General features: G+C 51.2%; 60 protein-coding genes and 1 pseudogene (2 of these 61 running past the window's edge). 21 read left to right on the forward strand and 40 right to left on the reverse strand.

Annotated features, from left to right (window positions below; all coding sequences use genetic code 11):
- From OGY18_RS07240 to OGY18_RS07270, 7 genes are all read right to left on the reverse strand, one after another.
- On the reverse strand, positions 1-108 hold the start of the coding sequence (locus OGY18_RS07240) for a putative bifunctional diguanylate cyclase/phosphodiesterase (RefSeq protein ID WP_126956289.1). 1,821 nt of this gene lie to the left of the window's left edge; 108 of the gene's 1,929 nt are visible here — the first part of the coding sequence; the start codon lies at positions 106-108; its stop codon lies beyond the left edge, outside the window.
- 17 nt (positions 109-125) lie between these two features.
- Positions 126-620, reverse strand: coding sequence for a putative pterin-binding protein (locus OGY18_RS07245; protein WP_003832739.1), 495 nt, complete (start codon positions 618-620; stop codon positions 126-128).
- A 410-nt stretch (positions 621-1,030) separates the two neighbouring features.
- Entirely contained in the window at positions 1,031-1,672 is a 642-nt protein-coding gene (locus OGY18_RS07250) for a helix-turn-helix transcriptional regulator (RefSeq protein ID WP_126956291.1), read from the reverse strand.
- A gap of 127 nt (positions 1,673-1,799) precedes the next feature.
- Positions 1,800-2,768, reverse strand: coding sequence for a threo-3-hydroxy-L-aspartate ammonia-lyase (locus OGY18_RS07255; RefSeq protein ID WP_003832743.1), 969 nt, complete (start codon positions 2,766-2,768; stop codon positions 1,800-1,802).
- A 27-nt stretch (positions 2,769-2,795) separates the two neighbouring features.
- Positions 2,796-3,191 carry a RidA family protein gene (locus tag OGY18_RS07260; RefSeq protein ID WP_286552405.1) on the reverse strand — a complete coding sequence of 132 codons (396 nt, stop codon included), beginning with the start codon at positions 3,189-3,191 and terminating at the stop codon, positions 2,796-2,798.
- Between the two features lie 247 nt (positions 3,192-3,438).
- Positions 3,439-3,747, reverse strand: a complete 309-nt coding sequence (locus OGY18_RS07265) for a monooxygenase (RefSeq protein WP_003832746.1) — start codon at positions 3,745-3,747, stop codon at positions 3,439-3,441.
- Between the two features lie 36 nt (positions 3,748-3,783).
- Complete coding sequence (locus OGY18_RS07270) at positions 3,784-4,575, reverse strand: PhzF family phenazine biosynthesis protein (protein ID WP_286552407.1); 792 nt, start codon at positions 4,573-4,575, stop codon at positions 3,784-3,786.
- 129 nt (positions 4,576-4,704) lie between these two features.
- On the opposite strand from OGY18_RS07270, the gene OGY18_RS07275 reads away from it, so the two are divergent.
- On the forward strand, positions 4,705-5,403 hold the full coding sequence (locus OGY18_RS07275; RefSeq protein WP_003832750.1) for an RluA family pseudouridine synthase: 699 nt from the start codon (positions 4,705-4,707) through the stop codon (positions 5,401-5,403).
- 37 nt (positions 5,404-5,440) lie between these two features.
- Here the strand turns inward: OGY18_RS07275 and mdtK are convergent, their stop codons facing one another.
- Positions 5,441-6,814: a multidrug efflux MATE transporter MdtK gene (mdtK, locus tag OGY18_RS07280; RefSeq protein ID WP_286552410.1), complete on the reverse strand. Its 1,374-nt coding sequence runs from the start codon at positions 6,812-6,814 to the stop codon at positions 5,441-5,443.
- Positions 6,815-7,031: 217 nt separating this feature from the next.
- On the opposite strand from mdtK, the gene OGY18_RS07285 reads away from it, so the two are divergent.
- Positions 7,032-7,679 (forward strand): riboflavin synthase, encoded by a 648-nt coding sequence (locus OGY18_RS07285; RefSeq protein WP_003832752.1) that lies wholly within the window; start codon positions 7,032-7,034, stop codon positions 7,677-7,679.
- A 41-nt stretch (positions 7,680-7,720) separates the two neighbouring features.
- Here OGY18_RS07285 and cfa read toward each other — a convergent pair whose 3' ends face one another.
- Entirely contained in the window at positions 7,721-8,869 is a 1,149-nt protein-coding gene (gene cfa / locus OGY18_RS07290) for a cyclopropane fatty acyl phospholipid synthase (RefSeq protein WP_286552413.1), read from the reverse strand.
- Between the two features lie 290 nt (positions 8,870-9,159).
- Entirely contained in the window at positions 9,160-10,365 is a 1,206-nt protein-coding gene (gene punC / locus OGY18_RS07295) for a purine nucleoside transporter PunC (protein WP_286552697.1), read from the reverse strand.
- Between the two features lie 111 nt (positions 10,366-10,476).
- Here punC and punR point away from each other — a divergent pair, with 111 nt between their 5' ends.
- Entirely contained in the window at positions 10,477-11,409 is a 933-nt protein-coding gene (gene punR, locus OGY18_RS07300) for a DNA-binding transcriptional activator PunR (RefSeq protein WP_003029215.1), read from the forward strand.
- Here punR and purR read toward each other — a convergent pair.
- Positions 11,406-12,431 carry an HTH-type transcriptional repressor PurR gene (purR, locus tag OGY18_RS07305; RefSeq protein ID WP_003832757.1) on the reverse strand — a complete coding sequence of 342 codons (1,026 nt, stop codon included), beginning with the start codon at positions 12,429-12,431 and terminating at the stop codon, positions 11,406-11,408. The genes punR and purR overlap by 4 nt on opposite strands.
- Positions 12,432-12,728: 297 nt before the next feature.
- On the opposite strand from purR, the gene cydH reads away from it, so the two are divergent.
- The gene (gene cydH / locus OGY18_RS07310) at positions 12,729-12,818 is read left to right on the forward strand and encodes a cytochrome bd-I accessory subunit CydH (RefSeq protein ID WP_003029209.1); all 90 of its coding nucleotides are present in this window, start codon (positions 12,729-12,731) and stop codon (positions 12,816-12,818) included.
- Between the two features lie 175 nt (positions 12,819-12,993).
- Positions 12,994-14,163, forward strand: a complete 1,170-nt coding sequence (locus OGY18_RS07315) for an MFS transporter (protein ID WP_003832758.1) — start codon at positions 12,994-12,996, stop codon at positions 14,161-14,163.
- A 39-nt stretch (positions 14,164-14,202) separates the two neighbouring features.
- On the opposite strand, the gene sodB is transcribed toward OGY18_RS07315, so the two are convergent.
- Positions 14,203-14,784 (reverse strand): superoxide dismutase [Fe], encoded by a 582-nt coding sequence (gene sodB, locus OGY18_RS07320; RefSeq protein WP_003029205.1) that lies wholly within the window; start codon positions 14,782-14,784, stop codon positions 14,203-14,205.
- A 127-nt stretch (positions 14,785-14,911) separates the two neighbouring features.
- The gene (locus OGY18_RS07325; protein WP_003832759.1) at positions 14,912-15,742 is read right to left on the reverse strand and encodes a C40 family peptidase; all 831 of its coding nucleotides are present in this window, start codon (positions 15,740-15,742) and stop codon (positions 14,912-14,914) included.
- Between the two features lie 334 nt (positions 15,743-16,076).
- Here OGY18_RS07325 and grxD point away from each other — a divergent pair, with 334 nt between their 5' ends.
- On the forward strand, positions 16,077-16,424 hold the full coding sequence (gene grxD, locus OGY18_RS07330; RefSeq protein ID WP_003832760.1) for a monothiol glutaredoxin 4: 348 nt from the start codon (positions 16,077-16,079) through the stop codon (positions 16,422-16,424).
- 53 nt (positions 16,425-16,477) lie between these two features.
- On the opposite strand, the gene rnt is transcribed toward grxD, so the two are convergent.
- From rnt to OGY18_RS07350, 4 genes are all read right to left on the reverse strand, one after another.
- Positions 16,478-17,125 (reverse strand): ribonuclease T, encoded by a 648-nt coding sequence (gene rnt / locus OGY18_RS07335; protein ID WP_003029200.1) that lies wholly within the window; start codon positions 17,123-17,125, stop codon positions 16,478-16,480.
- A 95-nt stretch (positions 17,126-17,220) separates the two neighbouring features.
- Positions 17,221-17,628 carry a lactoylglutathione lyase gene (gene gloA / locus OGY18_RS07340; RefSeq protein ID WP_003832762.1) on the reverse strand — a complete coding sequence of 136 codons (408 nt, stop codon included), beginning with the start codon at positions 17,626-17,628 and terminating at the stop codon, positions 17,221-17,223.
- 97 nt (positions 17,629-17,725) lie between these two features.
- Complete coding sequence (locus OGY18_RS07345; RefSeq protein WP_063941544.1) at positions 17,726-18,823, reverse strand: alkene reductase; 1,098 nt, start codon at positions 18,821-18,823, stop codon at positions 17,726-17,728.
- A gap of 54 nt (positions 18,824-18,877) precedes the next feature.
- Positions 18,878-19,477, reverse strand: coding sequence for a TetR/AcrR family transcriptional regulator (locus OGY18_RS07350; protein WP_003832766.1), 600 nt, complete (start codon positions 19,475-19,477; stop codon positions 18,878-18,880).
- A gap of 101 nt (positions 19,478-19,578) precedes the next feature.
- Here OGY18_RS07350 and OGY18_RS07355 point away from each other — a divergent pair, with 101 nt between their 5' ends.
- The 3 genes from OGY18_RS07355 to sodC all read left to right on the forward strand — a co-directional run bounded on the left by OGY18_RS07355 (position 19,579) and on the right by sodC (position 21,370).
- Positions 19,579-19,818, forward strand: a complete 240-nt coding sequence (locus tag OGY18_RS07355) for a DUF1289 domain-containing protein (RefSeq protein WP_003832768.1) — start codon at positions 19,579-19,581, stop codon at positions 19,816-19,818.
- A 49-nt stretch (positions 19,819-19,867) separates the two neighbouring features.
- A complete protein-coding gene (locus OGY18_RS07360) occupies positions 19,868-20,764 on the forward strand; it encodes an aldo/keto reductase (protein WP_149385207.1) in 897 nt (298 codons plus the stop codon).
- 81 nt (positions 20,765-20,845) lie between these two features.
- Positions 20,846-21,370 (forward strand): superoxide dismutase [Cu-Zn] SodC, encoded by a 525-nt coding sequence (sodC, locus tag OGY18_RS07365; RefSeq protein ID WP_286552416.1) that lies wholly within the window; start codon positions 20,846-20,848, stop codon positions 21,368-21,370.
- Here sodC and OGY18_RS07370 read toward each other — a convergent pair.
- The 3 genes and pseudogenes from OGY18_RS07370 to OGY18_RS07380 all read right to left on the reverse strand — a co-directional run bounded on the left by OGY18_RS07370 (position 21,346) and on the right by OGY18_RS07380 (position 24,485).
- Positions 21,346-23,386: pseudogene (locus OGY18_RS07370) on the reverse strand (FUSC family protein). The gene sodC and the pseudogene OGY18_RS07370 overlap by 25 nt on opposite strands.
- Positions 23,383-24,246: an efflux RND transporter periplasmic adaptor subunit gene (locus OGY18_RS07375; protein WP_032934449.1), complete on the reverse strand. Its 864-nt coding sequence runs from the start codon at positions 24,244-24,246 to the stop codon at positions 23,383-23,385. The pseudogene OGY18_RS07370 and the gene OGY18_RS07375 overlap by 4 nt, the downstream one beginning before the upstream one ends.
- 2 nt (positions 24,247-24,248) lie before the next feature.
- Entirely contained in the window at positions 24,249-24,485 is a 237-nt protein-coding gene (locus tag OGY18_RS07380; protein ID WP_126318212.1) for a DUF1656 domain-containing protein, read from the reverse strand.
- Positions 24,486-24,677: 192 nt separating this feature from the next.
- On the opposite strand from OGY18_RS07380, the gene slyA reads away from it, so the two are divergent.
- The gene (gene slyA / locus OGY18_RS07385; RefSeq protein ID WP_122973940.1) at positions 24,678-25,118 is read left to right on the forward strand and encodes a transcriptional regulator SlyA; all 441 of its coding nucleotides are present in this window, start codon (positions 24,678-24,680) and stop codon (positions 25,116-25,118) included.
- 46 nt (positions 25,119-25,164) lie between these two features.
- Here the strand turns inward: slyA and slyB are convergent, their stop codons facing one another.
- Positions 25,165-25,632, reverse strand: coding sequence for an outer membrane lipoprotein SlyB (slyB, locus tag OGY18_RS07390; RefSeq protein WP_003029175.1), 468 nt, complete (start codon positions 25,630-25,632; stop codon positions 25,165-25,167).
- A 274-nt stretch (positions 25,633-25,906) separates the two neighbouring features.
- Between slyB and anmK the strand changes: the two genes are divergently transcribed.
- The 5 genes from anmK to pdxY all read left to right on the forward strand — a co-directional run bounded on the left by anmK (position 25,907) and on the right by pdxY (position 30,487).
- Positions 25,907-27,028: an anhydro-N-acetylmuramic acid kinase gene (gene anmK, locus OGY18_RS07395; RefSeq protein ID WP_003832781.1), complete on the forward strand. Its 1,122-nt coding sequence runs from the start codon at positions 25,907-25,909 to the stop codon at positions 27,026-27,028.
- 87 nt (positions 27,029-27,115) lie between these two features.
- Entirely contained in the window at positions 27,116-27,445 is a 330-nt protein-coding gene (gene mliC / locus OGY18_RS07400; protein ID WP_003029170.1) for a C-type lysozyme inhibitor, read from the forward strand.
- A gap of 59 nt (positions 27,446-27,504) precedes the next feature.
- Positions 27,505-28,161: a pyridoxamine 5'-phosphate oxidase gene (gene pdxH, locus OGY18_RS07405; RefSeq protein WP_003029169.1), complete on the forward strand. Its 657-nt coding sequence runs from the start codon at positions 27,505-27,507 to the stop codon at positions 28,159-28,161.
- A gap of 126 nt (positions 28,162-28,287) precedes the next feature.
- Positions 28,288-29,562, forward strand: coding sequence for a tyrosine--tRNA ligase (tyrS, locus tag OGY18_RS07410; protein WP_286552420.1), 1,275 nt, complete (start codon positions 28,288-28,290; stop codon positions 29,560-29,562).
- Positions 29,563-29,626: 64 nt separating this feature from the next.
- Positions 29,627-30,487 carry a pyridoxal kinase PdxY gene (pdxY, locus tag OGY18_RS07415; RefSeq protein ID WP_003832785.1) on the forward strand — a complete coding sequence of 287 codons (861 nt, stop codon included), beginning with the start codon at positions 29,627-29,629 and terminating at the stop codon, positions 30,485-30,487.
- Between the two features lie 83 nt (positions 30,488-30,570).
- On the opposite strand, the gene gstA is transcribed toward pdxY, so the two are convergent.
- From gstA to blr, 12 genes are all read right to left on the reverse strand, one after another.
- On the reverse strand, positions 30,571-31,176 hold the full coding sequence (gene gstA, locus OGY18_RS07420) for a glutathione transferase GstA (protein ID WP_286552422.1): 606 nt from the start codon (positions 31,174-31,176) through the stop codon (positions 30,571-30,573).
- 103 nt (positions 31,177-31,279) lie between these two features.
- Positions 31,280-32,785 carry a dipeptide/tripeptide permease DtpA gene (dtpA, locus tag OGY18_RS07425; RefSeq protein ID WP_020996425.1) on the reverse strand — a complete coding sequence of 502 codons (1,506 nt, stop codon included), beginning with the start codon at positions 32,783-32,785 and terminating at the stop codon, positions 31,280-31,282.
- 613 nt (positions 32,786-33,398) lie between these two features.
- The gene (gene nth, locus OGY18_RS07430) at positions 33,399-34,034 is read right to left on the reverse strand and encodes an endonuclease III (protein WP_126318206.1); all 636 of its coding nucleotides are present in this window, start codon (positions 34,032-34,034) and stop codon (positions 33,399-33,401) included.
- Positions 34,034-34,726 carry an electron transport complex subunit E gene (locus OGY18_RS07435; protein ID WP_008784678.1) on the reverse strand — a complete coding sequence of 231 codons (693 nt, stop codon included), beginning with the start codon at positions 34,724-34,726 and terminating at the stop codon, positions 34,034-34,036. Before OGY18_RS07435 ends, nth begins: the two co-directional genes overlap by 1 nt.
- A gap of 2 nt (positions 34,727-34,728) precedes the next feature.
- Positions 34,729-35,349 carry an electron transport complex subunit RsxG gene (gene rsxG, locus OGY18_RS07440; RefSeq protein WP_063941551.1) on the reverse strand — a complete coding sequence of 207 codons (621 nt, stop codon included), beginning with the start codon at positions 35,347-35,349 and terminating at the stop codon, positions 34,729-34,731.
- Positions 35,350-35,358: 9 nt separating this feature from the next.
- Positions 35,359-36,411: an electron transport complex subunit RsxD gene (gene rsxD, locus OGY18_RS07445; protein ID WP_286552424.1), complete on the reverse strand. Its 1,053-nt coding sequence runs from the start codon at positions 36,409-36,411 to the stop codon at positions 35,359-35,361.
- Positions 36,412-38,436 (reverse strand): electron transport complex subunit RsxC, encoded by a 2,025-nt coding sequence (gene rsxC, locus OGY18_RS07450; protein ID WP_286552426.1) that lies wholly within the window; start codon positions 38,434-38,436, stop codon positions 36,412-36,414. It lies immediately after the preceding gene.
- Positions 38,429-39,007: an electron transport complex subunit RsxB gene (rsxB, locus tag OGY18_RS07455; RefSeq protein WP_003832800.1), complete on the reverse strand. Its 579-nt coding sequence runs from the start codon at positions 39,005-39,007 to the stop codon at positions 38,429-38,431. Before rsxB ends, rsxC begins: the two co-directional genes overlap by 8 nt.
- Positions 39,007-39,588, reverse strand: a complete 582-nt coding sequence (rsxA, locus tag OGY18_RS07460; protein ID WP_003029144.1) for an electron transport complex subunit RsxA — start codon at positions 39,586-39,588, stop codon at positions 39,007-39,009. The genes rsxB and rsxA overlap by 1 nt, the downstream gene beginning before the upstream one ends.
- Before the next feature lie 76 nt (positions 39,589-39,664).
- On the reverse strand, positions 39,665-40,105 hold the full coding sequence (locus OGY18_RS07465) for a DUF2569 domain-containing protein (RefSeq protein WP_003832803.1): 441 nt from the start codon (positions 40,103-40,105) through the stop codon (positions 39,665-39,667).
- A gap of 91 nt (positions 40,106-40,196) precedes the next feature.
- Entirely contained in the window at positions 40,197-40,412 is a 216-nt protein-coding gene (gene ydgT, locus OGY18_RS07470) for a transcription modulator YdgT (RefSeq protein WP_003832804.1), read from the reverse strand.
- A 291-nt stretch (positions 40,413-40,703) separates the two neighbouring features.
- Entirely contained in the window at positions 40,704-40,829 is a 126-nt protein-coding gene (gene blr, locus OGY18_RS07475; protein ID WP_003029134.1) for a division septum protein Blr, read from the reverse strand.
- A 241-nt stretch (positions 40,830-41,070) separates the two neighbouring features.
- Here blr and OGY18_RS07480 point away from each other — a divergent pair, with 241 nt between their 5' ends.
- The gene (locus OGY18_RS07480) at positions 41,071-42,111 is read left to right on the forward strand and encodes an oxidoreductase (RefSeq protein WP_003832806.1); all 1,041 of its coding nucleotides are present in this window, start codon (positions 41,071-41,073) and stop codon (positions 42,109-42,111) included.
- Between the two features lie 104 nt (positions 42,112-42,215).
- On the opposite strand, the gene add is transcribed toward OGY18_RS07480, so the two are convergent.
- Complete coding sequence (gene add / locus OGY18_RS07485) at positions 42,216-43,217, reverse strand: adenosine deaminase (RefSeq protein ID WP_286552427.1); 1,002 nt, start codon at positions 43,215-43,217, stop codon at positions 42,216-42,218.
- Here add and OGY18_RS07490 point away from each other — a divergent pair.
- Both OGY18_RS07490 and OGY18_RS07495 read left to right on the forward strand, forming a co-directional pair.
- Positions 43,216-43,440: a hypothetical protein gene (locus OGY18_RS07490; protein ID WP_126318202.1), complete on the forward strand. Its 225-nt coding sequence runs from the start codon at positions 43,216-43,218 to the stop codon at positions 43,438-43,440. The genes add and OGY18_RS07490 overlap by 2 nt on opposite strands.
- A 219-nt stretch (positions 43,441-43,659) precedes the next feature.
- Entirely contained in the window at positions 43,660-44,076 is a 417-nt protein-coding gene (locus OGY18_RS07495) for a hypothetical protein (RefSeq protein ID WP_003832810.1), read from the forward strand.
- Positions 44,077-44,120: 44 nt separating this feature from the next.
- On the opposite strand, the gene OGY18_RS07500 is transcribed toward OGY18_RS07495, so the two are convergent.
- The 3 genes from OGY18_RS07500 to malX all read right to left on the reverse strand — a co-directional run bounded on the left by OGY18_RS07500 (position 44,121) and on the right by malX (position 48,443).
- Positions 44,121-45,470: a sensor domain-containing diguanylate cyclase gene (locus OGY18_RS07500; RefSeq protein ID WP_286552430.1), complete on the reverse strand. Its 1,350-nt coding sequence runs from the start codon at positions 45,468-45,470 to the stop codon at positions 44,121-44,123.
- 197 nt (positions 45,471-45,667) lie between these two features.
- Positions 45,668-46,840 (reverse strand): MalY/PatB family protein, encoded by a 1,173-nt coding sequence (locus OGY18_RS07505; protein ID WP_003832814.1) that lies wholly within the window; start codon positions 46,838-46,840, stop codon positions 45,668-45,670.
- Positions 46,841-46,850: 10 nt separating this feature from the next.
- On the reverse strand, positions 46,851-48,443 hold the full coding sequence (malX, locus tag OGY18_RS07510; protein ID WP_048226592.1) for a maltose/glucose-specific PTS transporter subunit IIBC: 1,593 nt from the start codon (positions 48,441-48,443) through the stop codon (positions 46,851-46,853).
- A gap of 169 nt (positions 48,444-48,612) precedes the next feature.
- Between malX and OGY18_RS07515 the strand changes: the two genes are divergently transcribed.
- Positions 48,613-49,641: a Mal regulon transcriptional regulator MalI gene (locus OGY18_RS07515; protein ID WP_286552433.1), complete on the forward strand. Its 1,029-nt coding sequence runs from the start codon at positions 48,613-48,615 to the stop codon at positions 49,639-49,641.
- A gap of 47 nt (positions 49,642-49,688) precedes the next feature.
- Here the strand turns inward: OGY18_RS07515 and OGY18_RS07520 are convergent, their stop codons facing one another.
- Both OGY18_RS07520 and manA read right to left on the reverse strand, forming a co-directional pair.
- Entirely contained in the window at positions 49,689-51,197 is a 1,509-nt protein-coding gene (locus tag OGY18_RS07520) for a YdgA family protein (protein ID WP_286552435.1), read from the reverse strand.
- A 106-nt stretch (positions 51,198-51,303) separates the two neighbouring features.
- On the reverse strand, positions 51,304-52,479 hold the full coding sequence (manA, locus tag OGY18_RS07525; RefSeq protein WP_126956320.1) for a mannose-6-phosphate isomerase: 1,176 nt from the start codon (positions 52,477-52,479) through the stop codon (positions 51,304-51,306).
- Positions 52,480-52,741: 262 nt separating this feature from the next.
- Between manA and fumB the strand changes: the two genes are divergently transcribed.
- Both fumB and fumC read left to right on the forward strand, forming a co-directional pair.
- Positions 52,742-54,388 (forward strand): class I fumarate hydratase, encoded by a 1,647-nt coding sequence (gene fumB / locus OGY18_RS07530; RefSeq protein WP_003832822.1) that lies wholly within the window; start codon positions 52,742-52,744, stop codon positions 54,386-54,388.
- A gap of 141 nt (positions 54,389-54,529) precedes the next feature.
- Positions 54,530-55,933, forward strand: a complete 1,404-nt coding sequence (gene fumC, locus OGY18_RS07535; RefSeq protein WP_286552437.1) for a class II fumarate hydratase — start codon at positions 54,530-54,532, stop codon at positions 55,931-55,933.
- On the opposite strand, the gene tus is transcribed toward fumC, so the two are convergent.
- Positions 55,930-56,507: the 3' portion of a DNA replication terminus site-binding protein gene (gene tus / locus OGY18_RS07540; protein WP_286552439.1), read on the reverse strand. 352 nt of this gene lie beyond the right edge of the window; the window shows 578 of its 930 coding nt (coding positions 353-930); its start codon lies off the right edge, out of view; its stop codon occupies positions 55,930-55,932. The genes fumC and tus overlap by 4 nt on opposite strands.

A 56,507-nucleotide genomic window follows, 5' to 3' on the forward strand; every position in this document is an offset into this window, starting at 1 on the left:
GTAGTGAGTCAGTTTCTGTAACTCTTGTTGCCGTTCATGCACGAGGAAAGAGATATACCCGGTAGATATAAAAAGAAAAAAGATGATGCCAGCCAGTATTCTGTTCATGATGTTCCCCTGAACGCTTACTCAATATCCATACTACTGACCTGCCATGCAGACCTTGAATAATAAATCTGATTATTCAGTTCTGGCATGCTGTCATAGGGGTACACAATGAATAACGGGCCTTTGTCACGGATGCGCATATATTTTCCGTTGATTTTTAACGCAAGGATAGCATTGTATTTTTTGAAATCACTAAGAGGGATAACGGTGGTGTAGTCATTGAGTGCAGTGACCTTAACAACAGAGCCGTTAGCCCCGACATAATCCATGAGCTTTTGTAGCGGAATACCCGTAAAGGTAGTACGCCCATTATACCAGGGGGAGGTGGTCTGGAAACTGACCATGCCCAGCTTCTCAAGGCTGGCGGTATCAAAAACGGCTTTCCCGTCTGCATTTGTATTTTCAATATTACCCGACAGCGTTAAAAGCACTTTACCGGTGGGCCTGGAAAGTTCACCTGCCCATAGCTGGGTGGAGAGTACAAAGCTTACCAACATGACCATTAACCGCATTCTTACCTCACCAATCAGCCGGATGTTAAAGAATTATAATTTAGATATCACGCTATTTATATATATTGCATGGGTATTATTGGTGTAATAACTTCAATGGCTTTTTAACTCTTTTAAATCAGTGGGTTATTTGTTGTCTGTTCTGCTGTGGTGCATTAAAAATGCTGGTGTGTTATTTGAGTAAAGCTAAATTTCACTATGTATGTACAAAAATAAATCATCTATTTACTCAGTGCCAATAAATACGCACGAAAATAAAGGTTTATTTTTTCACTGCGGCTGGATTTGGTTGTTTACTGGTAGGTAACTATATCGGGCACGAAGCCGCCTTCAGTGGAGCGGGAGCGCTTCGTGTCGGTAATCAAGGACAGAAATTCTATACGCGGCAAGTGTGGTCTATCTGAACCCGTTTATTCACCCGCCTGAGCTGACTGGCGGGCATACAGATAGGCGGTGGCCCTCGATACGCCCAGATGCTGCGCTACTGTGTCCATAGATTTGCGTACGTTCAGCAAACCGTCCTGGCGTAATTGTTGAATCAGCAGCTTACGGTCTTGAGGTTTAAGGGCTCGGGCCGTCGTCGCGCGTTTAGCGGCAAAGTCATCAATACGCTGGCGGATGACTTCATTACTGCCGGGATCGATATGTTCCTTAATGGGGGAATTTTCAGTTTCAGTAAAACGCGCAAGAGCACTCTGCATACCACGGAACAGCGTCATATCGACATTCATGCAAAGTGCCGCTACGTATTTGCCGTCTTCGTCCTTGATGCCAATGGAGGTACTTTTCACCGGGCGGCCATCGGCAAACTGATTACTGTAGTTCGCAATGATGCTGGGAAAGTCAGGTGATGCAATTCTCGCCAGGCCAAGCTCGGTTGCTGGCTGGCCGGGTTGACGTCCGGACAGATTATTATGGATGGACAAAATGGCATGTTCAGGATTTTTGAGGTCATGAACCACCACTTCGCAAAACGGAGAGAAGGTCTCACTCAATCCCCTGGCGATAGTATCAATTTGGCTGAGAAGCGAGTTATTGTCGGTTTTTGGCATGCCAGTCTCCTGCGGTGATGTCTGTTGCCATGATTGCGAGCAGTTTACAGTGACCTGGGAGCGTTTTTCCAGACGGGAGTGTACAGACAGTAAAAGTAGGGTATCTGCATGGCAGATACCCTGTTTATCATCCGGCCAGAAATTCACTGTAGCGACTGATATCCACGTTTCCGCCGCTGATGATAATGCCGATTTTCTTGCCGCGAAGTTCAGCTTTACGCGCTCTGGCGGCAGCAAAACCCAGACACCCGGTCGGCTCTACGACGATTTTCATGCGTTCAGCGATAAATTTCATTGAGGCAACTAACTCAGCGTCTGAAACAGTCAGAATATCGTTCACGTTTTGCTTGATAATCTGAAACGTATAGTTCCCGAGATGTTGAGTCTGAGCACCGTCAGCAATGGTTTTGGGCGTATCGATGTGAACAATTTTTCCGCTACGAAACGACTGTTGACCATCGTTACCCGCCTCAGGTTCGACACCATAGATGATGCAGTCAGGAGACAGATGTCTGGCCGCCAGAGCGGATCCTGAGAGCAGGCCGCCACCGCCCAGACACACGAAAAGGGCGTCTAACTGACCCACTTCTTCAATCAGCTCTTTTGTGGCGGTGCCCTGGCCTGCGATCACGTGCGGATGGTCATAAGGGGGGATCAGCGTTAACCCCTGTTTCTCTGCCAGGTCCCGACCAATTTTTTCACGATCTTCAGTATAGCGATCGTAAGTTACCACTTTTCCGCCATAGCCTTTCGTCGCCGCAACTTTGGCCGCCGGGGCATCATGCGGCATGATAATTGTTGCTGGAATGCCCAACAACTTTGCCGACAGGGCAATGGCCTGCGCATGGTTACCGGAAGAAAACGTCACGACGCCCGCAGCGCGTTGTTGTGGTGTGAACTGGCGTAGCGCATTCATAGCGCCGCGAAATTTGAAGGCGCCCATTCTCTGAAAGTTTTCGCACTTGAAGAAGACTTCCGCGCCAAATTCTTCGTTAACCGTTCGGGAGGTCATCACCGGCGTTTTGTTAGCATAATCTGCGATGCGCTCTGCCGCAGCGGCAACATCGTTATAATCAGGCAGTGTCATTTCAGTCATTGTTGTTCACCTGTATGTTGTTAAACGTCACGCTTGCGGGGCCAACGCCATAGCTTCAACTTCCAGCGCAAAACCATAATGAAGTTCCGCAACACCGGCTACTGCACGGGATGGACGGAAATCACCGATCCACTCTCCATAGATTTTGTTGAACGTCGGCCACTGATTTATATCCGTCACATAGACGCGAACTGACACCAGATGCTGACGGGAAACTCCAGCACCCGCCAGACAAGCATCAATATTCTGTAGCACCAGCCGGGTTTGCTCCTCAAAAGAGGCATCCTCTTTTTTCTCGCCGTCGAAAGTGACAGGCAATTGCCCGGAAATGAAGACGAATCCGCCAGCCGTTGTACTGTGCGAGTAATGACCTGCTGGCGGGAAGCTTCCAGCAGATGAGTTCAGTGTAATGTCCGCGGTCATATGAGAATCTCCAGTCGCAGTTTGTGATTCATTTTGTATAAAATAATACTGTTTGTATTATTTTATACGCCTTTATGCCACTTCCTGCTAGAGATAGTTTTCGCGAGTGATGATTTTGTGAACTATTGCAAACTTGGCACACGCTATAGCGCAATCGCGAGGTGACGAAAGAGGGGGATCGCTTTTGATGAGGGGAAAGCCGGGGGAAATGAAGAAACGCCCCGGGAGGGGCGTCTAAGGCAAAAGTTTAGCTGATATGACCGTGGTTAATTTTACTTAACGGTTCATTGATATCGAAGATTTTGAACGTTACTTCTTCCACACCCAGGTGCTTCAGGCGGGCGGTATGCTTTTTGATATAGGCCTGAGCGGTGTCTTCGTTCTGGAACAGGTAGATGCCACCCGCTTCGTGATTTGCTTCGTTCTCGGTCCAGATTTTCCAGATGAACCCCGGCTCCTGGTTGATTGATTCGGCCAGTTCAACGAGCTGATTCGACATCTCAGCCCCAAACGGACCATGAAAATCAAAGTGTATCTGCACGAGTTTGTTCGACATAAATCCTCCATGGATTGGTTATTTTGGGTAAGGCCGCTAGCGCAACAGCACTTTACCGATCAGATAAGTTATCGCCTGCCCACTGATATAAACACGCGTTCCTGCTAACTGACAGCGTAAATCCCCGCCGCGTTCAGAGACCTGGCGTGCCAGCATCTGTGTTTTATTCAGTTTTCCAGCCCAGTAAGGGATCAGCATGCTATGTGCCGAGCCTGTGACCGGGTCTTCCGCGACGGCTTCACCCGGGCAAAAGAAACGGCTGACAAAATCGTATTCCCCGTCACCCGGCGCGGTGATGCATACCATTTTCCCCAGCGGCAGCATGGCGTGGATGTTTGGGCGCACAGCCTCAACCTGCTGTTGATTTTCCAGCACCACCATGTAATCTCTTGCCACACGCACCTCTTTGTATTCGGTGATGCCTAATGTTTCCAGCAGTAAAGCTGGCGGCACGGCAGATTCGCTTGGCCAGGCTGGAAAATCAAGCGTCAGCCATTCACCGCAGCGCGTGACCGTCAGCGGTCCCACAAAGCGGGTAGCAAATTGGATTTTCGTATCCGGGTAATCCAGATGTTCAAAGATGACATGCGCGGCGGCAAGCGTGGCATGCCCACAAAGATTGATTTCACCCTGAGTGGTAAACCAACGCAGCTCAAAACCATTCTCATCGGCGACAAAAAAAGCGGTTTCTGACTGGTTATGCTGCTGCGCCATCTTTAATAATGTTTCATCGGGCAACCAGTCCGTGAGCGGACAGACTGCTGCGGCATTACCGCCAAACGTCGTGGTGGTAAAGGCATCCACCATGTAAAAATTGATTTGTTGCACAGAGTAACCCTCTCATCGCACTCAGGATAAATCACACTCTACCATGCCAGCCATTGGGTCAATGCTCAGATTCGCCACTGTGGTGAAAATTCGTTATCATCCGTTCCCACACCTCATTCTGGCCGCCTGATGTCTACGATCCTCGATACCTTTATTGCCCCACCTTGCCATGACGAGATAGAGACCCTCTATCAGGACGAGCATCTGTTGCTCATCAATAAACCCAGCGGGTTGCTTAGCCTGTCGGGCAAAAATCCGCAGAATCTCGATTCGGTACATCACCGGCTGGTACAGATTTACCCTGGCTGCACGCTGGTACATCGGCTTGATTTCGGCACTTCTGGGCTGATGGTGGTCGCTCGTAACAAGGCTATCAACGCCGCGCTTTGCCAGCAGTTCAGCCAGCGTACGGTCACTAAGGTGTACAGCGCGCTGTTATGCGGGCATCTGGAAAACGACGAAGGGGTTATCGATGCAGCGATTGCTAAAGACCCGGCGCTGTTTCCATTGATGTCGATTTGTGCTCTCAACGGCAAACCCGCACGCTCGCGCTATCAGGTTGTCGAGCGTTTTTATCATCGTCAGGAAGAGGGGGCGTTGCTCCCCTTGACGCGAGTGCAACTGACGCCTGAAACCGGGCGTACCCATCAACTACGGATCCACTGTCAGCAGTTAGGACATCCCATTTTAGGATGTGATTTGTATGGCGGGCGTTTGCTGCCTGGCACTGAACAAACGCCGCGATTGATGCTGCATGCCAGTGAACTGCATTTCAGGCATCCCATTAGTGAAGCGTGGATGAACGCCAAAAATGACAGCCCGTTTTGAGGCGAAAAAAAGCCGCCTGGCGGCGGCTTTTATGAGGTTATCGCGCAGCGCGTTGCAAAATAACCGCTGACGGCTGGCGTTGTAGAAACCGCATCCGCAGCATCATCAGTATCGCCGCAGAGGTCAGGCCGATAATAAAGCCCATCCAGAATCCCGCTGGTCCCATTCGGTCAACTACCAGATCGGTAAGCGCCAGAATATAACCGCTCGGCAGACCCAGCACCCAGTATGCCGTAAAGGTAATAAAGAAAATAGAACGCGTATCTTTATAACCACGCAGGATCCCGCTGCCAATAACCTGGATAGAGTCCGAAATTTGATACACCGCGGCCAGTAACATGAGCTGAGCCGCCAGGGCGACAACTTCCGGGTTATTGTTATAGAGCAGGGCAATATGCTCGCGGAATGTCACGGTGAAAATCGCCGTTACGACAGCCATGCAGACACCAACACCCAGACCCGTTCTGGCTGCAGTTTGCGCATCCAGCGTGGAGCCCTGGCCCAGACGATAGCCGACACGAATGGTGACGGCGGCAGCCAGAGACATCGGCAGGACGAACATTAACGAGCTGAAGTTCAGTGCGATTTGGTGTCCGGCTACGTCGACAATCCCCAGTGGAGAAACTAGTAGCGCGACCACCGCAAACAACGTCACTTCGAAAAATAACGCCAGCGCGATAGGTAAACCCAGCTGTACCAGACGCTTCATTACTGCGGTGTCAGGTTTCTGGAAACCACCCTCATTACGGATATCGCGCATTGAACGCGCACGTTTGATGTAAGAGAGCATGGCGATAAACATCACCCAGTAAACCGCTGCTGTTGCCACACCACAACCCACGCCACCCAGTTCCGGCATGCCTAAATGCCCATAGATGAAAATATAGTTAACCGGAATGTTCACCAGCAGGCCGAGAAATCCCATCACCATCGCCGGTTTAGTCTTTGCTAATCCTTCGCACTGGTTACGGGCTACCTGGAAGAACAGATAACCCGGTGCGCCCCACAGCAGGGCACGCAGGTAGCCAACGGCTTTATCCGCCAGCGCCGGGTCGATGTTATGCATGGAGCGAATAATGTACCCTGCATTCCATAGCACAACCATAATCAGCACGGAGACGCTGCCCGCCAGCCAGAAGCCCTGACGTATTTGATGGGCGATACGGTCGCGGCGTCCGGAACCATTGAGTTGCGCAATTACCGGCGTCAACGCCAGCAGTAGTCCGTGACCAAACAGAATGGCCGGTAGCCAGATGGACGTACCAATGGCGACTGCCGCCATATCCGTCGCGCTGTATCCGCCCGCCATGACGGTATCAACGAATCCCATTGCGGTTTGAGCGATTTGCGCAAGAATCACCGGAATTGCCAGAGCTAATAACTGACGCGCTTCACTTACATACTTTTGCACGTGTACACCACTATATTGTTGTTATTTGAGAGACTAAAAAAGCCGCCTTATATGGCAGCAAGGAGAAAAAGCAGGGGAAATTTCAGTCTATTGTAGCGAGGAATACGTAATTCTCCAGTGAAAAAACAGGCGCTGGTGGCGCATTGCTGGCAACCTGAATTTCCACCTGCTATTGTGCTGTGCAGAGATGTCTTAATTGAGTTCAGGAGTAGGAAGTATGTTTACGGGTATTGTGCAGGGCACCGCAAAATTGGTGTCCATTGATGAAAAACCAAATTTTCGTACGCATGTTGTGGAGTTGCCTGAATATATGCTGGATGCGCTGGAGACCGGCGCATCGGTTGCCCACAATGGGTGCTGCCTGACGGTCACCGAAATTAACGGTAACCAGATAAGCTTCGACCTGATGAAAGAAACGCTGCGTATCACCAACCTGGGCGATCTGAAGGTCGGAGATTTGGTTAACGTTGAACGTGCGGCAAAATTCAGTGATGAGATTGGCGGACATTTAATGTCGGGCCATATTATGACCACTGCCGAAGTGTCGAAAATTCTGACCTCGGAGAATAACCGTCAGGTGTGGTTTAAAGTCCAGGACCCGTCGCTGATGAAATATATCCTGTACAAAGGATTTATTGGTATTGACGGTATCAGTCTGACGGTCGGTGAAGTGACGCCGACGCGTTTCTGTGTGCATTTGATTCCGGAAACGCTGGAGCGCACTACGCTTGGCAAGAAAAAGCTGGGCGCACGGGTTAATATCGAAATCGATCCCCAAACGCAGGCGGTGGTTGATACCGTTGAACGTGTCCTGGCGGCGCGTGAAAGCGCCATCAGCAACATAACGGGCGAAGCGGGAGCCTAAGCCAGAGAGTAAAGCCCCCGTTGCTACGGGGGCGAAAACGATTAGCGGGGAACGCGCAGACCGTGTTCAACACCGCGGGAAAATACCACCTGCCATAGCTGAATGTCGCGAGCACGAAACGCCCCGGCGCAGGCATTCAGATAATAGCTGAACATCCGTTTGAAACGTTCGGTATAGTTATCGGCGATTTCAGGCCAGGAGTTCATGAAACGCTCGTGCCATGCCATCAGCGTCGTGTCGTAATCCGCGCCAAAATTATGCCAGTCTTCCATCACAAAATGCGGTTCGCTGGCGTTGGCAATCTGGCGAACTGACGGCAAACACCCGTTTGGGAAGATATACTTATTGATCCACGGATCAACGTTATTGTCGGTTTTTTTGGAGCCGATGCTGTGCAGTAAAAAGAGACCATCCGGTTTTAAATTACGATCGACCACCTCAAAATAGGTGGCGTAGTTCTTCGGTCCAACATGTTCAAACATGCCGACGGAGACAATGCGGTCGAATTTGTCGTTCAGGTCGCGATAATCCTGCAGCAAAATGGTGACATCCAGCCCAGCGCAACGTTCCTGTGCCATTTTCTGCTGTTCTGCCGAAATGGTCACACCCACCACGCTCACACCATATTGCGATGCCATAAACTGGGATAAACCACCCCAGCCACAGCCAATATCAAGCACCCGCATTCCTGGCTTCAGTTGCAATTTTTCAGCAATCATTTTGAGCTTCGCCTGCTGGGCAGCTTCCAGAGTGTTGGCATCTTTCCAGTAGGCGCAGGAATACTGCATATAGGGGTCAAGCATGCGGGTAAAGAGATCGTTGCCCAAATCGTAATGTTCTTTGCCGACCATCCACGCACGTTTTTTGGTCTGTAAATTGAACAGGCGAGCCGTGGCGATACGTAGCGTATCTTTAAAGTGGCGGGGGAGTTGGTTTTCAAGACCGGCACGCAAGACTTTACTAAAAAACATGTCCAGCCGGTCGCATTCCCACCAGCCATCCATATAACTTTCACCCAACCCTAACGATCCTTCCTGCAATACGCGTTTGAAAAAATCGGGGTTCTTTACTCGAATATCAGCCGGTGCAGGGCCATTAATGGCAATGCCTGCACGACTCAATAATTCATTGGTAATGCGGTACCAGTCATCATCCGGTACGCTGACGTCTTCTATACATGATGAACTCATAGCTTCTCCATCACTGGTCGGTGATCAGAACCTTAAAACAGCGTAGACGCTTTTTTGGGCTTTGTGAGAAATCTCACGGAATTAATCCGCGAATCTATAATCCGACGTAGAACAGAGGAAGGGAGAAACCCTTGCCGAAAAGGCCATCCGTGGTAAAACGGGAACGTTCTTGTCCCCGTTAACGCATTAAAATTATCGTTTTTTTAACAACTGAAAATCAGTATATGCCTGAATTTTTGACGATTCAACCGATAATTGTTAGCGGGCTAACTAAATGCCCGCAACCATTATTAGTGCGACTCTCCGTGGGCAACTTGCGCACGATCATCTGTTTGCGGGGCGTCAGTTTTCTGCGATTGCATTTTGTAACCCACACCAGCCAGCAATACTGTTGTCAGCATAACGCTGGTGGTGGTGAGCAGCGGGGTGGCAATCAACCAGGAAACGACAAGGCTTGCCAGGAAGCATAAACCCAGTTGCAGCGTATTCTGCAATGCGGCTGCGCGTCCCGTGGCCTGTGGGAAAGGGCGTAATGCCTGCGCGACAACGATAGGGTAGATTGCGCCGTTCGCAATCGCCATAACGCAGAATGGGATCAGGATTTCAGCCAATGCAACATGATGAATAAAGCCGGTCGCCCAGGTACCCACAACGCTGAAGGCATACAGAATGAGTAACCAGGGCAGCAGCTGACGACCCTGCCATTTTTGCAGCGCTGCACGACAGCCGTAACCACCAATTAAGAAGGCGATAGTTTGCGGAACATAGCTCAGACCAATTACCGCTGGGCTATAACCCATTTCGCTGAGGATGAACGGGGAACCCGTCAGCCATGCGAAAAAACTCGCGGAACAGGCGGCATAAATCAGCACGTTTCCACGGTAAGTTTTCGAGCGCAGCAAGGTGGCGAAAGTCAGTTTATCCTGGCTGTCATCGCGCGCTTTAGCCGTTGGCTTTAGACGCAGAGCCGGAAGCATCAGAATCAGAGTAATGGCAAACAGAGTGGCAAAAATGGCCTGCCAGGAAAAATGTACCAGGATCCAACTGCCTAATAGCGGGGCGAGTGCAGGAGATAACCCGACCAGCGGCATAATAGTAGCAAAGATGCGGTTTACTTTTTGTGAAGGATAATAATCGGTAACCAGCGCTTGCCAGATAACCGATGCCGCACAGACGCCAACGGCCTGAACAAATCGCAGTACCAGTAGACCAGTGGCGTTTTCAACCCACAGCATACCCAGACTGCCCAGTGCGAAGATAGATAAACCCAGCAGCAAAATAGGCTTGCGACCATAGTGGTCAGAAAGCGGCCCCCACAGCAGTTGTGCGACGGCAAAACCGGCTAAGAACAAGCTCAGGCTGGCGCTGACGGCAGATGCAGGTGTTTGCAGATCGGACTGAATAGCAGCAAAGGCGGGTAGATACATATCCGTTGCCAGAAAACCGAGCACGCTAAGACCTGCCAGCCAGACTAAAAACCCTTTCCCAGGTTGCATCATCATTTCTCTTTTTTACTGTAGAACAATGCCGCTGAGTGTAGTGAGTGTAATTCTCGCTGTGAAACGCTAATATTTGCTTACTGATTTCAAATTTTTTGCAGGCAGAATATGTGGTCGGAATATTCACTTGAAGTGGTTGATGCGGTTGCGCGTAACGGTAGCTTTAGTTCGGCCGCGCAGGAGCTGCACCGTGTACCTTCGGCGGTAAGCTACACCGTGCGCCAGCTGGAAGAGTGGCTGGCGGTGCCACTTTTTGAGCGACGCCATCGGGATGTTGAATTAACGCCTGCCGGGGCATGGTTTTTAAAAGAAGGCCGCTCTGTTATCAAAAAAATGCAGATCACGCGCCAGCAATGTCAGCAAATTGCTAACGGCTGGCGCGGACAGTTGGCGATCGCCGTCGATAACATTGTCCGCCCGGATCGTACCCGACAGATGATCGTGGATTTCTACCGTCACTTTGATGATGTGGAATTGTTAGTTTTTCAGGAAGTGTTTAACGGCGTGTGGGACGCACTGTCTGATGGACGCGTGGAACTGGCCATCGGTGCCACACAGGCCATTCCGGTCGGGGGGCGCTATACCTTCCGCGATATGGGAATGCTGAGCTGGAGCTGCGTGGTAGCCAGCCATCATCCACTGGCGTCAATGCCTGGACCGCTAAGTGATGACACGTTGCGCAACTGGCCGTCACTGGTGCGCGAAGATACCTCTCGAACATTGCCGAAGCGTATTACCTGGCTGCTGGACAACCAAAAGCGCGTAGTCGTGCCGGACTGGGAATCCTCAGCGACCTGTTTGTCCGCGGGATTGTGCGTGGGCATGGTACCGACGCATTTTGCCAAACCGTGGATCGATAGCGGCAAATGGGTTGCGCTGCAACTGGAGAACCCTTTTCCTGATGCCGCATGTTGTCTGACATGGCAGCAGAACGATACGTCACCGGCATTGAGTTGGCTGCTGGACTATTTAGGGGATAGTGAAACGTTGAACAAGGAATGGCTGCGGGAGCCAGATGAGACTCCCGCACAACAGGCTTAACGGCGGTAATCGCGGAACGGACCGTCGGCAACGGAGCGACGCTCAACCAGGCGCGGATGCACCTCGATAGACTGTGACTCTTCACGTTTATTCACGATACGGTCTAACAGCATGTTGAAGGCCGTTTCACCCAGTGAATCCTTCGGCTGGTGAATGGTCGTCAAGGCCGGCGTGAAGAAGCGGGCGTTGCGCACGTTGTCGTAGCCGATGAGTGAGACATCCTGCGGTACGCGCAGTCCCATTTCGTCAGCGGCGCACAGCGCACCCATTGCCATAATATCGCCACCGCAGAAGACCGCGGTCGGACGATGAGACTGCGACAGAATTTGCTGCATGGCGCGATAGCCGGATTCAGGCTCAAAATCGCCCTGGACAATCCAGTTTTCAGGCACTTTAATCAGCGCTTCTTCCATCGCTTTCATAAAGCCAGCCAGACGCCCGGCCCCGGTGTTACGTTCCATTGGGCCAGGGATCACGCCAATCTCACGATGACCGCGTTCTACCAGATACCGGCCCGCCATGTAACCGCCTTCGAAGGCGTTATCAATGACCGTATCGGTAAAGTCGGCTTTTGCTTCGCCCCAGTCCATGACGACCATCGGGATATGGCGATACTCTTCGAGCATCGAAAGCAGTGACTCCGGATACTCAGAACACATCACCAGCAGACCATCAACGCGCTTTTGCGCCATCATCGACAGATAAGCCTGCTGCTTTTCGAGACTGTTCCATGCGTTACCCAGGATCAGGGTATAGCCTTTCTGGAAACAGTTTTTCTCAACGGCTTCGATAATTTCGGCGAAATAGGCCGCTTCGCTGCTGGTCGCCAGCAAGCCGATAGACTTGGTGTGATTTACCTTCAGGCTGCGGGCAACAGCACTCGGAGAATAGTGCAGTTCTTTGATTGCTGCCCAGACAGCATTACGTGTTTCTTCCGCGACAAAGCGCGTCTTGTTAATTACGTGTGATACGGTTGTAGTGGAAACGTTTGCTCGCTTCGCTACATCTTTAATTGTTGCCATTACATCTCACTCCAGACCATATCCTAAGCTCCTGAGAATACTCCAGGTAAACGTTTGCCTTTACACACCCTTATCGCAACGTAAGGGTTGCGGCACGCCGGGAAAACGACACGGAACGTCAGGAAGGGGTCAATGGCCGGTACGCTAATCAAGTAAGCGTGGAATTTTGTCTGATCTTAACGAAAAGGGGAAGAGTTAAAAGCAGTTATCAATATAAATCGTGAGAGATTTTTGCTTTCAAGTGTGTAAAAATGCGCAATATCACTTTTTGTGTGGGAATAAAAAGGAGAAAACTTGATGAGCACCGATCTGAAATTTTCGTTAGTGACTACCATTATTGTTCTGGGTTTGATCGTCGCGGGTGGTCTGACCGCAGCGCTGCATTGATTTCCCCGAGGGAGTTAGCTCTCCCTCATCCCTTCGACTCGTTTTTCCCCTCTATTGTTTGCGAATAAGCAAAAGTCTTTTGCAGTTTTGTTAACTTTATTAATTTTGCGATCAATGTCATGCTTTTGACTCTTATTTTATGTCGTGCCACGGCTCGACGATACGGAGTCGAAATATGAAAATCAATTACCCTCTACTGTCGCTGGCAATCGGGGCGTTTGGTATTGGCACCACCGAGTTTTCGCCAATGGGGTTATTGCCCGTCATTGCCAAAGGTGTGGACGTCTCGATTCCGGCGGCTGGCATGCTGATCAGCGCTTATGCAGTAGGTGTGATGGTAGGTGCACCGCTGATGACATTGCTGCTGTCTCATCGTGCGCGACGTAATGCTTTGATATTCCTGATGGCGATTTTCACGCTGGGTAATGTGCTTTCGGCTATCTCGCCGGATTACACCACGCTGATGCTATCGCGCATTTTGACCAGTCTTAACCATGGAGCCTTTTTTGGTCTCGGTTCTGTGGTTGCAGCCAGTGTGGTACCCAAACATAAGCAGGCCAGCGCTGTGGCAACGATGTTTATGGGGTTAACTATCGCCAATATTGGCGGCGTTCCGGCGGCGACCTGGCTTGGTGAAACCATCGGCTGGCGCATGTCGTTTATGGCCACTGCAGGGCTGGGCGTCATTGCGATGGTCAGCCTGTTCTTCTCATTACCCAAGGGGGGAGCAGGAGAGCGCCCGGATGTCCGTAGCGAACTGGCGGTACTTATGCGCCCGCAGGTGCTGTCGGCGTTACTGACTACCGTACTGGGTGCTGGGGCGATGTTCACGCTGTATACCTACATCTCGCCGGTTCTGCATACTATCACTCATGCTACACCGGCATTTGTTACCGGGATGCTGGTGTTGATAGGTGTTGGCTTCTCGATCGGTAACTATTTTGGCGGCAAACTGGCTGACCGTTCAGTCAACGGTACGCTAAAAGGCTTTTTACTGCTGCTGATGGTTATTATGCTGGCCATTCCTTTCCTTGCGCGTAATGAGTTGGGAGCGGCGGTCAGTATGGTGGTCTGGGGCGCGGCGACGTTTGCGGTCGTTCCACCGTTGCAGATGCGTGTGATGCGCGTTGCCAGCGAAGCACCTGGATTATCATCGTCAGTCAATATTGGCGCGTTTAATCTGGGGAACGCACTGGGGGCTGCGGCCGGTGGGGCGGTAATCTCTGGCGGCCTGGGCTACAGTTTTGTGCCGGTAATGGGGGCGATTGTGGCGGGTCTTGCGCTGCTGCTGGTGTTCATTTCCGCAAGAAGACAGCCTGAAGAGGCTTTCACTACCGCGAATTAATGCAAAAACGCAGAAGGAAGTCCTTCTGCGTTATCTTTTTTATGCTGCGAAGTTCTTCGCAACAAATTCCCAGTTCACCAGTGCCCAGAAATGTTCCAGGTAGCCAGGACGAGCATTGCGATAATCGATGTAGTAGGCGTGTTCCCATACGTCAACGGTCATCAGCGGCGTCGCGTCGGTGGTCAGCGGAGTACCTGCGTTGGAGGTGGAGACGATAGCCAGTTTGCCATCCGTTCCTTTAACCAGCCAGGTCCAGCCAGAACCGAAGTTTTTGATAGCGGCATCGGTGAATTGCGCTTTGAAATCTGCAAAGCTGCCAAAGGAAGCGGCTATTGCATCGGCCAGTTTTCCGGTCGGTTCACCACCTGCGTTTGGTGCCAGGCAGTTCCAGTAGAACGTGTGGTTCCATACTTGTGCTGCGTTATTGAATACACCGCCTTCAGAGCTACGAACGATCTCTTCCAGTGATTTGCCTTCAAACGCCGTGCCTTTAATCAGATTGTTCAGATTGGTCACGTAGGTTTGATGGTGTTTGCCATAGTGATATTCCAGCGTTTCGGCAGAAATGTGCGGTGCCAGAGCATCTTTGGCATACGGTAATGCAGGTAATTCAAACGACATTGCTTCTCTCCTTATTATTTATATTGAGTACACACAATAGCCTCATTGTGAGTAAGGATAGGGTAGCAAATTGAAAGGTTATGCAAAAGAAGAACTTACCCTACAGTATGTTCTGTAGGGTAAGTTTTTAGCGAATTGTTTTTGGCGTCATTACCCGACGAGCGCCCACATAGTGGCGCTGCCAGTAATCTTCGCTCAGAGAGGTGATTTGAATTTCCTGCCCGCTGCGCGGTGACTGAATAAACTTACCGTTGCCGACGTAGACGCCGACGTGATCGGCTGTGCCGCGACCCTGGGTACGAAAGAATACCAGATCGCCATTTTTCAGTTCGCCACGTTCAATTGGTGCGGCATCACGCAGATGGTACATTTCATTCGCGGTACGCGGAATGCGGAACTTCACCAGATCTTTATAGGCGTAATAAACCAGACCGCTGCAGTCAAACCCGGTTCTTGGCGAGGAGCCGCCCCAACGATAAGGTTTACCGATTTGGTTCATCAAGGTGGACATAGCTGTTTTAGTCGCTTTCTGCACTTTCACTTTATGTGCGTCAGCAAGCGTAGTCGGTGCAGTGGTTTTCACCTTCACGCAGCGTGGTTTATGACCTTTGCGCGGTGTGCATTTTTCCGTCCAGGTAACGGCTGCGGTTTGTGCTGCGGCAGTTTTACCACGGCGATTTGCAGTTTTAGTCGACTTTGCCGGAGTGGCAGTGCGTTTTTTAGAAGAGGAAGCGGTTTTGGTGCTGGTTTTGCTGGTGGTCTTTGTCGCCGTTTTCTTACTGGTCTTTGTTGTTTTTTGGCTGGTTGTTGCGCTTTTCTTTTTATCTACCGTTTTGATGGTGTGAGAATTGGTAGGTGTCGTCCTGGCCTGCTTGGAAGCATGAGCCATAGGCGTAAAGGGCAGTGTAGTAAAAAGCAAAGCACAGAGCGTGATCGAGATTCGGTTTATCCGCGCCACTGAGCAGTCCTCTGGTAAGGCAGGTCTATCGTGCCTGCGTGTGATTTTCAAAACTTGATGATTCTAATCTATAGAAAGAGGGAAAGTTAATAGCTTTTTTTGTTTAAAACTATGTTTCGTAACCGACCGCAAAAAAAAACAGCAATTAACGTTTGAGTTGGTGAACGGATAATCAAATCCACATGTTTGAAGGGGATAAGTGAGATTGTGAATGCAACTTTTAGCGTCAGGGGATAAAATAATAACGCGTAATGAAAATGTTATTTTCCGTTGCCTGTCTGACCCGTTACAATGTCAGACTACTGCCGTAAAAGAAGTTTAAGGAAGCAAGATAATGAGCACCACTATCGAAAAAATCCAGCGCCAGATCGCTGAAAACCCGATTCTCCTGTACATGAAAGGTTCCCCTAAACTGCCAAGCTGCGGTTTCTCCGCACAGGCTGTGCAGGCGCTGTCAGCCTGTGGTGAACGCTTTGCTTACGTTGATATTCTGCAGAACCCGGATATTCGCGCCGAACTGCCGAAATACGCAAACTGGCCGACCTTCCCGCAACTGTGGGTTGATGGTGAGCTGGTTGGCGGTTGTGACATTTTGATCGAAATGTACCAGCGCGGTGAGTTGCAGCAGCTGATTAAAGAAACAGCAGCGAAATACAAAACCGAAGAGCCGGACGCTGAGTAATACCAGCAGAAGTAAAAAAGCGACCTGAAATGGTCGCTTTTTTTATATCGCCGTTACGCTTCTTCAGGCACGGGAAGAGGCCAACCGCCGAGACGTTTCCAGCGGTTAACGATTTCGCAAAACAGCACGGCCGTACGTTCGGTGTCATACAGCGCCGAGTGCGCCTGATTCCCGTCAAACTCCATTCCCGCCGCCAGGCACGCTTTTGATAACACAGTCTGCCCCAGAGACAGGCCGCTTAATGCCGCCGTATCAAAGGTTACAAATGGGTGGAATGGATTACGTTTGAGTGAGGCGCGTTCTGCTGCAGCCATCATGAAACTGTGGTCGAACGTAGCGTTATGTGCCACCATGATCGCCCGATTGCAGCCGCTGTCTTTAATGCCTTTACGCACCATTTTGAAGATGGCATGCAGAGCATCATATTCGCTGACCGCACCGCGTAGCGGATTGTTAGGGTCAATACCGTTAAAGGCGAGCGCTTCCGGTTGCAAATTGGCACCTTCAAACGGCTCTACGTGGAAATGTAACGTCGTGTCCGGCATCAGCCAGCCTTGTTCATCCATTTTCAGTGTGATGGCGGCAATCTCAAGCAGCGCATCGGTTTTGGCATTGAACCCTGCGGTTTCGACATCAATGACGACAGGATAAAAACCACGAAAACGGTCACACAGACCGGAAAGTTGAGCGTTATCGGACATCTGGGTCTCTTAATACGGGAAAATTGCAGCGCGTATTATGGCAAAATGATGAGTATAAAACTATGGGCACAGACGATCTGCGCCCGAGGGGGAGATTAATCGCCCAGGCCGCGCCCGGCGTCTTTCTCTTCGATCAGCTCAATTTTGTAGCCGTCCGGATCTTCAACGAACGCAATCACTGTGGTGCCGCCTTTTACTGGACCTGCTTCACGCGTTACGTTACCGCCATTCTGGCGAATACGTTCACAGGCTTCAGCCGCGTTGTCTACGCTCAGGGCGATATGGCCATAGGCAGTACCCAGATCATACTTGTCGACACCCCAGTTATAGGTCAGTTCGATTACTGCTTCACTGGTTTCAGGACCGTAGCCGACAAAAGCCAGAGAGTACTTGTATTCAGGGTTTTCGCTGGTACGCAGCAGCTTCATGCCCAGCACGTTGGTATAAAACTCGATGGAACGCTGCAGGTCACCCACGCGCAGCATGGTATGGAGTAAACGCATCTTTTTCCCCTTCAAAAATGGCTAATACATTCAAAATGTTGTTTTAGTATAGCGGCGTTGTTACGCCGCTATCAATGGCAGAACGGAGATTGTGACGTTAGAGGGTAGGATAGTCGGTGTAACCTTCCGCGCCGCCGCCGTAGAAGCTCTCGGCACGTTGCGGATTCAGTTCTGCTTTGCGTTGCAGACGCGCCACCAGATCCGGGTTAGCAATATAGGCGCGACCAAAAGCAACGGCGTCGATCAGACCTTTCTCGATCAGCGCTTCTGCTTTTTCTGGGGTGTAAGCACCAGCACCGATGATAGGACCGTGGAAGCGCGCGCGAACTTTTTCGCGGAACGCATCGGAATACGGCTCGCCACCGGCCCAGTCCGGCTCAGACATGTGCAGGTAAGCGATTCCGCGCTTGCCCAATTGTTCAATCAGATACAGCGCATCGGCTTCTTCGTTCGGACCGTTGTCAACGTTCTGGAAAGTGCCAATCGGGGAGACGCGAATACCAATGCGATCGGCACCCCATTCTTTAATACCGGCGTCAACCACTTCCAGCACCAGACGCGCACGATTTTCGACGCTGCCACCGTATTGATCGGTACGCTGGTTAGACGTTGGCGACAGGAACTGGTGCAGCAGGTAGCCGTGGGCAGAGTGCAGTTCAACCATATCGAAACCTGCCACGCGCGCATTGGCTATCGCCTGACGGAAGTCATTAACGATACCCGGAATCTCTTCTGTTTCCAGCGCACGTGGCATTGAGGTATCGGCACGCGTTGCCAGGCCGTTTTCATCACGCAGCGATGTGCGGGTTCCAGCGCTAATCGCGGAAGGTGCAACTGGAGCTTGGCCGTTTGGCTGCAGACTGGCGTGAGAGATGCGTCCGGTGTGCCACAACTGGACAGCAATATGACCTTGCTCAGCGTGTACGGCAGCAGTGATTTTCTTCCATGCGGCAATTTGCGCTTCGCTGTGTAAGCCGGGTGCTCCGGCATAGCCTTTCGCCTGTGCGGAAATCTGCGTCGCTTCACTGATGATAAGACCCGCGCTGGCGCGTTGACGGTAATACTCGGCCATCAGCGGAGTAGGGATGTCGCCAGGCTCAATACTGCGCAGACGCGTCAGTGGCGCCATAAATACGCGGTTTGCTGCCGTAATGGCACCCACTTTCAGTGGGGAAAACAGTTTTTCAGATGACATGTGGCACTCCTGAATAGACCGGTCGTCTAGTAATAAAGAAAATAAAAACGCCTGTTAAACGGCAGGCGTTGTGATGATGTTTTTAACGTGCGCCAGCGCATTTTCCAGCGGAGTGGCGCTACGAGAAATCTTGGCCTGCAGGTTGGCGCCAAGCCACAGCGCATACAGTACCTGCGCCTGCTGTAAAGGCTCGCCAACAAAAGACAGACAATGGCTGGCCTGACCTTTCTCCAGCGCCTGCGCTAACAGCACAATAATATGCCGCGCGCCTTTATCCATCGCAGTGCGCATATCTTCTGACAGATCGCACACTTCGGCAGACAGTTTTACTGTTAAACAGCCGCTAATAATGCCGTGCTGGCTAAACTGGTTCAGGGTTTCCTGATAGTAGGCCAGAATGCGGTCGCGGTAGTTTCCCGCTCCCGTATCAAAGTGCGTAGCCAGTCGCCGATGATAGGCCGCATAGTGGCGTTCCAGCATCGCGACACCGAACGCTTCTTTAGAGCGAAAGTAATGATAAAACGAACCTTTGGGTACTTCAGCGGTTTTCAGTAGTTCGCTTAAACCCATGCCGGTGAAGCCGCGCTGCATACACAGCAGTTCGCCAGTCGCCAGCAGATGTTCGCGTGTATCGTGTTCAGTGATTTTGTTCATGAAAACGAGTGTAATAGACCAGTCGGTCTAATGCAATAGCGCTTGCGAGAAATTCAGTTAACGTCTTCAATAGGTATATCAATCTTATTAAAGGAGGGGATGTGGCCGAACAGCTGGAGTTTTTCCCCGTCCAGAGCCCATGCCGTGGAATATGTCAGTCTGACGAACGCGGCTTTTGCCGTGGCTGTTTTCGCAGTCGGGATGAGCGTTTTAACTGGCAAAAAATGAGCGATACCCAAAAGCAGGAAGTGCTGCGGCTTTGTCGTCAGCGCCTGATGCGTAAATTACGAGCAAACAAAGCCAACCCTTCGGAAGAACCGCAACAACCTTCACTCTTTTAAAAGCGTAATTGCGTATACTCGAGGCACATTCACTTAAAAGGAAGCTGCTATGGTTCAGCGTATTACTATTGCGCCGCAAGGCCCGGAATTTTCTCGCTTTGTGATGGGGTACTGGCGCCTGATGGACTGGAATATGTCCGCGCGCCAGCTAGTCAGCTTTATTGAAGAGCATCTGGATCTTGGCGTGACCACCGTCGATCACGCCGATATTTACGGTGGATACCAGTGTGAAGCGGCGTTTGGTGAGGCAATGAAGCTGGCTCCGCATTTGCGTGAAAAAATGCAGATTGTGACCAAATGCGGGATCGCGACGACGGCGCGCGCGGAAAATGCGCTGGGCCACTACATCACCGACAGTGCACATATTATTGCCAGTGCAGAAGAGTCGCTGAAGCTGTTGGCGACCGATCATATTGATCTGCTGCTGATCCACCGTCCCGATCCGCTTATGGATGCTGACGATGTCGCCGACGCTTTTAAAAAATTGCACCATAGTGGCAAAGTGCGTCACTTTGGCGTCTCCAACTTTACTCCTTCACAGTTTTCGCTGCTGCAATCGCGTCTGCCGTTTACTCTGGCGACCAACCAGGTAGAAATTTCACCAGTACATCAGCCGCTCCTGTTGGATGGTACTTTAGATCAACTGCAACAGTTACGTATTCACCCGATGGCCTGGTCCTGTCTCGGCGGTGGTCGCCTGTTTAATGATGATGCTTTCCAGCCTTTACGTGATGAGCTTGCCGTGATCGCAGAAGAGTTGAATGCGCAGTCTATTGAACAGGTGGTATACGCCTGGATTTTACGTCTGCCGTCTCAGCCGCTGCCGATTATTGGCTCAGGAAAAATAGAGCGTGTACGTGCTGCCATTGAGTCTGAGTCGCTGAACATGTCTCGCCAGCAATGGTTCCGCATTCGTAAAGCGGCGCTGGGTTACGACGTACCCTAATCGCGTTTTTGGCGCATCTCCGTTCAAATTTGTGTCACTGGTTTACACTTAACAATCAGACACCTTTTGGACGGAGGTCTTATGAAGCGTTTGAGTTTGGCCATTATCACTCTACTCGCCTGTGCATGTGCGCAGGCTGCCAGTGAAGAAAAAGTGACAATGAATCTGGTCACATCGCAAGGCGTCGGCCAGGCGATTGGTACGGTCACTATTACTGAAACCGCAAAGGGGCTGGAGTTTACGCCCGATCTGAAGGCGTTGCCGCCAGGTGAACATGGCTTCCATGTGCATATGAACGGCAGCTGCCAACCGGCAATTAAAGATGGGAAAGCCTCAGCCGCAGAATCGGCTGGCGGCCATTATGATCCGCACCAAACCGGCAAACATGAAGGCCCGGAAGGCGCAGGTCATATGGGCGACCTGCCGCTATTGGTGGTGAATAACGACGGTAACGCTACAACGCCGGTCGTTGCGCCGCGGCTTAAAACGCTCGATGAGGTTAAAGGTAAAGCGCTGATGATCCATGTGGGCGGCGATAATATGTCCGATCAACCGAAACCGCTTGGCGGTGGCGGAGCACGCTATGCCTGTGGTGTTATCAAATAATCAACGACTGAGAGTGCCCGGCGGCGGCGCCTGTTCGAGTTGTGAAAGCGAGCAGTGTAGCCGCCAGACCAGTGCCGACAGTTCCTGCGCAGCGGGTTGATGATGGTGGGCAAGCGTATCGCAGATGCGCTGTAGCTCATTCAGTGTGGCATTCAGTGGTCGTTGCTGGACGCCACGCTCGCTCATTACATCGCGCAGCAGCGAGATACACACGTCCCTGACGCGAGCCAGCGGATCGGAACGCGCCTCCCAGGTACGCAGTTGCCACACCACGTGCGAGCAGTTCAGTAAAACGACCCCCCAACGTAATAACCAGCGTCGCGCCAGCGCATCCTGACTGTTGCTGAGCTGGCTGACGTGATGATAGGTCAGCGATTCAAATTCGTTTTCACTGAGTGATGGATGTCGGCTGAGCTGATCGACAAAATCCCGGCGCAGGGCGCGAATATGGCGGCGACTTTTCCGTGCATCCGATCCGGGGCGCAGAATGGCGAAGGCCAGCCATGATAGCGCCACGCCGGTGATTTTCGCCATATTGTCATTCAGGAAATCAGCAAAATCATATACCGGCGGATTGGTTACCGCGATAAACGAACCCATAAATACAATCAGCTGCCCCCAAAGACCTGCCAGGGCGGGCATTTGCAGCTTCAACAGTTGCATGGTGGCGAGTAACGGGAAGAGAAAGAGAATGAATTGCCAGAGATCGGAAATTTGCACCATCAGGCCAAACTTAACCACAAAGCTAAACAGCGACAGCAGAACCAGCGTGCGCATTAGTAAAGAAAGCGATTTGAACGGCGTGGCGACGGCGGAATATAGCACGCTGCTGATCGCGGCGAGCGTGAGTGCACCAGAGCCTGATTCCCATTGTGCGCCAATGCTCCATGCGCCGATAAGCATCAAAGTGCAGAACGTACGCAACCCGCTCCAGATAGCTTCCGCATTATCGGTATGACGGGCAAGCCCCGGCGTGCGGGCGATATTAATACGCTCGGCGGTAACACCATTTTCCAGTAAATGCAGATAATGGCTGCTGCGCAGGTAGAGTCGACAAAAATAACGCAGTCGTTGCCAGAAGGCGACGTGTCGATAGTCGCGGGCATCGACGGGCCGCAGTGGGGCAATAATACGTGCGACAGTGTAGCTATTCGCATTGGATTTGATTAGTTCGCTGAGCAACTGTTCGATGATTTCCCGGGTATTGGACGGGGGATTAGGCCAGTTCAGCAGCATCCTGCGCAGACTGGAAATCACGCTGGTCATGCGTAACTGCTGGTGCAACAGCGAATTGAGCAAAGCATTCTGGCGACGAAAACGATAATGACTCCAGAAAGCCTGAATACGCAGCAGGTTCATGGTCAGAATCTGCCCGATAACACCTTCATGGGCTGTGCGAATGGCATCCGTGGTTTCTGGTTGCCAGAGTAGGCTGGCATGTTCCAGTAAACGTGAATGCATGTTTTTCAATGCAGTCAGTAACGTGGTGCCATCGGAGGTGCTGGGCAGGATCATCATCATCACGCCGCCACACAGGATACCGACGATGACTTCACACACGCGTGCCTGCGCGATATCCCATAACTGCGTAATTTCCACGGTATTGACCATGGGAAACGCAATGATCGCCGCCGTATAACCCGCCAGTTGAAAGGCGTAGGCAACGTTATTGGTGAAATGCGCACAGGCCCAGGTACAAAATCCGATCCACACCGACATGCTCAGCAAAAACAGCCACGGCTCATTGAGAGTATGACCGGCAATAATCAGTGCGGCGGTGGCTCCCAGTAGGCTACCCGCTACGCGACCCAGACTTTTGCTGATAACCCCGCCAACGGTGGGAAAACTAACCACCGCCGCCGAGGTCATTGCCCAGTAGGGCTCATCCAGATTCAGATAATAAGCAAAAGTTAACGCCAGGCACATCGCAATGGTGTTACGCAGCGCATAACGCCACTGTGCCGCCGTGGCTTTAAACCACGGCAAATTGCCTGGTGTCAGGCGGGGCAGTTTCATTTACGCTGGCCGATGGATACGCTGCAGGTTGTACCTGACACCAGCGTGACCTCCCGCGGCAGGGCGTCGAATTCGATGCGTACCGGGACACGCTGCGCCAGACGCACCCACGGCACGTTGGGTTTGATGTCGGGAATCAGGCCGGAATCACTTTCCACACTTTGATCGTAGATGGCACGGCCAATACTGGAAACGTGACCCTGTAACTTTATATCACCGCTGTAGAGCGTGATAAGGGCGGGCGCACCCTCGCGAATGTGGCGTAACTTAGTTTCTTCAAAATATCCCATCACATAAAAAGAGTGACTGTCGACAAGGGCAAACAGGGGCTTACCGGTTGAGGCGTAATCACCGGTACGGGTAGACAGGTTTGTGACCCAACCCGCTACGGGGGCTTTGACCACCGTTTGCGTCAGTTGCCACTGGGCCTGGCGCAAACTGGCCTCAGCCGCTTCAACGCTTGCCTGCATGGCTTTTACGTTGAGATTTGCGGTATCCAGATCCTCGGCTGAGATGTAATTTTGCGATAAATGACGGCGGCGGTTGGCTTCGTTATTGGCTTTCGCCAGGTCAGACTGCGCTTTTGCCAGTTGCGCTTGCGCATTCAGTTCAGCAATGTGAAATGGCGTCTTGTCGATAATAAAAAGGACATCGCCTTTATTCACAAACTGGTTATCTTTTATATAGAGTTCGCTAATGCTGCCTGACACTTGCGGCGTGATGCTGACCTGCTCAGCACGTACTTTGCCATCACGTGTCCAGGGCGATTGCATATAGTAATTCCACATCCACCATCCGGCGAAAACTGCGATTGCAGCGACTATAATAGTGGAGAAGTATTTAACGGTTTTAAGCGACATAATCACCACGCTATCAGCATAACAAAGGCCAGACATACGCAAAGCGTAAAGAGTGACAGATCCATTAGCAGGGGATGCCAGATTTCGCCGGAGTAAATCCAGTCGCGCAGCAGGCGATGAACAACCAGCCAGAGAATAAATCCTGCTACAATCGACTTGAAAACAGGAGGGAAGTAGACAGATGCGCCGATCATTAAATCTTGTAGGGGCAATCCTGTTGCATTAAACATAAACTTCACGGGCAAAATCCTTGACGGAAGAGAGCATTGCTATAGGTTTAGCAAAAAAGAGACAATGAGTCTCTGTAACGCATAATGTCTGAAAAAATGTCAGCCGGTAAGCAAATTTGGCAATACATTTGTTTTGGGAATACAAATGCTGCACACTATTCTAAAATCAGCACAATAACTTAGCAAGCTAATTATAAGGAGATGAAATTGGAATCGCCATTAGGTTCTGATCTGGCACGGTTGGTGCGCATTTGGCGTGCTCTGATTGACCATCGCCTGAAACCTCTGGAGTTGACGCAGACGCATTGGGTTACGCTGCACAACATTCATCAGTTGCCGCCGGATCAATCGCAGATTCAGCTGGCTAAAGCGATTGGCATCGAGCAGCCTTCGCTGGTACGTACGCTTGACCAGTTGGAAGAAAAGGGACTCATTTCACGACAGACTTGCGCCAGCGATCGTCGAGCTAAGAGAATTAAACTGACAGAGAAGGCTGAGCCGCTGATCGCTGATATGGAAGCGGTGATCAACAAAACACGTGGAGAAATTCTGGAAGGGATTTCAGCTGAGGAAATTGATCTGCTGATTAAGCTGGTTGCCAAACTCGAACACAATATTATTGAACTGCAGTCACAGGATTGAAACGATAAGTTACGTGTGGCCAGAGCCTGACCACACGTGAATTCGATTAGCGTGGAGACACGGTAACCTGGCTGCCGTTGTTAGCCATAACAACGCGCTGGCCGGCTGAAAACTTGGTCGCACCCTGTTTCTGAACCACCATGATGGTATTACCATCATCCTTACGGATTTCCAGTTCCACACCCTGGGTTTTATTCATCGCACCTTGTACGCCTTGACCCGCTACGCCACCGGCAACTGCACCTGCAGCCGTCGCTAATGAACGACCCGTACCGCCGCCGACGGTGTTACCAAGGAACCCGCCGAGTACCGCACCACCAATAGCACCAATCACGTTTGCGTCATCGCCACCCTGGATTTGCACCGGACGAACATGAACAATCGTACCGTAGGTAACGTTCTGAACTTGTTTCGCTTCGGATGCGGTATATACGTCGCCTGAAAGGCTATCATTGTTAACGCAACCCGCTAAAGATACGCCCATTAATGAAACAATCAGCACACGTTTAATCATTTACAAATCTCCTTTGTCACCACGAAACGCTAATAAAACACCCTTCATGGTTAAATTATATGGCATTTGTGAGCCTAAGGTCACATGTTCTACTGGAACAATATGAAAATCTTAACCGAAATTGGATCAACCGAGTATAAACGAATCATTCATGTAATTGATGTAATTAAACGATCATTGTAATGATTAGCCACCAAAAATCATTAAGGAAGCATGGCATTAGTCGACACTTTATGGTTGAGTGTCAAGGCTAATTTGCTTAAAAGGATGACCTATGAAATCGGGCCGTTTTATCGGTGTAATGTCTGGAACCAGCCTTGATGGCGTCGATGTTGTGCTGGCGACAATAGATGAAACGATGGTTGCGCAGCAGGCGAGTCTGACCTGGCCCATCCCCATTCATGTTAAACAAGCGATTCTGGATATCTGCCAGGGGCAGCAGCTTACTCTTTCTCAGTTTGGTCAGTTAGATGCACAGCTCGGTTATCTATTTGCTGAGGCGGTGAATGCGCTGTTGGTGCAAGAAAAATTGAAACCGCAGGATATCGTTGCGATTGGTTGTCACGGGCAAACCGTGTGGCATGAACCGAACGGTGCTGCGCCGCACACGCTGCAAATTGGTGATAACAACCAGATTGTCGCGCGTACCGGGATAACCGTAGTCGGCGATTTTCGTCGACGTGATATCGCCCTTGGCGGGCAGGGTGCACCGCTCGTTCCCGCGTTTCATCAGGCACTGCTGGCACATCCAACGGAACGGCGAATGGTGTTAAACATCGGCGGTATTGCCAATCTGTCTCTGCTTATTCCGCAACAACCCGTTCGTGGATACGACACCGGGCCGGGCAATATGCTGATGGATGCCTGGATCTGGAGGCAATGTGGCCAGCCCTACGACAAAGATGCGCAGTGGGCCATTTCAGGAACGGTGATCTTACCGTTGCTGCAGAATATGCTTAACGACCCTTATTTTTCCGCGCCTGCGCCGAAAAGCACCGGCCGTGAGTATTTTAATTACGGCTGGATAGAGCGTCATCTGGCGCAGTTTCCGGGAATTAGCCCACGAGATGTACAGGCGACGCTTGCCGAACTGACGGCAGTAACCATTTCAGAGCAGGTCTTGTTAAGCGGCGGCTGTGATCGACTCATGGTATGTGGTGGTGGCAGTCGTAATCCACTGCTGATGATGCGTCTGGCGGCATTATTACCGGGTACAGAGGTCACCTCAACCGATGAAGCCGGGATCAGCGGTGATGATATGGAAGCGTTAGCCTTTGCATGGTTGGCGTGGCGAACACTGGCCGGATTGCCGGGAAATTTACCGTCTGTGACTGGGGCGTCAGAGCCGAGTGTTTTAGGGGCAATTTATCCTGCCAATCCGCGAACTCAGAGTTAACTGAAATTATTCAGCGCGGTATGCCGGTAAACTAAGGATATTAGGGAGGGTGCCATTACCCTCCAGGACCAGGAAAGTCTTCAGGATATGGCTATGAAAAAACTGTTGTTAGTGTGTCTGCCCGTACTGCTTAGCGGTTGTAGTGTGTACAACCAATTTGTCGAGCGTATGCAAACGGATACGCTTGAATACCGCTGCGACGAAAAACCGCTGACCGTGAAGCTGAACAATACCCGCCAGACGGCAAGCTTTGTTTATGATAATCAACTATTGAACCTCAAACAGGGCGTGTCGGCATCAGGTGCACGTTATACCGATGGTATCTACGTATTTTGGTCTAAAGGCGACGAGGCAACGGTCTATAAACGAGACAGAATTGTGCTAAATAACTGTCAGTTACAGAACCCGAAGCGTTGAGATTTTCACCTGGGCGGCGCACAATAGCGTCACCCACTGACAATCCGTAGCCAAACATCATGTCTGATAACGACGAATTGCAGCAAATCGCGCATCTGCGCCGTGAATACACGAAAGGCGGTCTTCGCCGCCGCGATCTTCCCGCCGAACCCCTTGCGCTGTTTGAGCGCTGGCTGGGGCAAGCCTGTGATGCCAAACTGGCCGATCCCACCGCAATGGTCGTTGCGACCGTTGATGAAAATGGCCAGCCTTATCAGCGTATCGTGTTACTCAAACATTATGATGACAAAGGGCTGGTGTTCTATACCAACCTTGGCAGCCGTAAGGCGCATCAGATCGAGAAAAATCCACGCATCAGCCTTTTATTTCCCTGGCATACGCTGGAACGGCAGGTGATGGTGATCGGCAAGGCAGAGCGTCTTTCCACACTCGAAGTGGTGAAATACTTCCACAGTCGCCCACGCGACAGTCAGATTGGCGCCTGGGTCTCAAAACAATCCAGTCGGATCTCCGCGCGCGGTATTCTCGAAAGCAAATTCCTCGAACTGAAGCAGAAGTTTCAGCAAGGGGAAGTTCCTCTGCCCAGTTTCTGGGGCGGCTTTCGCGTGAGTATTGAACAAATGGAGTTCTGGCAGGGCGGTGAAAACCGTCTGCACGATCGTTTTTTATACCAACGCGAAGATAACGCGTGGAAAATTGATCGCCTGGCCCCCTAAAGATGCAAATTTCTTGTTTTAAGCGCTGGTGCTGATCAATCCGGCGCTTTATTCTATGTTTCTTTCGCATCAGGCGAAAAGTCGTGTACCGGCAAAGGTGCAGTCGTTTTATACATGGAGATTTTGATGGCAAGCAGTAACTTGATTAAACAATTGCAAGAGCGGGGGCTGGTGGCCCAGGTGACGGACGAGGAAGCGTTAGCAGAGCGACTGGCGCAAGGCCCGATCGCGCTCTATTGCGGCTTCGATCCTACCGCTGACAGCTTGCATTTGGGGCATCTGGTTCCATTGTTATGCCTGAAACGCTTCCAGCAGGCAGGCCATAAGCCTGTTGCACTGGTAGGTGGCGCAACCGGTCTGATTGGTGACCCGAGCTTTAAAGCCGCCGAGCGTAAACTGAATACCGAAGACACCGTGCAGGAGTGGGTGGATAAAATCCGCAAACAGGTTGCACCGTTCCTCGATTTCGACTGTGGCGACAACTCGGCGATTGCTGCGAACAACTACGACTGGTTTGGCGGTATGAACGTACTGACTTTCCTGCGCGATATCGGCAAACACTTCTCCGTTAACCAGATGATCAACAAAGAAGCGGTTAAGCAGCGTCTGAACCGTGACGATCAGGGGATCTCCTTTACCGAGTTTTCTTACAACCTGCTGCAGGGTTATGACTTTGCCTGCCTGAACAAACTGCACGGCGTGGCACTGCAGATTGGTGGTTCTGATCAGTGGGGTAACATTACTTCGGGTATCGATTTAACCCGTCGTTTGCACCAGAATCAGGTGTTTGGTCTGACCGTTCCGCTGATTACTAAAGCTGACGGCACCAAATTCGGTAAGACGGAAGGCGGCGCAGTGTGGCTGGATCCGAAGAAAACCAGTCCATATAAATTCTACCAGTTCTGGATCAACACCGCCGATGCGGACGTTTATCGCTTCCTGAAATTCTTCACTTTCATGGACCTTGAAGAGATCAATGCGCTGGAAGAAGAAGATAAAAACAGCGGTAAAGCGCCGCGTGCCCAGTATGTTCTGGCCGAACAGGTTACTCGTCTGGTTCACGGTGAAGAAGGTCTGGTCGCGGCAAAACGCATTACCGAAAGCTTGTTCAACGGCAATCTCAGCGATTTGAGTGAAGCAGATTTCGAACAGCTGGCGCAGGATGGCGTGCCGATGATCGAGATGGACAAAGGTGCCGATTTGATGCAGGCGCTGGTGGACTCTGAGCTGCAGCCTTCTCGCGGTCAGGCACGTAAGACCATTGCGTCAAACGCGGTAACCATCAACGGTGAGAAGCAGTCCGATCCGGAATATTTCTTCCAGGAGAGTGATATCCTGTTCGGGCGCTATACCTTACTGCGCCGTGGCAAGAAGAACTATTGTCTGATTTGCTGGAAGTAAGATTGAGTTAGCAGGGGCGTGGGAAACTACGCCCCTTTATTTTTTCAGGGTTGTGGTAAGTAAAATGAAGAATATCCTCGCCATCCAGTCCCACGTTGTTTTTGGTCATGCGGGCAATAGTGCAGCAGAATTTCCGATGCGTCGTCTTGGCGCAAATGTCTGGCCGCTGAATACCGTTCAGTTTTCAAACCACACGCAGTATGGCAAATGGACCGGTTGCGTTATGCCGCCGAGCCACCTGACTGAAATTGTTCAGGGCATTGCTGATATTGATAAACTCCAGACCTGTGACGCAGTACTGAGCGGCTATCTTGGCTCAGCAGAACAGGGCGAGCATATTCTGGGTATTGTTCGCAAAGTAAAAGCGGCAAACCCGCAGGCAAAATACTTTTGCGACCCTGTGATGGGACACCCTGAAAAGGGGTGTATCGTCGCACCCGGAGTGGCGGAATTTCATGTACGCCATGCGCTTCCTGCCAGTGACATTATTGCCCCAAATCTGGTTGAGCTCGAAATTCTGTGCGAGCATGCGGTGAATAATGTCGGTGAGGCCGTTGCAGCAGCGCGTGAACTGATCGCTCAGGGACCTGAAATTGTACTGGTGAAGCATCTGGCACGCGCAGGTATCAGCACCGACCGTTTCGAGATGCTGCTGGTCACCGCTGAACAAGCGTGGCATATCAGTCGCCCGTTAGTCGATTTTGGCGCACGTCAACCGGTTGGTGTGGGTGATGTGACGAGTGGCTTGTTACTGGTGAAACTGCTGCAGGGCGCGTCTTTACAGCAGGCGCTTGAGCATGTGACTGCGGCGGTGTACGAAGTGATGATCACTACCAAAGAGATGCACGAGTATGAGCTACAGGTCGTGGCCGCGCAGGACCGTATCGCCAAGCCTGAACACTACTTTAGCGCAACTCAGCTGTAATCGATGCCCGATGGCGCTCACGCTTATCGGGCATATTTTTAGCTGTAGGCCGGGTATGTGCAAGTGCCACCCGGCAACAACAATTAATTTAAGCCTTCTGCTTTCAGCGCAGCAGCAACCGCCGGGCGTTCAGCCATACGTGCCATATACGCGTCGATATGGCTTAATCCTGCCATATTCAGCTTAACCGCATAAGCCCAACGCAGCACGGTGAACAGATAGGCATCGGCAATGCTGAAGCGCGGGCCGCAGATCCATTGTTCGTCTTTCAGAGATTCATTCACGTACTGCATTTTTTTCTCCAGCTGCGCGCGAACGGTTGGCTTGAAGTCTTCCGGTGTATCGGGACGGAACAGAGGCGTAAAGCCTTTATGCAGTTCTGTCGCAATGTAGTTAAGCCATTCGATAGTTTTGTAACGGGAGAGGCTGCTGGTAGGGGCAAGGAGCTGGCGGTCTGGCACGCTGTCCGCCAGGTATTGCATGATGGCGACACCTTCGGTAAGTAGCGTACCGTCATCCAGCAACAGTGCGGGAACTTGCCCTTTTGGGTTTACCGCGAAAAAATCATCGCCATTTTCCAGACGTTTCTTCATCAGATCAACACCATCCAGCGTGAAATCTTTACCGCTCTCACGAAGTGTGATGTGGGAAGCGAGAGAACATGCGCCCGGTTTGTAGAACAGTTTCATCGGTAACTCCTTTTGGCTGAGGTATATCGTATGGTAGTGCTACCTCAGGCAAAAAAAAAGCCGCTAACAACAGTTAGCGGCCGGAAATGAGTTTCCCTGAGAATTACGCTGTCGCGGCCTTAGAGGCTTTCTCATTGACGTCATCGTCCTGAGTCATACGGTTCAGTTTCGGAGCCGTCAGCAGCATCAGAACAGCGATAACAGCCGTTGCGACACCAATCTGCAGGAACACACGACCGTAGACTTCAAGGGACATCAGCGGGTCAGTCACGTTCTCTGGTACAGCCATCATGTTAGCGACGTAGCCACCGATGATGTTTGCACCGGCAGTGGTCAGGAACCAGCTACCCATGATGAAGCCCATCAGGCGTTGCGGAACCAACTGTGCCACCATTGCCAGACCCAGACCGGAGATCATCAGCTCACCGATACTTTGCAGACCGTAGCAGATAATCAGCCAGTTAACGGAAACGATGCCTGCATCGGTAGCGAATTTCGCGCCCAGCGGCAGGATCAGGAATGCACCGGAACACAGCACCATACCAATCGCAAACTTGGTCGGCATCGGCAGGGTATCGCCCATCTTGTTATAGATAGCAGCGAGGATTGGGCTACCAATGATGATCCAGAACGGGTTCAGTGCCTGGTACTGTTCAGGTTCGAAAGCAATGCCAAGAATAGAGTGCTCAACGTTACGAATCGCAAAGAAGTTCAGTGAGGTCGGCATCTGGCTGTACAGCACGAAGAAGATAATCGCTTCCAGCATCAGGATGAAGGCGACGATCATTTTACGACGCGCAGCACCGTGCATGGTGAAGGCTTCTTTACCGAAGATGAACACGATACCCAGCGCAATGACGCCCAGAACCATACGTGCGATCTGCTGGTTGTGCAGCAACCAGGTTGCAATCGCGATCAGTACCACAACGCCAGCAATGGTCAGCAGCAGGTTACGGAAGTTGATCGGTTCAAAGTCAGGTTTAGAACCGTACTGTTTAACCCAGCGCTGACAGAATGCGAAGTTAACAACGGTAATCAGCATACCCACGACGCTCAGAGCGAACGCGGTGCTCCAGCCGTAACGAGCAGCCAACCATGGCGTTGCCAGCATAGAGAAGAATGAACCGATGTTGACGGACATGTAGTACATGGTAAATGCACCATCAAGACGCGGGTCATCTTTGGCATAGCAGGTAGAGAGCAGGGAGGATGGGTTTGCTTTAAACAGGCCGTTACCGACCGCGATGGCCGCCATGCCCATATAAACGATACCCGCATCGTGACCGGACCATGCTACCAACGCATAACCGATGGCCAGCACAACGGCGCCCAGCATAATGACACGTTTTGTTCCCAGAACTTTATCACCTAACCAGCCGCCAATGGCAACCAGACCGTACACCAGGGCGCTAAAGGACGAGAAAAGGGTGATGGAATCCGCTTCTGACATACCCAGTTGTTTAACCAGGTAGACGGCCATAATCCCTTGCAGGCCGTAATAACCAAAACGTTCCCACAGCTCAATAGAGAAAATGAGATAGAACGCTTTTGGTTGTTTGAAGGCGTTTAAACTTACGCTTTCTGTTGGTTTATTGTTTGCAGTAGACACTTTTACCTCTTTTTTTACATCCCATATCAACGGGGGTGTTCAGGTACGTGATGAGTCAAGTTCATCCGTCCGATTGTTATAGTGGGAGGGGAAACGGCAAGTAATGTTCACTATCTTGACCATTCAGACAAGTGGTTTGTAATAATCTGTTACATATATCATGACTGGTGAAATCGTCGGGACCGTGAAATGTTATCTAGCGTTAAATTTCTTCATTTCTAAAATGGCAGATTTTTACACTGTTTAATCACCGCCAGAACCGCAATGTGGCGATATGCTCTGCTATTTAAGGTTGAATCCAGTGATATAGGCCATTATCTGAAAAATAGGCAGTGTAATGTTTTGTTTAGAAACTGTGCAGTTAGGTCATCTAATTGTCACCTTAACTAAAAAATAAAAATTTATTAACATTGTGTTAGCTGGATGATCTGGATCACGTATAGATAGAAATTTCTTTTGCTAAAAAAACGATTAACCTGCTCAGGTGTTAATTAACAAGAATATTGCATTAGATATGAGCAATTGAATGGCATCATTGTCGGGAAAATAAACGCTAGGGAGTGCATAACTAATCGTTATGTATGTAAGGGGCTAGGAGGATGCCCCGGCAGCATTAGATATCGACTTTCTCTTTGAATTCGCAGAGATCTTCAATAATACAGGAACCACAGCGCGGCTTTCTGGCGATGCAGGTGTAGCGGCCGTGAAGAATTAACCAGTGATGGCAATCGACTTTAAATTCACTGGGTACGACTTTCAGCAGCTTCTCTTCAACCTGCTCGACGTTTTTACCCGGGGCGAATTGCGTGCGATTACAGACGCGAAAAATGTGGGTATCTACAGCGATAGTGGGCCAGCCAAAGGCGGTATTTAACACCACATTAGCTGTCTTTCGCCCAACTCCGGGGAGAGCTTCTAACGCCGCACGGTCTTCAGGCACTTCACCATTATGTTGTTCCAGCAGAATGCGGCAGGTTTTAATTACGTTTTCCGCTTTGCTGTTAAACAAACCGATTGTCTTGATGTAGGACTTAACACCTTCAACGCCGAGCCCCAGCATCGCAGCAGGCGTATTGGCGACGGGGTATAGCTTAGCCGTCGCTTTATTGACGCTGACATCGGTCGCTTGTGCGGAGAGCAAAACCGAAATCAACAGTTCAAACGGCGATGTAAAATTAAGCTCGGTTGTCGGATGCGGGTTGTTATCCCGCAGACGCGTCAGTATTTCCAGACGTTTTGCTTTGTTCATTACGCATTCCCTGTTTCACCCGCGGGACTGTCCACGACAGCTGCCTCGGCACGACGTTTCTTCATTTTCTCATCAATCAGATACTTCACCGCCAGCATCAGACCCAGGCCAATAAACGCGCCCGGTGGCAGCATGGCCAGCAGAAACGGCGTATCAGTATGGAAGATCTCAACGCGCAAGACTTTGGCCCAGCTACCCAACAAACCGTCTGCGCCATCAAACAGTGTACCGTTACCAATTATTTCACGCAGCGAACCCAGAACAAACATGGCACCGGTTGCGCCCATGCCGATGGAGAAACCATCGAGTGCGGATAACGCAGGGCCCTTTTTGGCGGCGAAGGCTTCAGCACGGCCAACAACAATGCAGTTGGTTACAATCAGCGGGATGAAGATGCCCAGAGACTGATACAGGCCGAAGGCGTAGGCATTGATCAACATCTGTACCGCACTCACCACGGAGGCTATAATCATGACATAAATCGGGATACGGATTTCAGGCGGTGTCCAGCGACGAAGGGCTGAAATCGTCAGGTTGGTCAGCGTCAGGACGAGCGTAGTCGCGAGTCCAAGACCCAGCGCGTTAGTGGCAGTCGAAGTGACGGCCAACAGCGGACACATCCCGAGTAGTTGCACAAGCGCGGAGTTATTTTTCCATAACCCCTGAACAATAACGTCTTTAATTTCGCTCATGGTTATTCTCCACAGGCGCTAAGTTGAGGGAGTTGCGCTGGCAGCGTCTGAGCATACAGGCCGGCACGTTTAACCGCATTAACTACCGCACGGGGTGTAATGGTTGCGCCAGTAAACTGGTCAAAGTCGCCGCCATCTTTTTTCACTGCCCAGTGAGAGTCATTACCCGCCGCGATTGTTTTACCGCTAAAATGGGTGATCCAGTCGGACAGTCGCAGTTCGATTTTGTCGCCCAGCCCCGGCGTTTCATGGTGTTCGGTAACCCGCGTACCCAACACGGTACCCGTGAAATCGACACCCACCAGTAGTTGAATCGCTCCGGAATAACCATCTGGCGCCGTAGCTTCAAGAATTGCTGCAACGGGGCGATCGTCCTGGCGGGCAATATATACGCGATGCGTACCTTTGCCCAACGCCGGTGCATCGACCAGATAGCAACTTTCAGACAAGTTATTATTGTAGCGATCGCCAGGCAGAACCTGATCGAACAGCGTTTTTTGCTGTATCGCGGCCTGTTCATCAATGGTTGACTTGGTTAATTGATTGATTGCTGCAGTTAACCCCGTCGAGCCTGCGGCAAACAGCGCCAGCGTAATACCGTGTTTACGAATCGTTTTCAGCATAGGGACTCCTTAGCGATGTCCGTACACGCGAGGGCGAGTGTAATAATCAATCAGGGGAACCGTGATATTCGCCAGCAATACGGCAAAAGCCACGCCATCAGGATAACCGCCAAAACTGCGAATCAACCATACTAACAGGCCAGCAAGTGCGCCAAAAATCAGGCGACCGCGGTTGGTTGTTGATGCCGTAACGGGATCGGTAAGAATAAAGAACGCACCTAACATTGTCGCGCCGGAAAGGAGGTGCAACTGAGGCGAGGCCAGCGATTCTGGCGAAAATATCCAGCCCAAAGTGGCACAAACGGCGAGTGACAGCAGGAAGCTAACCGGGATATGCCAGCGAATCGCTTTTTGCCATAACAGCACGATACCGCCCACCAGCCAGGCAAGGTTCACCCACTGCCAGCCAGCGCCTGCCAGCATGCCGCTGTAGATCGGGTATTGCATCACCTGCTCAACGGTACGTCCTGCATGCAGGGATGTCTTAAAGGTATCAAGAGGCGTTGCCTGACTGATACCATCGATGCCCATACGCAGCGAATTCATATCCCAGCCGCTGGCGGTATGTCCGTTAAAGATAACGTTCAGGGCGTCAAAAAAACCAGGCACCGTGGCCGCAATTTCATGCGGCGGAAGCCAACTGGTCATCTGTACCGGAAATGAGATGAGCAGCACGACATAACCAATCATGGCAGGGTTAAACGGGTTCTGCCCGAGCCCGCCATACAGCTGTTTCGCAATGATAACCGCAAATACCGTGCCTAATACCACCATCCACCATGGCGCGAGGGGCGGAATACTGACGGCCAAAAGCAACCCGGTGAGTAACGCAGAGTTGTCTTTTAAAATCGGCACAATGGGTTGTTTACGCAGTTTAAGCACACCCGCTTCGGCAGCAATAGCGCTGATGGATGCGAGAACTATCTGGAACAACGTGCCCCAGCCAAAGAACCACAGCTGAGCGGCGATCCCCGGCAATGCAGCAAGTAATACCAGCATCATGATACGCGATGTCTGGCGCTGGTTATGGGTATAAGGGGAGCTTGCTATTCTGAATACCATTTATTCCTCGTTTACAACCTGCTGCTGTGCGGCTTTCTTAGCCTGAGCGTGTGCGATAGCGGCCGCGACGGCGGCTTTACGTGGATCAACCGGCTCGGCTGTTTCAGCTACCGCCTGCTGCTCGAGCTTGCGGGCCTTGGCGCGGGCGATTGCTGCTTCCACGGCGGCTTTACGCGGATCAACCGGTTCGGCCGTTTCCGTTACCGCTTCTTGCTCAAGTTTGCGGGCTTTGGCGCGGGCGATTGCCGCTTCGACGGCGGCTTTACGCGGATCAACCGGCTCGGCTGTTTCCGTTATCGTCTGCTGCTCGAGCTTGCGGGCTTTGGCGCGGGCAATTGCCGCTTCCACGGCGGCTTTACGCGGGTCTGTAACCGTGCTGCTGCCTTCACTTTGCGGCGGATTTTCCTTACGGGAGGCACGAGCTTGCGCCTTACGCGCCTCGCGTGCGGCAATCACGGCACTATTGTCAGGTTTTACGCCTGCCTGAATGACCACTGGCTGTAGCGCCTGAGCCTGCTTTTCTTTTACACGAGCCAGCGCGGCAGCAATGGCATCATGATCTTTGGCCGCCGGCTGAGCAGCAGCGCTCTTATGGCGTTCAAGACGCGCTGCTTTTTCACGTTCAAGGCGCGCCTGGCGGGCTTCAAACCGAGCTTTCGCTTCAGCGGCGCGTTTTTCTTCCTGGCTAATGGCGTAAATCTCGGCTTTTTCCTGACGGAAATATTGCACCAGCGGAATATTGCTTGGGCATACCCAGGCGCAGGCACCGCATTCAATGCAGTCGGCGATATTATGGGCCGTTGCCTTGTCGTGCTGTTGCCCTTTACTGAACCAATAAAGTTGTTGTGGCAGGAGATCCGCCGGACAGGCATCGGCGCATGCGCTACAGCGAATGCAGCCTTTCTCTTCCGGTGTTTCACCCATTTCACTGGCAGAGGGTGCCAGAAGACAGTTGGTTATCTTCACCACCGGGACATCCAGCCACGGCAGCGTAAAGCCCATCAGCGGCCCGCCCATAATCACCATCTGGTCGGCGGAAGGGCAGAAGCCCGCATCGTTGAGCAGATGACGAACCGGCGTGCCTAAACGCGCCCAGACGTTGCCCGGACGGCTGACGGCTTCACCGGTAAGCGTCACGACACGTTCGGTGATCGGCTCTCCGTCAATTACTGCCCGTTTAATTGCATAGGCGGTTCCGACGTTTTGCATCAATACGCCGATATCAGAGGAGCGTCCGCCGTGGGGAACCTGCTTGCCGGTCAGGATTTGTGTTAACTGCTTGGCCCCGCCGGACGGGTACTTGGTGGGGATCACGCGTAGGCTAATGTCGTGTGAATCAGCCAGCACCGCGCGCAGCATAGATATTGCCTGCGGTTTGTTATCTTCGATACCAAGGAGGATCTCGCGTGGCTGAAGAATGTGCGCCAGGATGCGGATACCTTCGACGACCTGAGCGGCACAGTCCTGCATCAGGCGGTCATCTGCCGTAATGTACGGCTCGCATTCGGCGGCGTTAATGATCAGCGTTTCAATTTTATCTCCACCGCCCTGCAGTTTAACGCCGGTGGGAAAACCCGCGCCACCCAGTCCGGCGACGCCGTACTGATGAATACGCGCAATCAGCTCTTCCCGGCTGTGGGAGCGGTAGTCGGTCCAGCCGTCTCGCTCAATCCAGCGGTCTTCGCCATCGGCGTCTATGATGACGCTCAGCTCAGCGAGTGCCGAAGGATGTGCGGTGGAATGCGGCGCAATAGCAACCACGGTGCCTGATGTTGGCGCATGGACTGGAAGCATTTTGCCACGCCCGCGGGTTAAGGCCTGACCACGCAGCACGGTGTCACCCACGTTTACGCACAGTTCACCCTCCGCACCAATATGTTGTTTCAGCGGAATAACGAAACGCGGCGCCAGCGGAACCTGTCGCAACGGCGTTCCGTTTGACTGGGTTTTCATTTCTGGTGGATGAATGCCGCCATCAAAGTCCCAGATTTTATTTTTTCTGAATGCAGAGAATAACTTAAACATGTTGTTCCACGGGAATGATGCGCACAGGGATGGTGTTTAAATCCCATTTCCAACTATCGGGTGTCTCGGCTACCGGGCGTAATTCAATACATTGCGTCGGGCACGGGTCAACGCACAGGTTGCACCCGGTGCAGAGATCGCTCATTACCGTGTGCATGGAGCGGGTCGCGCCCACGATCGCATCGACCGGGCAGGCCTGAATACACTTAGTGCACCCAATACAGTTATTTTCATCAATGACCGCCAGCATACGCACCGGCGTAACGTCTTGTTCATCGCCATCAATAGGTTGCGGGTCGACGTTCAGCAGAGCGGCAATTTTTAACATCACCGCTTCGCCACCGGGGGCGCAACGGTTAATTTTTTCACCCTGAGAGCCTATCGCTTCAGCGTAAGGATGACAGCCCGGATAGCCGCACTGTCCACACTGGCTTTGCGGGAGAATTTCATCAATTTTCTCCACGACCGGATCATCTTCAACGGCAAAACGTCGCGAGGCGTACCCCAAAATAGCGCCGAACGCCAGACCCAGTAGACTCACTGCGGCAACGGCAATCCAGATAGCATTCATTACAACTTCACCAAACCACTAAAGCCCATAAAGGCCAATGACATTAAACCAGCAGTAATCAGCGCAATCGCATTGCCGCGAAACGGCGCTGGGACATCTGCTACGGCGAGGCGTTCGCGGATCGCAGCGAACAGTACCATCACCAGCGAGAAGCCGACGGCGGCGGAAAAACCGTATAGCGCCGACTGTAAAAAGTTATGGCCGAGGTTGATGTTCAGTAGCGCCACACCTAACACTGCGCAGTTAGTGGTGATCAGCGGTAGGAAGATCCCCAGCAGGCGGTACAGCGCAGGGCTGGTTTTACGCACAACCATTTCGGTAAACTGCACGACGACGGCGATAACCAGAATAAAAGCCAGCGTGCGCAGATAGATGAGATTGAGCGGGATTAGGATCCAGGTATCAATCAGCCATGCGCAAATGGAGGCCAGCGTCATGACAAACGTCGTGGCAAGGCCCATACCCATTGCGGTTTCCAGTTTTTTGGAAACACCCATAAACGGGCAGAGGCCCAGAAACTTGACCAGTACAAAGTTATTGACCAGTACAGTTCCGACAAACAGCAGCAGGTAATCAGTCATTTTTCGGCCTGAAATAAAAAAGCCGCCTATTATCTGACAATCTACAACAGGCGACAACAGGTTAACTGTAGGGTTATTACGGGTTCACAAACGTCGATTTAACGCGCTGCGATCGTTTGAAGTAGGGCACCAACAGTGCTGCGGCCAGTAATGGGAACAGCAGTTGGCGCACGGCAAAAGCGTCTGGAACGGGTGAAAACGCAAACGCTTTAATCGCCAGCAACACGGAGATCAGCAGCCACAGAATGTAATGCTTAGGCACACAGGCTCGGCGTTTGAAAAACGCAATCGTCAGCCACAGTGTGTAATACCACATGGCGATCGCGGTAACAAAAGAGACGCCCCATAACAGCAAGTTTGCCGTACTTTGCTCACCCAGCGTTTTGAAGGTTTGCGGTGTAGCCAGCGCAGTGACATAAAGTAATAACGCCAGCGAAGCGCTCAACAACGCGACTAACAGCCAGGCCAGTGGCCCAAGTAGCCAGCCTCCGATACGTTGTGCCGGTGTGGTAGTCATCTCTTCTCCTGGTTTACGCGCGCAATCAATCATGCCATTCATTTTGGGGCAATTATTATAAAGCTTTTAACGTTGAGCGCTACTTTCTTCTTTATTGCACGTAATGCCAGACTGATTTAGGTACCTGACCAACATCAAACAGACGGCCTCCGGATATAAGTTCCGCACGGCGATGGTCTGCGGCACGGTACATATTGATGATGTCGCTATCGTCGGTGAGCGTGTAGTTTAGATGGTCGAACAGCTTTTCCAGACTTTCGAGTGAACTGATTTTGCGGAATTTTAATAAGTAATCCTGAACAGTCATAAATGCAGATCCATATTAATAAAATAATACCAACGGAGTAGAAAATATAAAAATAAACAACGTGCACAGGTAAAAGCGGATTTACGTGCAAATGTAAGAAGAGTGTTCATACCTGTGAAAAAGCAGGCGCTATGCGCGTCTTCGGCAAGGGTAACGCGCTTAGCGATCGCTGGCAATATGCAGCGGAGCGGGATGCGGCATAATTCGCTTTTTTTGACAGAAAGCGATCTTTTACCGGCAAACCCTGCAACTACCAATGTTAATTGCCGGGCAATAAAAGGCTGCGGATGCTTATTTCTTCTGCACTGCGGCAACGGGCTCTGGTGGCTGGTAATTGTCAATATGATTGGCAACACCCAGCAGGATCACGGAGACGGCGAGAACAATCCAACCTGTTAATTCAATAAGACGATTCATTACTGATGACATTTGCTTTGATTTATCCATAAACACAGGCTGCAAATGTTACTAATCTCTCATTAATACAGCAAGATGATTGGGAACGATTTCTACCTCTTTTTCGCTGCAAGTTAAGCATAAGTGGCATATGTTTGACTTAAGTTAAAAAACAACCATTGTAGCGCAAAGGTTATTAAACTATTGAGACGTTGCAAGGTATGGTGTGAAATAGGTCAGTCCTGAATTGAGAGGCAATAACATGAGTGACAACATCCGCGTTGGGCTAATTGGTTATGGTTATGCCAGCAAAACCTTCCATGCCCCCCTGATTGTGGGCACGCCGGGCCTGGAACTGGCTGCGGTTTCCAGTAGTGATGAAGCAAAAGTGAAGGCAGACTGGCCTACGGTGGCGGTTGTTGCTGAGCCTAAGCATCTTTTTAACGATCCAAATATTGACCTGATTGTGATCCCCACGCCTAATGACACACACTTTCCGTTAGCGAAAGCTGCGCTGGAAGCGGGCAAACACGTGGTTGTTGATAAGCCTTTTACCGTGACACTGTCACAAGCTCGTGAGCTGGATGCGCTGGCGCGCAGCCTCGGGCGCGTGCTGTCTGTGTTCCATAACCGTCGCTGGGACAGTGATTTTCTGACGCTGAAAGCTCTGCTGGCGGATGGTGTTTTGGGAGAGGTGGCGTATTTCGAATCCCATTTCGATCGTTTCCGCCCGCAGGTTCGTGATCGTTGGCGTGAACAGGGCGGTCCGGGAAGCGGTATCTGGTACGATTTAGCACCGCATCTTTTGGATCAGGCGATTAACCTGTTTGGTTTGCCCGTCAGCCTGACGGTAGACCTTGCCCAGCTGCGCCCGGGCGCGCAGGCGACGGATTACTTCCATGCCATCCTGACGTATCCGCAGCGTCGAGTGATCTTGCATGGCACCATGCTCGCTGCCGCAGAATCGGCCCGCTATATTGTGCACGGATCGCGTGGCAGCTATGTGAAGTATGGTCTTGACCCGCAGGAAGAGCGCCTGAAAAATGGCGAACGACTGCCACAGGAAGACTGGGGTTATGATATGCGCGATGGCGTATTGACGCGAGTAGAAGGCGAAGAGCAGGTCGAAGAAACCTGGCTTACTGTACCGGGCAACTATCCGGCGTACTATGCTGGCATTCGTGATGCGCTAAATGGTAACGGTGAAAACCCGGTACCGGCGAGACAGGCTATCCAAATTATGGAGCTGATTGAGCTGGGTCTCGAATCCGCGAAACATCGTTCGACGCTGTGCCTTGCCTGATTAGGTAAATGGCGCAAGGCGATACCTTCCTGGCATCGTATCCGGCCTACAATCAAAACCAACGTAGGCCGGATAAGCGTTAGCGCCAACCGGCACTTTACCTGTTACGCTGTGGCGACTTTCTCGCGCAAGGCTCGTTTTTCTTCGTTACTCAGGAATGCCATTTCCAGACCGTTGATTTGGGCCTGACGTATCTGTTCACGCGTTAACCCTGCCGCGGGTGCGGCAATGGTGTACTCGTGAATAATATCCACACCTTGAACAGCCGGGTCGTCCGTATTCAAACTGGCGATAACGCCATGCTCAAGGAATGTTTTCAGCGGATGGTTCGCTAGTGAGGCAACGGTGCTGGTCTGAATGTTTGATGTCAGGCAGGATTCGATGCCGATACGGTGCTCGGCGAGGTAATCCATCAACGCACGATCTTCAACGGCTTTAACGCCGTGACCAATACGCTCAGCGCCTAGCTCTTTAATGGCCTGCCAGATGCTTTCTGGTCCCGCGGCTTCGCCCGCATGAACGGTAATACGCCAGCCGGCGTCGCGAGCCTGGTTGAAATGGGACAGGAACAGGCTGCCCGGGAACCCCAGTTCGTCACCGGCAAGATCCAGTGCCGTAATATGGTCTCGGTGGGCTAACAGCGCATCCAGTTCCTGCAGGCAGGCGGCTTCGCCAAAAGTACGGCTCATAATGCCAATTAAGCGTGCTTCGACGCCAAAGGTCTTGCAACCCTCGCGTACACCTGCGATGACGGCTTCAACCACACCTGCAACCGGGAGCTGATGCGTCATCGCCATGTATCCTGGGGAAAAACGCAGTTCAACATAGTGCAAGCCGTTACGTGCGGCATCCTCAATATTTTCAAATGCCACGCGACGACACGCATCCAGCGAGGCCAGTACCTTCACGCCCCAGTCGAGCTTGGATAAAAAGCTCACTAAATCCGGCTCAGTTGATGTGACTTGCACATGAGGGATCAGCGTTTCCAACGTTTGTGCCGGAAGCGTTAAGTTGAACTGACGACCCAGATCCAGGATCGTTTGTGCACGGATGTTACCATCAAGGTGGCGATGGACGTCGGTCAGGGGGAGGGAAGTATCAATCATGGTCGCACTCGTGTATTTAGGTAAAGTGCAGGCCATTATACAACAGAAAAATGTTCCTCTAAAAACTTTAAAAAAAGCAGTGCAGAGTTCGGGGTTATGGGGAAGCAAGTATCGCCAAATTGTTGACCATGCTGTTAGCGCTCCAACAGAGTGGTGTTCCGACGGCCTGATCCTTGAGACCGTATCACGCTGCTTTTGCCTTGCGGTGGCAAGATGGGCGTAAAGTAAGCAATAACGCATTTCCTGCAGCATGTGTGTAATGAAGGGATTTTATTTTAAGATTATTTACCTCGTTTTTATATAATTACTGCCTGTCAGTGTTATTTTATTCAGATATTTATTGAGTAACATTGCTAATAGCGAAAAATGGACACTTTCCAGTTTATGAATGTGCAGCGAGGTATGTTATAAAAATACAATAACGACTGAGGGTATTAATAAAGTGAAAAGTGTAAAGCTAATTGTCAGTACAATGTTCTGTGGAAGTTTGCTGCTGGCAACTGTGCCTACGCATGCGGCGTATAAAGCGGATGAAACGCATGTAATCCAGTTTAAGAAAGGTACCAGTGGCGCAGATATCAAGGGGACAATTACGGGCGATAAAACAAAAGATTATACGTTTGTCGCCAAAAAAGGGCAGACCATGCAAGCAGTTTTGAAAAGCGCCTGGCCTCATCCTTTCATGAGTATTATTGCGCCGGGCGAACAATTCATTTTTGATGGCATGATGAGTGGTGACACTTATAAAAATACACTGCCTGCCAGCGGTAAGTATACCATCAGAATATATCAAAAAGGCGCGGCGAAGGATGAGGGGAAAACCAACGCATTCCAGCTGCACATGAAAATTACCAACTGATCATGAGGAAAAGATCGCCCTGGTGGTGATCTTTTCCTTTGCTATTAAATTTCTTCACCAGAATAGGCCACAACGCAATTACGGCCTCGGTTTTTTGCCATATACAGGGCGCGGTCTGCGCAATCAGCAAGTTGTTCAGGGGCTGAACGGTTATCAACCGAGGTTACGATACCCAAGCTGATGGTGATGATGCGTGGAAAATCACCTTTAGTCGTGGTCTGAGTTTGTTGTTCTACGTGTTTTCTGATTCGCTCTGCGATGTTAAATGCTGCATCAGCGTTAGTTTCAGGTAGCAAAATAGCAAACTCTTCTCCGCCAATACGCGCCACGATGTCGTTACGCCGACTCAGTTGCTGCATAATTTCTGACAGTTTAATTATCACTCTGTCACCCTGCAAATGTCCCCAGGTGTCATTGACCGACTTAAAGAAATCAATGTCGCAAAAGACAATGCTCAGGGGTTTATGGGTTGCTGTCATTTTAATCTCATTGCTGAGTGCGTTATAAAAATAGCCACGGTTGAAAAGTCGGGTCATCGGGTCGCGGACTGAATTTTCATAGGATAATTCATAGGCCTGACGTGAGGCTTTGTAGCGCTTGAAAATATCAGACATGAGCACGATCATCACGGCCATTGCGCTAAGGCACTCCAGGCCTCTGGCGAGATACCATCCAGCGGAGTCTATATGCGTGTACTTCAGCATAATGATGACACTTAACAGATTGCTCAGGGCAACCAGTGACATACTTACCCAAAACTGTGTTTTTAGCTGGGTTAATTTTGCCCCTAATAAAACGATACAGGTCCACAAGATAATGAGGACATAAATAAAGCTACCACGCCAGGGTCTAAGCCATTCAAACGTTTCTGTATCAACCAACTGAAACGATATTGGCGTAATACGGATGGAGTAGAGGATAGCCATTACCAGATGCAACATGCACCATAAATAAGTGGCGTAAATAACTGTTTTACCATGCTTTTCTTTTTTATTCTTAAACGTATATAAATAGTATGTTGCAAAAAACAGCCCCGTAATTAACATGTTCCTCATAAAGTATAAAACAGCAATGTCATTGTAGATGACACCAGGAAGGCCGTTTTTATAAAAATAAATATAGAGCGCAAGAAATAAGAAAACCCCCGAGAAATAAAACGCGCAGGCCAGGGGTAAAAGATATTTTTTGCGCCGATAACTCATGTAATTCATCGTCATAAAGCACCCCGTCTGAATGTGCAATACACCAGCAAAGGTTGCAATAACCGGATAAAAAGAGAGGCTATAACGCTGATTACTAAAAGGGATATACCAAAGAAAAATGGATGTCGTTAGGGACAGGAGTAAAAAAAAAGTTAAATTCTTTTTGTGAATGTTTATTTGTGTTGTATTCATGATTTTTATGTATATAAAACAGCGCTATATTTCGGCTATCTTCTCAGCTTTGTATTTTGTCTTTTTGATTTTTATTGCTGTTGATTTTTACTGGCAGGAAAAGTCAGGGAGGAATTGGTATTAAAAAAACGATAGAAAACAGATTTGTTTTTTTATATAAGGAGTTGCGCAATGAGTTCTTCATTGCGCAAGACTATTTAACGTATTGTGCGGATGGCGTTAATCAACCCCTGAACGCCTTTTTCAAGTTTGGAACGTGGGCATCCGGCATTGAGGCGCACAAAACCTCGTCCTTCTTCTCCGTATGTGTATCCGGGCATGATGGCGACTTTCTGCTGATGGATGAGTGCTTCCTGCAGTGCATGGTCATCAAGGTTGAGTGGACGCAAGTCAATCCATGCCAGATAGGTGGATTGCGGAACCTGCCAGTTCAGTTCGGGGAATGCGTTATTCAGCTCATGCGCGATGTAATGCAGGTTACTGACAAGGTAATCCCGCAGCGCATCAAGCCAGCTAGCGCCCTGTTGGTAGGCTGCGATATGTGCGCTAAGCGCGAGCACTGCAGGTGAGGAAAGACCATCCCGACCCTTTAACGCACTGAGGTAATCGTTGCGACTCTGCTCATCCTCAATAATCCCGTAAGCCCCGGTTAACGCCGGAATATTGAAGCTCTTTGAACCGGAGGTGAACAGCGCCCAACTGTCGCGCGCGACGTTACTCCACGGGATGTGCGGCTGGTCTGCCCATACCATATCCATATGGATCTCATCAGAGATGACTTTTACACCGTGGCGCTGACACAGTTCCGCCATGGTTTCCAGTTCATCGCGCGTCCACACCTTACCGGTTGGGTTGTGCGGACTGCAAAGCAGAAGAATTTTACTTTCAGGCCGGGAGAGCGCTTTTTCCAGCGCAACCATGTCGCAAACCCAGCCGTCAGCGCGCTTTTCAAGTCCGACAGCGCATACCTGGCGCTGATTACCTTCAATCGCTTTGTAAAACGCGTCGTACGCCGGTGTATGAATTACCACCGCATCACCCGCAGAAGACCACTGGCGGATCAGCTCCGACACCATATAGATGACCGAGGGGCCATAAACCAGCGACTGAGGGTCGATTTGGGTATTATGACGCGTAAGAAACCAATGACTAATTGCCGCCAGAAATTCATCATTTTTCCAGCGGCTGTAACCCAGCACGCCATGTGACAGGCGCTGAGTCAGCGCCTCCAGAATGCAAGGTGCGGTGGCAAAATCCATATCGGAGATGGTGAACGGCAGCAGGTCGGCTGAACCAAAACGGTCGGCAACGTAATCCCACTGGGTACACCAGGTACCGTGCCTGTCCACCACCTTTGAAAAATCAAACATACTGTTGTCCTTATGCCTGTACGGTGTTCATCAGAACGGCGATCTCGTCTTTCACTGACTGGACCTGCGGACCAATAACAACCTGAAGATTATGCTGATTGAGTTGCACTACGCCAATGGCGCGATTGTCCTTCAGCGCTTGTACGTTAACAAGCGACATATCTTTCACTGACAAGCGCAGACGGGTAATGCAGTTATCCAGGCTGACAATGTTTTCCGCACCGCCCAGCGCCGCCAGAATGGCAGGGACGTTGTAACCGGATTTACCCGGTGCACCCGCCATGACTTTTTCGATATTGCTGGCAATTTCGACGTCACGACCCGGGGTCTTCAGATTGAAACGTGTGATGGCGAAACGGAAGATCACGTAGTACACCGCGAACCAGATCGCCGCCACAACAGGGACCAGATACCACTTGGTTGAGAGCCCGTGCAGGATGCCGAACACCACAAAGTCAATCAGGTTACCGTCCGTGTTACCGATGGTGACGCCAAGCACCGCCATCACGGTGAAACCAAGACCGGTCAGCAGGGCGTGGATCACATACAAAACAGGGGCAACGAACAGGAATAAGAACTCAAGGGGTTCGGTTGTACCGCCGATCACGCAGGCAATGAGACCAGAAATTAACAACCCTTTAATTTTATGACGATTTTCAGGGCGAGCACAGTGGTACATAGCGAGCGCTGCCCCCGGCAAACCACCGAGGAACGCCGGCATTTTACCCTGCGACAGGAAGCGGGTTGCGCTTTCAGAGAAACCTTGTGTTGTCGGGCAGCTCAGTTGAGCCTGGAAAATAGTCAGTGCGCCGCTTACGCTGTGACCGCAGACTTCCTGCGTGCCGCCAGCTTCGGTGAAGCGAATGAGCGCCACCAGAATATGATGCAGACCAAACGGCAGCAGCAGACGTTCACCGGTACCAAACAGCATTGGACCAAATTCACCCGCGCTGTTGATGATGTGGCCGAGCCCGTTAATGCCCATGGCGAAAACCGGCCAAACCAGGGGAATGACCAGGCCGACGAGTCCCATCACCACCGAAGAGATAATTGGTACAAAGCGGGTACCGCCGAAGAAGGCCAGTGCATCCGGCAGGCGGATGTTGTGGAAACGTTCATGCAGCATCCAGACGATGATCCCGGCAATTACAGCGCCGAGGATCCCGGTGTCGATCGACTGGATCCCCAGGATATTCTGCACGTTGTTGGCCTTCAGGATCGCGGCATCTGTGGTAGGTAAGATACCTTTCGCAGTTAACCAGAAGTTGACGGCAAGGTTCATCACCGCATAACCAACAAAACCGGCAAATGCCGCTACGCCTTTGTTCTCGCGAGCCAGGCCGAGAGGTATGGCAATACAGAACATCACAGGTAAGAAGCTAAACGCAAATGAGCCTACTTTGCTCATCCAGGTAAAAATAGCCTGCAGTACCGGATTACCCAATGCCGGGATCAGCGTTAAGACATCATGACTACTTAACGAGCTGCCGATCCCTAACATGATCCCGCAGAATGAGAGCAGAGCCACGGGCAGCATAAAGGTTTTGCCCAACTGCTGGAAAAATTCCCATAACGTAATTTTTGGTGTGGTTCTCGTCGTCATCAAACGACTCCTCGTAAAAGCTAGCTGACTAATGATGGCGAGAAGATAAAACGTTTTACCTAATTTTAGTGCGGTACAAATCACATTATCGAACGATAATAGAGCGTATAAATATAAGTGATTGATAAAACGTTTTATCCGTCACGTTATCAGGGAGTTTTCCGTTTTTATGGCTATAGCCAAAAAAATAACTATCCATGATGTTGCGCTGGCCGCGGGCGTTTCGGTTAGTACCGTCTCATTGGTGCTTAGTGGAAAAGGCCGTATTTCATCAGCGACCGGCGAACGGGTGAATGCCGCTATTGAGCAACTGGGGTTTGTGCGTAATCGCCAGGCATCAGCGCTGCGTGGTGGGCAGAGCGGGGTAATTGGTTTGATCGTGCGCGACCTCTCCACCTCGTTTTACGCCGAATTGACGGCGGGTCTGACGGAAGCATTAGAAGCGCAGGGGCGCATGGTTTTTTTATTACATGGTGGCAGAGATGGTGAACAGCTGGCGCAGCGTTTCGCTATGCTGCTTAATCAAGGGGTTGATGGTGTGGTGATCGCCGGGGCTGCCGGCAGTAGCGACGACCTACAACAACTGGCCGCCGATAAGGGGATTCCGGTAGTGTTTGCGTCTCGGGCCAGCTACCTGGATGATGTCGACACCGTCAGACCTGACAACATGCAGGCTGCGCAATTGCTGGTTGAGCATCTGATACGCCATGGGCATCAGCGCATCGCGTGGTTAGGGGGGCAGAGTTCTTCGTTGACTCGCGCAGAGCGTGTCGGCGGCTATTGTACGACGTTGCTAAAGTATGGTTTACCGTTTCATAGCGACTGGGTGCTGGAGTGTTCATCCAGCCAAAAGCAGGCCGCAGAGCAGGTAACCGCGTTGCTACGTCGTAACCCAACGATCAGCGCTGTGGTGTGCTACAACGAAACCATAGCCGCTGGCGCCTGGTTTGGCCTGATGAGAGCAGGGCGTCAGAGTGGTGAAATTGGCGTAGATCGCTACTTCGAACAGCAGATCTCGTTAGCCGGATTTGCCGATGTAGCGGAAAATGCACTGGACGATATCCCCATTATTTGGGCCTGCACGCCCGCGCGTGAAATGGGATATACCCTTGCTGAGCGCATGATGCAGCGCATTGGGCACGATGATGGTCATTCGCGTAACTTAACGCTTTCCGCCCGGCTGGTGGTGGCAAAATAAAACAGGCCCGATAAGCACACGGTTATCGGGCCTGTTGTCACGCGTATTTACTGTTGCGGGATAGCCGGGGCATCCGGTTCGCCGAGAGAAGGCATACCGAACATGCCAACAAACTCATCCAGCGACATTTTTTGTCCGTTTAACGTTACCTGGCCGTTTGCGTATTGCAGGCTGGAACCGATGACGTTGTCCTGCATCGTTGTAATACGGAACATCTGACCCATTGCCGCCAGGCCATTCACCTGTTGTTTCGCCAGATCGGCCGCTTGTTCCTGCTGATACCCTTCAATTTTGGCAATCTGCGTCATGAACTCAGTCGCCATATCAACCGGAATCGTCAGCTTAGCATCCAGCGATTTGACCGAACGATCCACTTCCTGAGCCAGCGTTTGTGGTTCCTCAGTATTCGCTGTCGGATCTTTTAGCAGCAGTGACAGATTAAATGCGGTTTCACCTTTTGCATTTTTCCAGCTCAGTGGGGCAATGGTGATAGCCGGCTCGCCTTTCATCAGAATCGGCAGCGCATTGAAGAAGGCTTCAGTGACTTTTTGCTGATAAAGCTCAGGATTTTGTACCACATCAATCTGCGCCATCAGTGCCTTGGTTTGGGCACTATATTGCTGACTGAACTGGTGTAGTGCTTCACCGTCAATCTGGCCAACTTTCAGCGTCAGTTTACCGCTACCCATATCCTGACCCTGCAATTTCAGACTGTTCAGCGTGTAATCCAACTGGCTGTTGACAGTTTTACCGTCGTTGATCAGATTGGATTTACCATCAATACCCATGCCTTCCAGAACCGCCAACTCTTTACCTTCGACGGAAATTGACAGTTTATCGAGTGACAATTTCTGGTCGCCGATGCGCTCACCAAAGCTGGCAATACTGCTGGAACCCTCAGTTTTCAGGTTATTGAAAGTCATCTGTACTTTCTGGTCATACTCGTTGACCGCATTGACCACGCCGCTTTGCGCATTGCCTGTCAGCGAGACAGCGTTACCTTCTTTGTCTGCTGTAAACTGGAATTCCCCGCCGCTGAAGGCTACTTTTTCGTCGCCTTTCTCATAGTTCAGTGGTTTGAGGGAGAGATCGGAACGGGTATCGCCGCTGTAGCCGATACGGGAGTTAATGACAAATGGCGACTCACCTTTGGCAATATCAAACAGCGGTTTGGTAACGTCGTTATTGACCAGCGTCGTTTTCACGGAGGCCATAGCCGGGATCAGATTCAGTGATTTCAGTTGAGCCAGCGGGAATGGACCGTGATCGACGGTTTCATTCAGGACGATACTTTGCCCCGGTTTTAGCCAGGAATCTGCCTGCCCGGCGATGGGTTTCACCACCATTTGCAGTTGGCTATTGAACACCCCGCGCTGGTAGTTTTGATAACTCAGTTCAATACCCGCCTCAGGGGAGAAACGTTTTAACTGATCGTTTGCCTGCGTCACCATCTCGGCGAGATGCGTTTCAAGTTTCTTACCTGTGTACCAGGCACCGCCCGTCCAGACGATACCCAGCGCAACCACCACACCCGCAGCTACCAGCGATTTTTTCATTTCGATATCCATAAAATAAAACCAGGCGTTTGAAGACGCCTGGAGGAGTGACATGTCTTTAACTCACTACAGCTTAGCAAGAGTTGTTAAAAATATCAGTATCTTGCTATAGCTTGTTATAAACCCGTGCTAAACGACCTGCGCCACTGATGTAAACCGGCGATTCATTCGCGCCAATAAAGGCCGATTCACCCGGTAGCAGCACCAGGCGTTGCTCACCTTTGCTCAATACAGCTTCACCCTCTATGCAGAACAAAATGGCTGCACTTTGCTGGCTGATATCTGCGCCATTGGTAGTAAGGTCATGCAGGGAGAACGCAAAATCGTCAACCGGGATTGGGAAGTCCAGTTCACCATCAGATTCAACCGGCGTGGTCAGTAACTGGTTTGCTGGCTTGGCGACAAACTTCACGTTGGCGACCAGTTCCGGGATATCAATATATTTTGGCGTCAGTCCGGCACGCAGCACGTTGTCCGAGTTAGCCATCACCTCAAGCGCCACACCTTGCAGGTAAGCGTGCGGGGTTTCGGCAAATAAGAACATAGCCTCGCCTGGATTGAGTTTCACCACATTGAGCAGCAGCGGGGAGAAGAGCCCACTGTCGTTCGGGTAGACGTCAGCGATCAGACGGATGGTTTGCCAGGGTTCACCCTGCTGGCTGTTCAGCGCCGATTTCAGGATCGCCAACGCATGGGATTTCTCCTCATCCTGCATATTCAGCAAGCTGGCGAAAAGATAGCTCAGACGTTCCGCACTCGGCTCTTCCAGGAAATGCGCAATAGCCGGATGTGCGGCGGAAACGGGTTGTAACAATGCAACAATTTCAGAGAACTCGCGGAATGCGTTCATCGCCAGGAAAGGCGTCAAAGCAAATACCAGTTCTGGTTTGTGATTAGGATCTTTGTAGTTGCGCTCGGCCGCATCCATCGGGATCCCTGCGGCGTTTTCTTTGGCAAATCCAATTTCAGAGTTGTGCTTGTTAGGATGAACCTGAATCGAAAGCGGTTGAGCAGCGCAGAGCACTTTAAACAGGAAGGGCAGTTCACCAAAACGTTGGGCAACGGCATCGCCCAGCAGTGCGGATTTATCGTGCTCGATAACGTCGCGCAGAGCAACCGTCTGACCGTCAGCGCCGAGAACCTGCGAACTGCTTTTCGGATGCGCCCCCATCCACAGCTCAGCCATCGGTTGCTGAGTGGGGTTGGCAATGCCATAGAGTTCCGTTAACGCCGTTTTACTTCCCCAGGCGTAGTTCTGCACTGAGTTGATGAGTTTTTGCATTATCAAGCCCTGTTTCAATGTTGAATTTTCTACGGCTATTAAACCAAGAAACCCTGAGCGAAGTAACCTGCACATGTAAAAAGTCGTACTTGTCTCAGTTTTTGTTAAAAAAATGTGTAGGATATGGTGACTCGCTTTTAATACCCTGAGTAATTCCGGTTGCAGAAAGCTCTTCCTTCTACAACCGGATCTGCGGCAGGGAAGCAGGGCAATGGAACATCTGCCCAGAGAATAACCAGACCGAGCAGTAAGTGAGAGCACAATGTCAAACAAACCCTTTCATTATCAGCATCCTTTCCCCCTCAAAAAGGATGATACCGAATACTATCTGCTGACCAGCGACTATGTCTCTGTTGCCGAATTTGAAGGGCAGGAGATTGTTAAAGTTGCACCGCAAGCCTTAACCCTGTTGGCTCGTCAGGCCTTTCATGATGCGTCGTTTATGCTGCGTCCCGCACATCAACAGCAGGTAGCCGATATTCTGCGCGACCCGGAGGCCAGCGAAAACGACAAGTATGTGGCTCTGCAATTCCTGCGTAACTCTGACATCGCGGCAAAAGGCATTTTGCCGACCTGTCAGGACACCGGAACTGCGATTATCGTGGGTAAAAAAGGTCAGCGCGTCTGGACCGGTGGGGGCGATGAGGAGGCGCTGGCACGAGGCGTCTATAACACCTACATCGAAGACAACCTGCGCTATTCACAAAACGCAGCGCTGGATATGTATAAAGAGGTGAACACCGGTACCAACCTGCCAGCACAAATCGATTTGTATACCGTCGACGGCGATGAATACAAATTCCTGTGTATTGCCAAAGGTGGTGGTTCGGCGAACAAAACCTATCTGTACCAGGAAACCAAAGCGCTGCTAACGCCGGGCAAATTAAAAAATTACCTGGTTGAGAAAATGCGTACGTTGGGCACTGCGGCTTGTCCGCCGTATCACATCGCGTTCGTAATCGGTGGAACATCGGCAGAAGCCACGCTGAAAACGGTCAAACTGGCTTCTGCAAAATACTACGACGAACTGCCGACAGAAGGTAACGAACATGGTCAGGCATTCCGCGATGTAGAGCTGGAAAAAGAGCTGCTGATTGAGGCGCAGAATTTGGGACTGGGCGCGCAGTTTGGCGGGAAGTATTTCGCGCATGATATCCGCGTGATCCGCCTGCCGCGTCACGGCGCGTCATGTCCGGTTGGTATGGGTGTTTCTTGCTCAGCCGATCGAAATATCAAAGCCAAGATCAACCGTGAAGGTATCTGGATCGAAAAACTGGAACATAATCCTGGCAAATTTATACCGGAAGAGCTGCGCCAGGCGGGAGAGGGCGAAGCGGTACGCGTTGACCTCAATCGTCCGATGAAAGAGATCCTGGCTCAGCTTTCCCAGTATCCGGTTTCCACGCGACTGTCGCTCAACGGTACAATTATCGTTGGCCGTGATATTGCGCATGCGAAACTGAAAGAACGTCTGGATAACGGCGAAAGTTTGCCGCAGTATGTTAAAGATCACCCGATCTATTACGCAGGTCCGGCAAAAACGCCGGAAGGCTATGCTTCGGGTTCGCTGGGGCCAACCACGGCCGGGCGTATGGACTCGTATGTTGACCAGCTTCAGGCTGCTGGTGGAAGCATGATCATGCTGGCGAAAGGCAACCGCAGCCAGCAGGTGACCGATGCCTGCCATAAGCATGGCGGCTTCTATTTAGGCAGTATTGGCGGCCCCGCAGCGGTACTTGCTCAGGGCAGCATCAAGAGTCTTGAGTGTGTGGAATACCCGGAACTCGGGATGGAAGCCATCTGGAAAATTGAAGTGGAAGATTTCCCGGCGTTTATCCTGGTAGATGACAAAGGCAACGATTTCTTCAAGCAAATTCAGACGTCGCAGTGCGCACGCTGCGTTAAGTAACGTCAGCCGCCCTTCGGGGCGGTTTTTTTTACCGCACGAACCACCAAACGACAGCTTTATCCTCGTTAATACTCATAAGACCAATGCAAATGGGCAATGTCGAAACATAACCTAATCAACTGTTAATGTAAGGAGCAGGTAATGGTAACGGTACGCCGCGAGAATGATTCAATGGGGGCGATTGATGTTCCTGCCGATAAGCTTTGGGGCGCGCAAACCCAACGTTCACTGGAGCATTTTCGTATCTCAACGGAGAAAATGCCGGTCTCGTTGATCCATGCGCTGGCGCTGACGAAACGCGCTGCGGCAAAGGTTAACCAGGATCTGGGGCTGCTGGCGGAGGATAAAGCCAGGGCTATTATGCAGGCTGCAGATGAAGTGTTGGCTGATAAACACCGCGATGAGTTTCCGCTGGCCATCTGGCAAACTGGGTCCGGCACGCAAAGCAATATGAACATGAACGAGGTGCTGGCAAACCGGGCCAGCGAGTTGCTGGGCGGTGAGCGGGGAATGGAGCGGAAAGTACACCCCAACGATGATGTCAATAAAAGCCAAAGCTCGAACGATGTCTTCCCGACGGCAATGCACGTTGCCGCACAGCTGGCGCTGCGTAAATCTTTGATCCCACAATTAAATGTGTTGACCAAAACGCTCAGTGATAAGTCCCACGCTTTCGCCGATATCGTTAAAATTGGTCGTACACATCTGCAAGATGCAACTCCACTTACGCTTGGCCAGGAGATTTCCGGCTGGGTAGCAATGCTTGAACATAACCTCAGACACATTGAAAACAGTTTACCGCATGTGGCAGAACTGGCGTTGGGGGGAACCGCGGTAGGTACAGGACTGAACACTCATCCCGAATACGCCCGCCGGGTCGCGGATGAACTGCGGGTCATTACCTGCGCGCCGTTCGTTACCGCTCCGAATAAATTTGAAGCGCTGGCCACCTGCGATGCGCTGGTTCATGCCCACGGAGCGCTAAAAGGGCTGGCAGCATCACTGATGAAAATCGCCAACGATGTACGCTGGCTGGCATCTGGCCCGCGCTGTGGTATTGGCGAAATTTCAATTCCGGAAAACGAACCGGGCAGCTCGATCATGCCGGGTAAAGTCAATCCTACCCAGTGTGAAGCGCTGACTATGCTTTGCTGCCAGGTGATGGGCAACGATGTCGCCATCAATATGGGTGGGGCGTCAGGTAACTTTGAGCTCAACGTCTATCGACCGATGGTCATCCACAACTTCCTGCAGTCGGTACGCCTGCTGGCGGACGGTATGGAAAGCTTCAATGAACATTGTGCGACGGGAATCGAGCCCAACCGTGAACGAATAGATCAACTGCTCAATGAGTCGCTGATGCTGGTGACCGCGCTCAACACCCATATCGGTTACGATAAAGCGGCTGAAATTGCCAAAAAAGCGCATAAAGAAGGGCTGACGCTAAAAGCCTCCGCTCTGGCGCTGGGATATCTCACCGAAGCGGAGTTCGACAGCTGGGTACGTCCGGAGCTGATGGTTGGCAGCATGCGGCCAGGCAGTTAATCCGCAACGTACAGGTGCAGCCGGGGAATAATCAATCTCAACGGCTGCGCCTGAGGTTTAAAGCGATGCTGAACGTTTTCGGCATCGTAATTCAGTAATTCGCCGATATCCGGTACGGTCATACCGTTGTCGTTATTAAGCAAAGCAATCAGTGGTGTCGGGCAGGCATATTGCACCTGTTTTTGCTCTCCTTTGTACCAGACGCGGGCAATAGGCTGCACTTTTACCGGCCTTTTGATCTTCAGGCGGGCCTGCTGCGGTAAGGCGGCGATATCCTGATATTCGCGTTCAAGCTTCTGCTGCCATTCTTCACGAGTCCAGGGATGTACGCTGCGCGGTGAGGTCAGGCTTTTTTCCAGTTGCTGCAGTACTTCATCGCGTTTCAGGTTTTTAATAATGTGCTTGTTAGCCCAGCCGAATCGCAGGGTGGCAGGATCTCTGACAACGGTGAGCGTGCGATAGGCATTCAGTGTAATCAGCCCCGGCAGGTGGCGATGCACCCATTCGAAACGTGCTGCCGGCGCCAGCCCTGATTCTACTGTAACAATGCGCTCGAAGGTGGTTTTCAACTGGT

The organism is Citrobacter sp. Cpo142 (assembly GCF_030332425.1).
Taxonomy (GTDB): Bacteria; Pseudomonadota; Gammaproteobacteria; order Enterobacterales; family Enterobacteriaceae; genus Citrobacter; species Citrobacter portucalensis.

Excerpts from the sequence above, each read along its gene's own strand:
- OGY18_RS07245 (WP_003832739.1), bottom strand. The coding sequence starts at position 620 with ATGCGGTTAATGGTCATGTTGGTAAGCTTTGTACTCTCCACCCAGCTA.
- OGY18_RS07250 (WP_126956291.1), bottom strand. The coding sequence starts at position 1,672 with ATGCCAAAAACCGACAATAACTCGCTTCTCAGCCAAATTGATACTATC.
- OGY18_RS07255 (WP_003832743.1), bottom strand. The coding sequence starts at position 2,768 with ATGACTGAAATGACACTGCCTGATTATAACGATGTTGCCGCTGCGGCA.
- OGY18_RS07260 (WP_286552405.1), bottom strand. The coding sequence starts at position 3,191 with ATGACCGCGGACATTACACTGAACTCATCTGCTGGAAGCTTCCCGCCA.
- OGY18_RS07265 (WP_003832746.1), bottom strand. The coding sequence starts at position 3,747 with ATGTCGAACAAACTCGTGCAGATACACTTTGATTTTCATGGTCCGTTT.
- OGY18_RS07275 (WP_003832750.1), top strand. The coding sequence starts at position 4,705 with ATGTCTACGATCCTCGATACCTTTATTGCCCCACCTTGCCATGACGAG.
- OGY18_RS07285 (WP_003832752.1), top strand. The coding sequence starts at position 7,032 with ATGTTTACGGGTATTGTGCAGGGCACCGCAAAATTGGTGTCCATTGAT.
- cfa (WP_286552413.1), bottom strand. The coding sequence starts at position 8,869 with ATGAGTTCATCATGTATAGAAGACGTCAGCGTACCGGATGATGACTGG.
- punC (WP_286552697.1), bottom strand. The coding sequence starts at position 10,365 with ATGCAACCTGGGAAAGGGTTTTTAGTCTGGCTGGCAGGTCTTAGCGTG.
- punR (WP_003029215.1), top strand. The coding sequence starts at position 10,477 with ATGTGGTCGGAATATTCACTTGAAGTGGTTGATGCGGTTGCGCGTAAC.
- purR (WP_003832757.1), bottom strand. The coding sequence starts at position 12,431 with ATGGCAACAATTAAAGATGTAGCGAAGCGAGCAAACGTTTCCACTACA.
- cydH (WP_003029209.1), top strand. The coding sequence starts at position 12,729 with ATGAGCACCGATCTGAAATTTTCGTTAGTGACTACCATTATTGTTCTG.
- OGY18_RS07315 (WP_003832758.1), top strand. The coding sequence starts at position 12,994 with ATGAAAATCAATTACCCTCTACTGTCGCTGGCAATCGGGGCGTTTGGT.
- sodB (WP_003029205.1), bottom strand. The coding sequence starts at position 14,784 with ATGTCGTTTGAATTACCTGCATTACCGTATGCCAAAGATGCTCTGGCA.
- grxD (WP_003832760.1), top strand. The coding sequence starts at position 16,077 with ATGAGCACCACTATCGAAAAAATCCAGCGCCAGATCGCTGAAAACCCG.
- rnt (WP_003029200.1), bottom strand. The coding sequence starts at position 17,125 with ATGTCCGATAACGCTCAACTTTCCGGTCTGTGTGACCGTTTTCGTGGT.
- gloA (WP_003832762.1), bottom strand. The coding sequence starts at position 17,628 with ATGCGTTTACTCCATACCATGCTGCGCGTGGGTGACCTGCAGCGTTCC.
- OGY18_RS07345 (WP_063941544.1), bottom strand. The coding sequence starts at position 18,823 with ATGTCATCTGAAAAACTGTTTTCCCCACTGAAAGTGGGTGCCATTACG.
- OGY18_RS07350 (WP_003832766.1), bottom strand. The coding sequence starts at position 19,477 with ATGAACAAAATCACTGAACACGATACACGCGAACATCTGCTGGCGACT.
- OGY18_RS07360 (WP_149385207.1), top strand. The coding sequence starts at position 19,868 with ATGGTTCAGCGTATTACTATTGCGCCGCAAGGCCCGGAATTTTCTCGC.
- sodC (WP_286552416.1), top strand. The coding sequence starts at position 20,846 with ATGAAGCGTTTGAGTTTGGCCATTATCACTCTACTCGCCTGTGCATGT.
- OGY18_RS07375 (WP_032934449.1), bottom strand. The coding sequence starts at position 24,246 with ATGTCGCTTAAAACCGTTAAATACTTCTCCACTATTATAGTCGCTGCA.
- slyA (WP_122973940.1), top strand. The coding sequence starts at position 24,678 with ATGAAATTGGAATCGCCATTAGGTTCTGATCTGGCACGGTTGGTGCGC.
- slyB (WP_003029175.1), bottom strand. The coding sequence starts at position 25,632 with ATGATTAAACGTGTGCTGATTGTTTCATTAATGGGCGTATCTTTAGCG.
- anmK (WP_003832781.1), top strand. The coding sequence starts at position 25,907 with ATGAAATCGGGCCGTTTTATCGGTGTAATGTCTGGAACCAGCCTTGAT.
- mliC (WP_003029170.1), top strand. The coding sequence starts at position 27,116 with ATGGCTATGAAAAAACTGTTGTTAGTGTGTCTGCCCGTACTGCTTAGC.
- pdxH (WP_003029169.1), top strand. The coding sequence starts at position 27,505 with ATGTCTGATAACGACGAATTGCAGCAAATCGCGCATCTGCGCCGTGAA.
- tyrS (WP_286552420.1), top strand. The coding sequence starts at position 28,288 with ATGGCAAGCAGTAACTTGATTAAACAATTGCAAGAGCGGGGGCTGGTG.
- pdxY (WP_003832785.1), top strand. The coding sequence starts at position 29,627 with ATGAAGAATATCCTCGCCATCCAGTCCCACGTTGTTTTTGGTCATGCG.
- gstA (WP_286552422.1), bottom strand. The coding sequence starts at position 31,176 with ATGAAACTGTTCTACAAACCGGGCGCATGTTCTCTCGCTTCCCACATC.
- nth (WP_126318206.1), bottom strand. The coding sequence starts at position 34,034 with ATGAACAAAGCAAAACGTCTGGAAATACTGACGCGTCTGCGGGATAAC.
- OGY18_RS07435 (WP_008784678.1), bottom strand. The coding sequence starts at position 34,726 with ATGAGCGAAATTAAAGACGTTATTGTTCAGGGGTTATGGAAAAATAAC.
- rsxG (WP_063941551.1), bottom strand. The coding sequence starts at position 35,349 with ATGCTGAAAACGATTCGTAAACACGGTATTACGCTGGCGCTGTTTGCC.
- rsxD (WP_286552424.1), bottom strand. The coding sequence starts at position 36,411 with ATGGTATTCAGAATAGCAAGCTCCCCTTATACCCATAACCAGCGCCAG.
- rsxC (WP_286552426.1), bottom strand. The coding sequence starts at position 38,436 with ATGTTTAAGTTATTCTCTGCATTCAGAAAAAATAAAATCTGGGACTTT.
- rsxB (WP_003832800.1), bottom strand. The coding sequence starts at position 39,007 with ATGAATGCTATCTGGATTGCCGTTGCCGCAGTGAGTCTACTGGGTCTG.
- rsxA (WP_003029144.1), bottom strand. The coding sequence starts at position 39,588 with ATGACTGATTACCTGCTGCTGTTTGTCGGAACTGTACTGGTCAATAAC.
- OGY18_RS07465 (WP_003832803.1), bottom strand. The coding sequence starts at position 40,105 with ATGACTACCACACCGGCACAACGTATCGGAGGCTGGCTACTTGGGCCA.
- ydgT (WP_003832804.1), bottom strand. The coding sequence starts at position 40,412 with ATGACTGTTCAGGATTACTTATTAAAATTCCGCAAAATCAGTTCACTC.
- blr (WP_003029134.1), bottom strand. The coding sequence starts at position 40,829 with ATGAATCGTCTTATTGAATTAACAGGTTGGATTGTTCTCGCCGTCTCC.
- OGY18_RS07480 (WP_003832806.1), top strand. The coding sequence starts at position 41,071 with ATGAGTGACAACATCCGCGTTGGGCTAATTGGTTATGGTTATGCCAGC.
- OGY18_RS07490 (WP_126318202.1), top strand. The coding sequence starts at position 43,216 with ATGGTCGCACTCGTGTATTTAGGTAAAGTGCAGGCCATTATACAACAG.
- add (WP_286552427.1), bottom strand. The coding sequence starts at position 43,217 with ATGATTGATACTTCCCTCCCCCTGACCGACGTCCATCGCCACCTTGAT.
- OGY18_RS07500 (WP_286552430.1), bottom strand. The coding sequence starts at position 45,470 with ATGAATACAACACAAATAAACATTCACAAAAAGAATTTAACTTTTTTT.
- OGY18_RS07505 (WP_003832814.1), bottom strand. The coding sequence starts at position 46,840 with ATGTTTGATTTTTCAAAGGTGGTGGACAGGCACGGTACCTGGTGTACC.
- malX (WP_048226592.1), bottom strand. The coding sequence starts at position 48,443 with ATGACGACGAGAACCACACCAAAAATTACGTTATGGGAATTTTTCCAG.
- OGY18_RS07515 (WP_286552433.1), top strand. The coding sequence starts at position 48,613 with ATGGCTATAGCCAAAAAAATAACTATCCATGATGTTGCGCTGGCCGCG.
- OGY18_RS07520 (WP_286552435.1), bottom strand. The coding sequence starts at position 51,197 with ATGAAAAAATCGCTGGTAGCTGCGGGTGTGGTGGTTGCGCTGGGTATC.
- manA (WP_126956320.1), bottom strand. The coding sequence starts at position 52,479 with ATGCAAAAACTCATCAACTCAGTGCAGAACTACGCCTGGGGAAGTAAA.
- fumB (WP_003832822.1), top strand. The coding sequence starts at position 52,742 with ATGTCAAACAAACCCTTTCATTATCAGCATCCTTTCCCCCTCAAAAAG.
- fumC (WP_286552437.1), top strand. The coding sequence starts at position 54,530 with ATGGTAACGGTACGCCGCGAGAATGATTCAATGGGGGCGATTGATGTT.